The following is a 57,671-nucleotide window of genomic DNA, read 5'->3' as shown; positions in this document are numbered from 1 at the left end:
CGATGCCGTCTCCGCGCTTGAGCGGAGCCTCGATGCGGCAGACGACGCCGTCGCGCAGCACGCGCTCCACGCGACCGAGGTAGACGCCGCGGCTTTTGGGGAAGGAGCCGTCGACGAGCTTCTTGTTGTTGGTGCCGTCCAGAAAGCCGTGCGTGAAGCCGCGCGAGAAGCTCTGCTCCAGCTCGCGGATCTCCTCCCGCGTCGGGCCGCTGCGGTCGCCGTCGAAGTAGGCGTCGATCGCCTTGCGGTACTTGGAGACGACGTTGGCGACGTACTCCGGCGTCTTCAGGCGGCCTTCGATCTTGAAGGAGGTGACGCCCGCCTCGATCAGCTCCGGCACGAGGTCGATGGCCGCCAGGTCCTTGGGCGAGAGCAGATAGGCGATGTCGCCCATCGGCTTCTGCTCGCCGTCGACCATCAGGTCGTACGGCAGGCGGCAGGCCTGCGCGCACTCGCCGCGGTTGGCGGAGCGCCCGCCCCACATTTCCGAGGTGAGGCACTGGCCGGAGTAGCTGACGCACAGCGCGCCATGCACGAACACCTCCATCGGCAGCTTGGCCTGCTCGCCGATCTTGCGGATCTGCTTAAGGTTGTTCTCCCGACCGAGCACGACGCGCTCGAGGTCGAACGGCTTGGTGAACTCGACCGCCTCGGGCGAGGTGATCGTCATCTGCGTGGAGCCGTGGATCGGAAAGTCGGGCGAGATCTCGCGGATCAGCTTCACGAGGCCGAGATCCTGCACGATGACCGCGTCCACGCCCGCGTCGATGCAGGCGTCGATGAGCGCCTTGGCGTCCCGCAGCTCGTCCTCGAATACGAGGATGTTGAACGTCAGGAAGCCCTTGACGCCGTAGCGGTGCAGGAAGCCCATGATTTCCGGCAGCTCGTCCATGCGGAAGTTGTTGGCGCGCGCCCGCGCATTGAATTTCTCGACGCCGAAAAAGATCGCGTCCGCGCCGTTGGCGACGGCGGCCCGCATGCAGTCCCAATCGCCTGCCGGGGCGAGCAGCTCGATGTCTTGCCGTTGCACGCTCCGGAGGGCTGCTGCGGACGGCTCCGCTTGTGCTTGTATCGGTAAGGTCATGCCTATAATAAGCCTCCATATCTCGTACTTGCTTCTACTATAATAGCGCCTTGGTTCCAGCATGGCCGCCGGAAGCGGCCCGCATACTGCTAGTGTAGCAGAGTGGCCGCCGGTTGACCAAGCCTTCGCGGGGATTCGACCGCTGGCAACTTCAGGCCGGCCGCGGCGCTTCCCAACTGCCATACAAGTATGGTAGGATGAAGGCGAGATTGACCGCAGTTCGTACCGAATATAAGGAGGTGAGGTCCCATGTCCGGAGCGACGCCATCTGCCAGCCCCGCTTCCGCCCGAGAGGCGGCGTACCGCCGGCTGCGCGCGGAGATCCTGTCGCTGGAGCTGCCGCCGGGAACGGCCATCAGCGAAAAGGACGTCTCGCTGCGCTTCGGCGTCAGCCGCACGCCGGTGCGCGAATGCTTCGTCCGGCTCGCGCAGGAGGGGCTGCTGGACATCTATCCGCAGCGCGGCACGTACGTCAGCCGCATCGACGCCCATCTCGTCGAGGAAGCGCGCTTCCTGCGCGAGCAGCTGGAGGCGGCGGTCGTGCGGCTCGCGGCGGCGGACGGCCTCGATCCGGTCAGCCTGGCCGAGCTCGAGGCCAACCTGCTGCTGCAGCAGAGCTGCCTCGACGACGGGCAGGACGGCAGCCGCATGTTCCGGCTCGACGAGGAGTTCCATGCCCGGCTGTTCGCCGCCTGCGGCAAAAGCCATACCTGGTCCGTCATCGGCTCGGCCGGCGTGCATCTGAACCGCAGCCGCCGGCTGCGGCTGGCGGCCGACCCGGACTGGCGGCATCTGCTGGAGCAGCATCGCGCGATCCTGCAGGCGATCCGCGAGCGCGCGCCGGAACGCGCGGAGCGCGTCATGCGCGAGCATCTGCAGCTCGTGCGGCTCGACCGGGCGCGGCTCGCGGAGCTTTACCCGGACTATTTCCGGATGTAGCCAGCCGCGGCGGCCGGTCCGGAACGCCGGGCCGCTTCGCTTGACGCTTGGCGCTAGACGCTTGGCCGCAACAAGCAACCGGCAGGAGCCGATCCTGCCGACTTTCAGGGGAGAGGGGCGACGATAGCGGTGAAAATGGTATTCCGCTGGTTCGGAGCAGGCAACGATACGGTGTCGCTGGAGCAGATCCGGCAAATTCCCGGCGTCGAAGGCATCGTCTGGGCGCTGCACGACGTGCCGGCCGGAGAAGAGTGGCCGATGGAGAAGATTCTGGAGGTGAAGCGCGCCGCAGATGCGGCCGGGCTGCATATCAAGGTGGTCGAAAGCGTCAACATCCACGAGGACATCAAGCTCGGCCTGCCGTCGCGCGACCGCTGGATCGCGAACTACAAGCGCACGATCGAAAAGCTCGCGCAGGTCGGCGTCGAGGTCATCTGCTACAACTACATGCCGGTGTTCGACTGGCTGCGCACCGACCTCGGCCGGCTTATGGACGACGGCTCGACGGCGCTGTTCTACGAGGCCGCGCGCGTGCGCGACATCGACCCCGCCGAGCTCGTGCGCGAGATCGAGTCCGACTCGACGCTGACGATGCCCGGCTGGGAGCCGGAGCGATTGAAAGCGTTATCCTCGCTATTCGAAGCGTACCGAGGCGTGACGGAGGACGATCTGTTCGAGCATGCGAAATATTTCCTGGACGAGATCATCCCGGTCGCGGAGCAGCACGGCATCCGCATGGCGATCCACCCGGACGATCCGCCGTGGCCGATCTTCGGCCTGCCGCGCATCATTACGTCGCAGGATAATCTGCGCCGCTTCCTGGCGCTGCACGACAGCCCGGCGAACGGCGTGACGCTGTGCAGCGGCTCGCTCGGCGCGAATCCGGCGAACGACATCCCGGCGATGGTGCGCGAGTTCGCGGACCGCATCCCGTTCTGCCATATCCGCAACGTGCGGGTGTACGACAACGGCGACTTCATCGAGACGTCGCATCGGACGCAGGACGGCACGGTCGACATCGCCGGCATCGTGCAGGCGTATCATGACGTCGGCTTCACGGGCTACGCCCGTCCGGACCACGGGCGCCATCTGTGGGCGGAGCAGGTCCGTCCGGGCTACGGGCTGTACGACCGCGCGATGGGCATCATGTACCTGTGGGGGCTGTGGGACGCGCTGGAGCGCCAGCGGGGCCCGCTCGCCCGCGGCTTGGCCGGAGCGGCGGGCCATGCCGAGCCGCCGCTGCGCCGCGAGCGTCCGGCCGCTGTCGCCGCGAGCGAGGCGGCGGCCGCCGGCGAGGCAGCCCCGGCCGGCCGAGAGGAGGCGCGCCCATGAGCGCAGGCAACCGCGAGCAGCTGCTGCGGCCGTCCCTGAGCGGCAAGGTCGCCGTCGTCACCGGCGGCTCCGGCGTGCTCTGCCGGGCGATGGCGCTGGAGCTCGGCCGCCAGGGCACGGCGGTCGCCGTGCTCGGGCGCACGCTGGAGCGCTGCGAGGACGTCGCCCGTGAGATCCGCGAGGCCGGCGGCCGCGCGGTCGCCGTCCGCTGCGACGTCACCGACCGCGCCAGCGTCGAGGCGGCGGCCGAGCAGGTCGAGCGCGAGCTCGGCCGGCCCGACATCCTCGTCAACGGCGCCGGCGGCAACCATCCGAGCGCGATTACCGGCGCGGAGACGTTCCAGCCCGGCGATCTGGAGCGGGACGGCTTCCAGAGCTTCTTTTCGCTGGATCCTGCGGGATTCCGCCATGTGCTCGACCTCAACTTCATGGGCTCGCTGCTGCCGACGCAGATATTCGCCCGCGGCATGCTGGAGAGAGGCGGCAGCATCCTCAACATCAGCTCCATGAGCGCCCCCTCCCCGATGACCAAGGTTCCTGCGTACAGCGCGGCCAAGGCGGCCATCGAGAACTTCACGAAGTGGCTGGCCGTGCATTTCGCCGAGACCGGCATCCGCGTCAACGCGATCGCGCCGGGCTTTTTCGAGACGGCGCAAAATGCCCGGCTGCTGCGCGCCGAGGACGGATCGCTCACCGAGCGGTCCCTCAAGATCATCTCGCATACGCCGATGCGCCGCTTCGGCAAGCCGGACGATCTGCTCGGGACGCTGCTCTGGCTGCTCGACGACGACGCCGCGGCGTTCGTCACCGGCATTACCGTGCCGGTGGACGGCGGCTTCTCCGCCTACTCCGGGGTGTAGCGCGCCATCGCCAAGAAGCCCGTTTCGGCATCGGCCGAAACGGGCTTTTTTGTCGCGACGCCTTTAGGCGCGGCAGGGAATGCGGATGTGGAGGCTCCATCCGCTAGCTCCGGGCTGGAGCCTCCAGCTTGGCGCGGCCGCCCAAATAAGGGCGCAGCGCCGCCGGGATGGCGATCGAGCCGTCCTCCTGCTGATGGTTCTCCAGCAGCGGGACGAGAATGCGGGGCGACGCGACCGCGGTGTTGTTGAGCGTGTAGGCATGCTTCAGGCTGCCGTCCGCCTCGCGGTAGCGGATGCCGGCGCGACGCGCTTGGTAGTCGAGCAGCAGCGACGACGAATGGGTCTCGCCGTAGGCTTTGCGCCCAGGCATCCACGTCTCGAGGTCGTATTGCTTGTACGTCTTGGCCGACATGTCTCCGGCGCAGACGGCCATGACGCGATGCGGCAGCTCCAGCGCCTCGAGCAGCGAGGCGGCGTGTCCGGTTATTTCCTGCAGCAGCGCCTCCGCTTCGCCGAGATCCGCCCGGCAAAGCACGACCTGCTCGACCTTGGCGAACTGATGGACGCGGTACAGCCCGCGCGTATCGCGTCCGGCCGAGCCGGCCTCGCTGCGGAAGCAGGCCGAGGCGGCGGCGAGCCGGATCGGCCGGTCCAGCTCCAGCACTTCCCCGGCGTAATAAGCGACGAGCGGCACCTCCGCCGTGCCGGCCAGCCTCAAGTCCTCCCCGGCGAGCGCATACACCTGATCCTCGCCGGCCGGGAAAAAGCCCGTCTGCTCGAACGCGCCGCCGCGCAGCATGACCGGCACCTCCAGCAGCTCGAAGCCGGCCGCGAGCAGCCGGTCGACGGCCAGCTGCTGCACCGCCCGATGCAGCAGGGCTCCCATGCCCGTCAAGTAGTAGCTTCTCGAGCCGGCCGTCTTCGCCCCGCGGGCAAAATCGGCCAGCCCGTGCCGCTCGGCCAGCTCGACGTGGTCCAGCGGCTCGAAGCCGAATTCCGGCGGAGCGCCCCGGCGCGCCAGCTCGATATTTTCCGCCTCCGAGGCGCCATGCGGCGTGTCGGGCGAGACGAGGTTCGGCGTCTCGAGCAGCAGCTTCCTCAGCGCCGCCTCCGCTGCGGCCAGCCGCGGCTCCAGCGCGGCCAGCTCCGCTCCTTCCCGGCGCCCCGCCTCCTGCAGCGCCGCCGCCTCCTCTTTCCGGCCCTCCCGCATGCAGCGGGCCACGCCTTCCGACCGCATGTTCCGGGCGCGCCTGCGCTCCTCGACGTCGGCGACGAGCGCCCGCCGCCGCCGATCGGCGTCCAGCAGCTCCTCGACTTGGAACGCCATGCCTTTGCGGCGCGCCGCCTCGCGAACTTCCTCTTCATGCTCCCTGATCCAGGCCAGATCCAGCATCGTCCTTCGCTTCCTTTCCGCTTGCCGTAGTGGATGAAAACACAAAAAGCGCCCTGTCCGCTTGGGACGAGGAGCGCTTTACGACTCGCGGTGCCACCCAATTTGACGGAATGCGGCGCATTCCATCCCCTTTGGTTCCGCGGTAACGGGCGGTGCCGGCAAGCTTAGGAAAGCGGCCGCTTTCTTGACGAGTGCGCCTCCGGGTTGGATTCCCTTCATCGGCATGATGGCGAATGGAGTTTGAACCACTATAGCACAGGACGATACGGCCATCAACCCGATTCGCCCAGGCATGCTTCGCTTTACATTTTCACCGCGTTAAATCTATCCAGCTGCAATATTTTCGTAAGTTGCGTTTAATTTCAGCGATTGTCATTCAGAAATCATCGAATGCACCTTTGATCCATGTCGATCCAGAAATAGTAAAAGGCATTCTTTGTAAATTAATTCTAACCTTTTTGATAGTCAGCCCTTCCATCCCTTGTTATACTGGAGGCATTCTTGGCGCGGCTTCGGCCGGCCTATCTTTCATCGGAAGCGCAGGTGCCTGACGTACATGTTGGATCATGTTCTTTATCTTCTATTCGGCTTCATGGATGTATTCGCCCTTCTGGTTGTTGCGGCCGCTCTCTTCCGCATTCCTGTCCTCAAGGCGGGTCCGACCCTCGTCCTTGTTGCCGTGCTTGCTTCGCTGCTCTCCTACCTGAATCGGATGGTCATGAACTGGTCCGTCTTCGATTTGCTGGCGCAGACCGCTCTCTCCGCGCTTTTTTTTGTTCTTGTCTTAAAATTCAGACTATTTTGGTCGATGATCATCGTATCTTCCGGCCTCATGGTCTTCCTGCCGCTGCAGTTCACCATCTATGTCCTGCTCACCCGATTCGATTTCTTGCCTGATGCCATCGCCAGCCATAATACGGGATTCGTCTTCGCCCTGCAGCTTCTTACGGATGCTTCCTGCCTGCTGATCGCCTGCGCTCTCCGTCTGGGCAAGCGAGGCTATCGATTCATGCCGCAGGCTCCGCATGACTTCCAGGAGAGGATCCTTTATTTCTCTCCCCGCTACGAAAAGCTGACTCTCGCGCTCGCCGCCAACCTGATCAACATCATGTTCACGCTTTATTTGACCTTGAACGGATGGATCTATTTTTCCTATGCCATTTCGCTGATCGTCCTGTTCACGATGCTGATCCTGTTCGACCAGACGGACAAAAAGAGATGAGCAAGGGGTGAGGCCATGCTGGAGAAATGGTCAATCGCGTTCGCCGACCGATTGATCCGGCACTCTCCGGAAAGCAAGATGCGCGCCGAAGTGCTCGCCTATGCGCTTGGCGTATACTTGAACCTAGCGGCAACGGTCCTCCTGGCGCTGGCGTTCGGCCTCTTGACCGGGGAGCTGGCCCAGACGCTGACGGCCATGCTTCTGTTCAATCTGACGCGTCTGTTTACCGGAGGCTTCCATTTCAAGTCGCTCGGGGCTTGCGCCCTCGCCTCGGCCGCCCTTTACGCCGCCATCCCTTGGTTCGAGCTGGCCGCGCCGACGGCTTCTGCGCTTACGGTTTGGGCGCTCGCGATCTTCCTCCTCCTTGCTCCGGCATCCGCCCCCGAGACGACGCGCTTGCCCCGCCGCCTTCGCCCATGGCTCAAAGCCGTTGCCGTCCTGCTCGCAGCTGCGAATCTTGCGCTCTCCTCCGAGCTTTTCGCCCTTGTCCTCGCCGCCCAGGCCCTGACCTTGCTCCCCGTTCGGAAAGGAGGTGAGGACCGATGAAGAAGCGGACCGCGGCCGCCTGGATGATCGCTTTTCTAAGCACGAGCGCAATGATTTTTTCGATCATGGAGAAACTCAATGTAGGCGCCCGGCCCCTGCCGCCGGAGCTGAGAAAATAGCCTTGCCTTCAGGCCTCGCTTCGAGCGAGGCCGTTTTTCTTTTCATGGCCACTCCCGCCCGTCCTCCCAAGCGAGATAAAAACGTTCGAACCGCCATGCCTCCGGCGCTTCCGACAGATCGCCGAAGTAGGCCGAGATCGTGTCCCGCTGCGAGCGATGCGCCGCCAACGCGGCCGCCTTGGCCGGCCAGAAGGCCTTCGTATCGAGCGCCAGCGCTTCCTTGCGGCCCTCCTGCGCCAGCGTCTCGGAGCCGATATAGACGAGCCGGTCCAGTCCCGGCACGCGCCGCTCCCGGACGAGCCGCGTCCCGATCCGCGAGATCGCCCGATGATCCGGATGGCCGTTGCCGCCATCCGGCGGAAAGGTGACGAGCGTCGACGGCCGCCGGACCGCCAGCCACTGCGCCGCCCGCTCGACCGCTTCCCGCTCGTCCGCTTCGGCCAGCCTGCCGTCCGGATAGCCCAGATGTCCGACCTCGCGGATGCCGAGGATGGCCGCCGCATCCGCGAGCTCCTGCTCCCGAATCTCGCCGAGCCTCCGGCCGAGAGCCGCGGCCAGCTCGCTCCCCCTTTTGCCGGCATCGCCCCGAGTCGCCGTCAGCAGGACGGCCGGCTCTCCCCGCTCGGCCAGCCGGCGGCACAGCGCCGCCGCCAGGAACGCCTCGTCATCCGGATGCGCCAGCAGCAGCGCGACCGGCGTTTTCATTCCGTCCATCTCCAATCCCTCCGCTTTCTTTGTCCACTTTTTATGCGATTTTGCCGCAACCCGCTTCTGCGGATGAATGCAGCGCCGCGGGCATGATATAATGAACTCGTTTGAAACGATAGCGCTACCATCACCCGATCGGGAGGTTTTCCACTTATGAAGCTTGGCGTATTTTCGGTTCTGTTCGCTCAGAAATCGTTCGAGGAATCGCTCGACTACATCGCAGCCAAAGGGCTGGACGCATTGGAAATCGGCACCGGCAACTATCCCGGCAGTCCGCATCTGGATCTGGACGAGCTGCTCGCCGACGACGGCAAGCGCCGCGCCTTCAAGCAGGCGGTCGAATCGCGCGGTCTCATCATCTCCGCGCTGAGCTGCCACGGCAACCCGCTGCACCCGCAAAAAGCCATTTCGACGGAGCATGACACGATCATCCGCAAGACGATCGAGCTGGCGAACCGGCTCGAAGTGCCGGTCGTCAATACGTTCTCCGGCCTGCCCGGCGACCATGAGGACGCGAAGTATCCGAACTGGCCGGTCGCGCCTTGGCCGAACGACTTCCAGGATGTGCTCAAGTGGCAGTGGGAGCAGAAGGTCATTCCGTACTGGAGCGAGATCAACGGCATCTCCGAAGCGGCCGGCGTCAAGATCGGCCTCGAGCTGCACGGCGGCTTCTCCGTCCACACGCCGGCGACGATGCTTCGCCTGCGCGAAGCGACGGGCAAGGCGATCGGCGCCAACCTCGATCCGAGCCATATGTGGTGGCAAGGCATCGATCCGGTCCAGGCCATCCATATTCTTGGCCGCGAAGGCGCGATCCATCACTTCCACGCCAAGGACACGACGATCGACCCGATCAACGTCAACAAGCACGGCGTGACGGACATGCAGTCCTACACGCAGATGCTCGACCGCGCCTGGCAGTTCCGCTCCGTCGGCTTCGGCCACGACCTCAAGGTATGGGCGGACATCATCAGCGCGCTGCGTCTGGTCGGCTACGACTATGTCGTCAGCATCGAGCATGAGGACGGCCTGATGAGCGTCGAGGAAGGCTTCAGCAAAGCGGTCGCCAACCTGCAGCAAGTGCTCATCCGCGAGCCGCTCGGCGAGATGTGGTGGGTGTAAGGCCCAAGATGAAAAAAGCTTCCCCGGCTCCTGCGAGCGCGGGGAAGCTTTTTTTTGCGGAGTCGAGCTCGCGTCCGGACAGGACGCCCTGCCGCAGGAGCCGTTATGTACGGCTGTGGAGCCTAGATGCCCATCCAGATCTTGACCATGAAGAAGTCGACGATGAGGAATACGAGCAGGCAAGCGGCCGTCCAGCCGATGGCGAAGATGTTCTTCTTCTTCTGCGCGACGAGACGCACCAGGCCGAGGGCGATGAGGATGGTGAAGATGACCATGAAGATGTCGAAGGTGTTGAACGTGCTGCTTGTTGCTTCTAGCTCTTCTGCTGCAAGGAACATGGGGTGCTAACCTCCCGGATTAAAGTGCTGGTTGAGACCGCTTCCGACCGGACGCGGCGCGAGCCTTCCGAGGCTTGGCGATCCCTCCTCGAAGGGGGGCCCCCTCTATGGCTACATATAAGACTATGGTATCTTTTAGGCGGACAGGATGCAAGATGTTTTCGCTCTGTAACCGCTTTGCCACAATTTTGTCACCATATAGGTTGCGACAGAGTCGATGTTCCTATTCCTGGCGTTTATAAAAAAAGCCGATCGCCTGCATCAGCAATCGTTATAGCAGGCATCGCGCGCGTTGTTCCCATTTCTACGCCGGTATGGTACGATCGGATTAGCATAATCACACCTTTTTTATCGGAATTGATGCAGGCACCACTAGACCGGGAGGTTCAAGATCATGGCTTACGAAACGCCCTGGATGAGCGATCCGTCCAAGCTGAATAAAATGGAGCTGTGGAAGATCGAGAAGGACGGCCTCGACGTCATCCGCACGATCATAGAGAAGTATGCGCTGGAAGGGTACGACTCCATTCCCGAGGACGATATGAACCGCTTCAAATGGGCCGGCGTCTACGAGCAGAAGCCGCGCGACGGCTACTTCATGATGCGCATCCGCATCAACTCCGGCGTGCTGACGTCGACGCAGGCGCGCGCGCTCGCCTCGATCGGCCGCGACTACGGCCGCGGGCTGATCGACGTGACGACGCGCCAGGCGATCCAGTACCACTGGCTGCGCATCGAGCACATGCCGGACATCTTCAAGCGTCTCGAGGAGGTCGGCCTGTACAGCTACGAGTCCTGCGGCGACTGCCCGCGCACGATCGTCGGCAACCCGCTGCAGGGCATCGACAAGGACGAGCTGATGGATACGACGGCGCTCGTGGAGGAAGTGAACGATTTCTTCCTCATGAACCGCGACTTTTCCAACCTGCCCCGCAAATACAAGATGTCCATCTCTGCCAACATCTACAACAACGCGCACGCGGAGATCAACGACCTGGCCTTCACCCCGGCGGTCAAGGAAATCGACGGCGAGGAAGTCATCGGCTTCCACGCCTGGGTCGGCGGCGGTCTGAGCGCCAAGCCCTACTTGGCCAAGGAGCTCGACATCTTCGTCCGTCCGGAGGAAGCGCTCAAGGTCGCCGTCGGCGTCACGACGCTGTTCCGCGACCATGGCTACCGCGAGAAGCGCCATCACGCGCGCCTCAAGTTCCTCGTGGCGGACTGGGGACCGGAGAAGTTCCAGGAAGAGCTGCTCAAGCTGATCGGCGACATGCCGTCCAAGGGCATCAGCAAGACGGTCGGCTGGCAGGCCGCTTACTTCGACGGCGTGCACAAGCAGAAGGACGGCCGCAACTACATCGGCCTCAACGTGCCGGTCGGCCGCACGAACTCGGATGAGCTGGAGCAGCTGTGCGACATCGCCGAGCAATACGGCGAGGGCAAGATCCGCACGACGATGTCCCAGAACATCATCATCACGGGCGTCAAGGACGAGGATCTGGAAGCCGCGCTGGCCGCTCCGGTGTTCCAGCGGCTGACGCCGGATCCGAAGCCGTTCATGAGCCGTACGGTCAGCTGCACCGGCAACGAGTTCTGCAACCTCGCCATCGTCGAGACCAAGGAGCGCGCCCGCCGCGTCGCCGAGTACCTGGACGAGAACGTGCAGCTCGACGAGAAGATCCGCATCCACTTCATCGGCTGCCCGAACGGCTGCGGCCAGAAGCATATCGCGGACATCGGCCTGCAAGGCTCGCTTGTCAAGACGCCGGAAGGCATGGTCGACGCGTTCGACATCGCCGTCGGCGGCATCCTCGGCCCGGGCGCCGTGCTGAACAAGCCGCTCAAGGGCCGCGTCAAGGGCGACGACGTGCCGGCCGTGCTTGCGGAGCTGATCGAGTTCTACAAGCAAGGCCGCGAAAGCGGCGAGACGTTCCATGCCTACGTCCTGCGCGTCGGCGTGCCGGCGTTCCAGGAGAAGCTGACCGAGCTGCTGGCGGCGAAGGCGGCCGGCTGAACGAATTCGTGTTGGAAATTGAGCTCGGCCCTTTCGAGGGCCGGGCTTTTTTGTCGTGGCAGGGTTGCTGCACGGCGTTGGGCTGTGTGGCGGAGTGCTGCATGGCGGACTGCTGCGTGCGGATTGCTGCGTGGCGGTTGCCGAAGACGATCAGTTTCAGGGGGGCACGTCCGCGAAAGCCGCTCCGAGGATGGAGACTCCTTCCGATTCCGCTGAAGCCCAGATTCCTCTGATCTCCCTTCCCGAAACGGAAGGAATCTGGCCTTCAAGGGAACCGCTGCCGCTTCTCCAGGAGCCCTCCATCCCCTCCGCTCCCCGCCTCTCTCCGCTAGCCAATCGGTTTTCGGACATTCCAGAGCATCCTGAGCCAGATGGCGTTGCAGTTGGTCAAAAGCTAACGACGCGTCAGACGCTTACAAGGCCATTTGGGCTCTATCCGCCCAGCTAACGATTTTTCAGATTGTTAGCCGCAGAAATCGACCCGTTTTCGGAGATATTCCGCCCCATTCTGCCGGCTAAGCGTCTGATTCGTCGTTAGCTTCCAGAAAGACAGGATATTGAGTTTCTAAGCCCACCAGCCGTCGTTAGAGCTTTGAATCTAAAATTGCCCGCTCAATCTGCAAAAGTCGGCGTGGAACAGCCGGCGTCGCCAGCGACCCGCAGGCGCCAGCTCGCTGCTCGCCAAAATGAAAAGCCTGCGCATCCATCCACAGGATGCGCAGGCTTTTAAAGCTGAGGCAGACCCAAATGCTCAGAGCTCCGGGCTGAGCGGAACCGCTGCTTGACAGCCGCAGCCGCCGGGGCCTTGGGCTGGCCGGGAGCCGGCAGCCCGCGCGCGGCACCCTGGAAGCCAGGCTCAGCCTGACGCCTCCCGCCCCCGGGGCTTTGGCTGTCCGGAAGCCGGCAGCTCGCGCGCCGCCGGGACTGGGGCTGTCCGGAAGCCGGCAGCTCGCGCCGCGCCCTGGAAGCCAGGCTCAGGCTGACGCCTCCCGGCCGCCGGGACTGGGCCGGCCGGCGTCAGGCGCCGCCGGAGCCCTTGGGCTTGCGGCCGCGCTTCTTGGGCGCGGCGGCGTCCGCGGCGTAGGCGGCGCTGCTCTCCGCCGCCAAGGAAGCTCCGCCAGGCGCGGAAGCGTCGCCGGCGGGCTTGCGCGGACGGCCGCGCTTGGCGCCGGCAGCCGCAGAGGCTGCGGCCGGCGCCGCCTCCGCCGCCGGCTCGGCCGCTGCGCCGACCTCGGCCGCGGCTTGGAGCGCCTCCGCGCGGGCGCGCGCTTCCTGCGTGCGGGCGCGGTCGCGCTCGAGCACCGGCCCGAGGTATTTGCCCGTGTACGAGCCCTCGACCTGCACGAGCTGCTCCGGCGTGCCGGTGCCGACGATCATGCCGCCGCCGCTGCCGCCCTCGGGACCGAGGTCGATCAGGTAGTCGGCCGTCTTGATGACGTCGAGGCTATGCTCGATGACGAGCACGGACTCGCCGGAGTCGACGAGCCGGTGCAGGACGAGCAGCAGCCGGTCGACGTCGTCCATATGCAGGCCGGTCGTCGGCTCGTCGAGGATGTAGAACGTGCGGCCGGTGCTGCGGCGGTACAGCTCGGAAGCCAGCTTGACGCGCTGCGCCTCGCCGCCGGACAGCGTCGTCGCCGGCTGGCCCATGTTCATGTAGCCGAGGCCGACGTCGAGCAGCGTCTGCAGCTTGCGGTGGATCTTCGGCAGGTTGCGGAAGAAGTCGGTCGCATCCTCGATCGTCATGTCGAGCACGTCCGAGATGCTCTTGCCCTTGTACTTGACCTCCAGCGTCTCGCGGTTGTACCGCTTGCCCTTGCAGATCTCGCACGGGACGTAGACGTCCGGCAGGAAGTGCATCTCGATCTTGATGATGCCGTCCCCGCGGCAGGCCTCGCAGCGGCCGCCCTTGATGTTGAAGCTGAAGCGGCCCTTCTTGTAGCCGCGCACCTTGGCCTCGGTGGTCGAGGCGAACACGTCGCGGATGTCGTCGAACACGCCGGTGTACGTCGCCGGGTTGGAGCGCGGCGTGCGGCCGATCGGCGACTGGTCGATGTCGATGACCTTGTCCACCTGCTCGAGGCCGCGGATCTCCTTGTGCTCGCCGGGACGAACCTTGGCCCGGTTGAGGTCGCGGGCCAGCGTCTTGTACAGGATCTCGTTGACGAGCGTCGACTTGCCGGAGCCCGAGACGCCGGTGACGGCGGTGAACACGCCGATCGGAATCTTGACGTTGACGCCCCTCAGGTTGTTCTCGCGCGCGCCGCGGATTTCCAGCCACTTGTCCCCGACCGGACGGCGCTGCTCCGGCACGGCGATGAACTTGCGCCCGCTCAGGTACTGGCCGGTGAGCGAGTTCTCGTCGGCCATGACCTCCTGCGGCGTCCCCTGCGCGATGATGTGTCCGCCGTGGATGCCGGCGCCCGGCCCGATGTCGATGATGTAGTCGGCGGCGAGCATCGTATCCTCGTCATGCTCGACGACGATGAGCGTGTTGCCGAGGTTGCGCATATGCTCCAGCGTGCCGATCAGCCGGTCGTTGTCGCGCTGGTGCAGGCCGATGCTCGGCTCGTCCAGGATGTAGAGGACGCCCATCAGGCTGGAGCCGATCTGCGTGGCGAGCCGGATGCGCTGCGCCTCTCCGCCGGACAGCGTGCCGGCCGCGCGGGCCATCGTCAGGTAGTTCAAGCCGACGTTGACGAGGAAGCCGAGCCGGCTGTTGATCTCCTTGAGGATCAGGTTGGAGATCATGCGGTCCTTCTCGCTCAGGTCGAGTCCCTCGAAAAAGTCCTTGGCATCGCCGATCGACAGCGAGGTCGCGTAGGCGATGTTCCGGCCGCCGACGGTGACGGCGAGGCTTTCCTTCTTGAGGCGATGGCCTTTGCAGGTGCCGCAAGGCTTGGCGCTCATGTACTCCTCGATGTACTCCCGCATCGAGTCGGACGCCGTATCGCGGTAGCGGCGGGCGAGGTTGTTGACGACGCCCTCGAACGGCACGTACGCCTCCTTGCGGAAGCCGAAGTCGTTCTCGTACTGGAAGCGGACCTTCTCCCCGCCGGTGCCGTACAGCAGCTTTTTCATCTGCTCGTCCGTCAGCTCGCGGACGGGAACGTCCAGCGGGATGCCGTAGTGCTTGCAGACGGACGCCATGAACTGAGGGTAGTAGTTGGACGTGCTGCCCGCCCACGCCTCGAAGGCGCCGCCGGCGATCGTCTTGGAGCTGTCGTGGATGAGCAGGTCCGGGTCGACGATCATTTTGGCGCCGAGCCCGTCGCAGTCGGGGCAGGCGCCGAACGGGCTGTTGAACGAGAACATGCGCGGCGACAGCTCGTCGATGCTGAAGCCGCATACCGGGCAGGCCAGATTGGAGCTGAACAGCAGCTCCTCCTGGTCGATGACGTCGACGATGACCTGTCCCTCGGACAGCTTGAGCGCCGTCTCGAGCGAGTCGGCCAGCCGGACGCGCACGTCGTCCTTGACGACGATCCGGTCGACGACGACCTCGATGCTGTGCTTCTTGTTCTTCTCGAGCTCGATGCTCTCGCTCAGTTCGCGCAGCTCGCCGTCCACGCGCACGCGCACGAAGCCCTGCTTCTGGATGTCCTGCAGCAGCTTGCTGTGCTCGCCCTTGCGTCCGCTGACGATCGGCGCGAGGATCTGCAGCCGCGTCCGCTCCGGATACTCCAGGATGCGGTCGACCATCTGCTCGACGGTCTGCGACGTGATCTCGATGCCGTGCTCCGGGCAGTGCGGCTTGCCGATGCGGGCGAACAGCAGGCGCAGATAGTCGTAGATCTCCGTCACCGTGCCGACGGTCGAGCGCGGGTTGCGGCTCGTCGTCTTCTGGTCGATGGAGATGGCGGGACTCAGCCCCTCGATGGAGTCGACGTCGGGCTTCTCCATCTGGCCGAGGAATTGTCGGGCATAGGCCGACAGCGACTCGACGTAGCGGCGCTGGCCTTCGGCGTAGATCGTGTCGAAGGCGAGCGACGACTTGCCGGAGCCGCTCAGGCCGGTCAGCACGACGAACTTGTCGCGCGGGATGGTGACGTCGATGTTTTTCAGGTTGTGGGCTCGGGCGCCCTTGATCTCGATCCGATCGCTTGCCACAGTGGGGTTCCTCCCTATCGAAAATGGAAGGCCCGGAACGCCCGGGCCTTACCTGTATCTATGCCGGGCCAAAACGCCTGCTCCGAATGTCGGGCGGGCCGCCTCAGCCTTCCTCCGCCCGCAGCTCGAGCAGCGCGTCGCGCAGCTCCGCCGCCCGCTCGAACTGCAGGCTCTTGGCCGCTTCCTTCATCTCCGCCTCCAGGCGGTTGATGACTTGCTGGCGCTCCTTCTTGGTCAGCTTGCCGCCGGAGATGCCGTCGAGCACGCCTGACTTGGACTCCGCCGACTTGGTCGCCTCGATCACCTCATGGATCCGCTTGCGGATCGTCTGCGGCGTGATGCCGTGCTTCTCGTTGTACGCCTCCTGGATGGCGCGGCGGCGCTGCGTCTCGGAAATCGCCCGCTCCATGGAGTCGGTGATCTTGTCGCCGTACATGATGACCCGCCCCTCGGAGTTGCGCGCCGCGCGGCCGATCGTCTGGATGAGCGAGCGCTCCGAGCGCAGGAAGCCTTCCTTGTCGGCGTCGAGGATCGCGACGAGCGACACCTCGGGCAGGTCGAGCCCTTCGCGCAGCAGGTTGATGCCGACGAGCACATGGAACGTGCCGACGCGCAGGTCGCGCAGGATCGCCATCCGCTCCAGCGTCTTGATGTCGGAGTGCAGGTAGCGCACCTTGATGCCGACTTCCTTGAAATAGTCGGTCAGGTCCTCGGACATCTTCTTGGTCAGGGTCGTGACGAGCACGCGCTCGTCCTTGGCGATGCGGTCGCGGATCTCGCCGAGCAGGTCGTCGATCTGGCCCTTGGTCGGGCGCACCTCGATGATCGGATCGAGCAGGCCGGTCGGTCGGATGATCTGCTGCACCGGCTCATGCGGCGACGTCTCCAGCTCGTACGGCCCCGGCGTCGCCGAGACGTAGATCGTCTGCTTGTCCTTGGCCTCGAACTCCTCGAACTTGAGCGGCCGGTTGTCCATCGCCGACGGCAGCCGGAAGCCGTGCTCCACGAGCACCTCCTTGCGCGCGCGGTCGCCGTTGTACATGGCGCGCACCTGCGGCAGCGTCACATGGGACTCGTCGATGACGATCAGCATGTCGTCGGGGAAATAGTCCATGAGCGTATACGGCGTGGCGCCGCGCTCGCGGAACGTGAGCGGCCCGGAGTAGTTCTCGATGCCGGAGCAGAAGCCCATCTCCTGCATCATCTCGATGTCGTAGCGCGTCCGCTGCTCCAGCCGCTGCGCCTCCAGCAGCTTGCCGTTCTCCCGCAGCTCGGCGAGCCGCTCCTCCAGCTCCCGCTCGATGTTGACGAGCGCGATCTTCATCTTGTCCTCGTGGGTGACGAAGTGGGACGCCGGGAAGATCGCGACATGGTCGCGCTCGCCGACGATCTCGCCGGTCAGCACGTCGATCTCCGTGATGCGCTCGATCTCGTCGCCGAACAGCTCGACGCGGATCGCCCGCTCGTTGTTCGCCACGGGAAAGATCTCGACGATGTCGCCGCGCACGCGGAACGTGCCGCGCACGAAGTTGATGTCGTTGCGCTGGTACTGGATGTCGACGAGCTTGTGCAGGATCTCGTCGCGGCCCTTCTCCATGCCCTTGCGCAGCGACAGCACGAGGCTGCCGTACTCCGACGGCGAGCCGAGGCCGTAGATGCACGACACGCTGGCGACGATGATGACGTCGCGGCGCTCGAACAGCGAGCTGGTCGCGGAGTGGCGCAGCTTGTCGATCTCGTCGTTGATGCTGGAATCCTTCTCGATGTAGGTGTCGGTCGACGGGAGGTAGGCTTCGGGCTGGTAGTAGTCGTAGTAGCTGACGAAGTAGGAGACGGCGTTGTCGGGGAAGAACTCCTGGAACTCGCTGCACAGCTGCGCCGCGAGCGTCTTGTTGTGGGCGATGACGAGCGTCGGCCGGTTCAGCTGCGCGATCGTGTTGGCGATCGTGTAGGTTTTGCCCGTGCCGGTCGCTCCGAGCAGGATCTGATGCTTGCGTCCCTCGCGGACGCCCTCGACGAGCCGGCTGATCGCGCCCGGCTGGTCGCCCTGCGGCGTGTAGTCGGACTTCAGCTGGAAAAGCTTGGGCTGCTGAGCCTTCTCGGCCATAGGCATGGCTCACCTCTTCCTCGATGAATGACGCGGAAGTCCTGGTCCCAAAGTCCCGGTTCCGCGAATGAAATCTATTATTATATGAGTAAATCCCTATTTATCTGTATGCCCAAAACGGCCGATAAATAAGAGGAATCGTCTCGAATCCGCAGGCGGGACCTCGATAAGAATGTCTGTTCCCGTCCCTCATTATACCGGGTAGAAAACCCGCTTGCAATAAGGCGAGACAGCTTTGCCAACAACTGGCGCCCGGCAGCTCTCCTGCACACGGGAGAGCGCATCCTTTTTTATACGACAATAGCGGGAGCGTGAACCATCGCATGGACTTGACGACTGTCATCGGCATCATCGCCGGCATCGCGGCCCTGCTCGGAGGGTATCTGTGGGAAGGAGGAGAAGCCCACGGCCTCGTGGAGAAGACGGCGATCCTGATCGTCTTCGGCGGCACGTTCGCGGCCGTCGCCGTCAGCTTTCCCGCCGCCCGGCTGCGCACGATTCCGGCGGCGCTGCGGCTCGCGTTCCGCAAGGACCGCAACACCGACCGGGAAATCATCGAGCGCCTCGTCGAAATGGCGACGATCGCGCGCCGCGGCGGCGTGCTGGCGCTGGAGACGCATGCCGGCAAGGAGGACGAGCGCTTCCTGCGCGACGGCGTGCTCATGGTCGTGGACGGCACCGATCCCGACCTGACGCGCGAGATTCTCGAGCTCGAGATCGCGGCGCAGGAGCGGAGCCACGAGCAGCAGGCCAAAATCTTCGAGAGCGCCGGCGGCTACGCGCCGACGATGGGCATCATCGGCACCGTCATGGGGCTGATCAACGTGCTCGGCGACCTGCATGATCCCGGCTCGCTCGGCTCCTCGATCGCGGTCGCCTTCTCGGCCACGCTGTACGGCGTCGCCTCGGCGAACGTGCTCTATCTGCCCCTCGCCTCCAAGATCAAGACGCGCAGCCAGGAGCGGATCCTGCGCATGGAGATGATGATGGAGGGCATTCTCGGCCTGCAGGCCGGCGACAACCCGCAGCTCATCCGCAAGAAGCTGCAGTCGTTCGTCGTCGTCGACGAGCCGCTGCGGCGGGCGGCGCGGCCGGCGCAGGGCAAGGCGGACGGAAAGGCGGAAGAAAATGCGGCGCAGGCGTAGCCGCAGGGGCGGCCAGGGCGCGGAGCCCGAAAACCACGAGCGCTGGCTCATCACCTATTCCGACCTGATCACGCTGCTGCTCATCTTTTTCGTCGTGCTGTACGCGATGAGCCAGCTGGACGTAAAGAAGTACGAGGTGCTGGCGCAGTCGCTGCAGCTCCAATTCGCCAAGTCCGACTCCGTCATTGAAGGCGGCAAGGGGCTGACGGGCGAGCTGCTGGCGAGCGGGGCGACTCCCGTGCCGTCCCATAGCGCCAAGCCGCGCGCCTCGGAGTCGCCCCAGCAGCAGCTGAAGCGGCTGCAGGAGGAAGAGCTGCAGAACCTGCTCAAGCTCATCCAGACGTACATCCGGGAGCATAAGCTGCAGGACAAGGTGACGGTCGCCGACACGCCCAAGGGCATCGCCATCCGGCTCAACGACCTGTTCCTGTTCGATCTCGGCAAGGCGAAGCTGAAGCCGGAGGCGACGCCGGTGCTGGACCGCCTGTCGACGCTGTTCCGCTCGCTCGGCAACACGGTCAGCGTCGAGGGCCACACGGACAACCTGCCGATCGCCGCCGGCGGGCAGTACGGCGACAACTGGGAGCTGTCGGCCGCCCGCTCGCTGTCGGTGCTGCACTATTTCATCGGGACGAGCAAGCTCGCCCCGGACAAGTTCGAGATCGCCGGCTACGCGGACACGCGGCCGGTCACCTCCAACGCCACCGAGGCGGGACGGTCCAAAAACCGCCGCGTCGAGATCACCGTGCTGCGCGCGAGCGCGGACGCGGGCGGCAGCTGAGTCCCTTTTCATCCAAACAAGCCCCGAGGGAGCGATCCGATCGCTCCCTCGGGGCTTGTTTTTTGTTCCGGCAGTCGGCGGATGGGGCGGATCGCGCTCAGGCGTCGCCGAAGCGCTCGATCGTGGAGACCGCCGCGAACGCGCTCAGCAGGCCGAGCAGGCACAGCGCGGCTGTCGTCAGGACGGGATCGAGCGAGAGGCCGAGGAGCGGGGAAAGATTTTGGAACTGCGCCAGGAAGATGGCGATCAGCACGGCGGGAATCGTCGCCCTTTTCCAGACGCCGAACACGAACAGCGGGATGTGGCTGATGACGGCGATCGCGGCGGAATGAAGGACAGCCTTCGCCACATAGCCGGCCACGGCGCCCGCCGTGAGCTTCCCTCCGATGAAGCCGAAGCTTTCGTTGAGCAGGAGCGTCGAGACGCCGACCAGCACGAACGACAGCAGCGTCCCGGCGAAGACGAGCAGCGAGATGAGCAGCGCCTTGGCCAGGAACAGCCGGCGGCGGGGGATCGGATAGCCGTAGGACAGCGAGATCGTCCGGTTGCGGAACTCGTCGATGACGACCTGGTTGATGAGCGACGCTCCGAACAGCACGTACGAAAGATGCATCGAGACGATCAGCCCCGTGATCGCGGCGTAGTCCTGGCCGAAGTCGGCGCTGACCGAACGGGCGAACAGCATCGGCAGGAACAGCATCACCGCCACATAGACGGCGTACTCGCCGACGATGTTCAGCCGCTTCAGCTTCCTCCATTCGAGCTTCATCAAGTTAGCCAATGCGATCGCCCCCCGTGATCTGGTGATAGAAATAATCCTCCAGCGTGCCGACATGCTTCTGGATGCCCTCGATCTCGACGTCATGCAGCACGAGCATCCGCGAGATCTCGCTCTGGGAGCGGCTCAGGTCGTAGACGCGCAGCCTGCCTCCGCCCAGCAGCTTCAGGCTCGCGATGCCGAGCTCATGCTCCAGCAGATAGGCGGCCCGCTCGGCCTGCGGAGTCGCGATCTCGATATAATCGGTGCGCTGCTTGGCGATGTCCTCGAGGCTCATCTCCGTCGTCAGCCGTCCCTCCGAGACGACGCCGATCCGGTCCGCGACCTGCTCGATCTCGCTCAGGATGTGGCTGGACACGAGGAAGGTGATGCCGTACTCCTGGTTGAGCATCCGTACCAGATCGCGCATGTCCTTGATGCCGACCGGGTCCAGGCCGTTCGTCGGCTCGTCGAGGATGATCAGCTCCGGCTTCGTTATGACCGCGCGGGCGATGCCGAGGCGCTGCTTCATGCCGAGCGAGAACTCCTTCACCGGCCTCGCTCCGGCGTCCTTCAGCCGCACGAGCTCCAGCGCCTGCGCGATCGCCTGCTCGTCGTAGAAGCCGAGATATTCGGCATGCAGCCGCAGGTTGTCGATCGCACCCATATGTTCGAAGAAGACCGGATACTCGATGATGCTGCCGACGCGGCTCAGCGCCGACTTGGAGCTTGCCGTCAGCCGCTGGCCGAACAGCGAGATCTCGCCCGCGGTCGGCGCGACATGCCCCGCCAGCATCTTCATGATCGTGGTCTTGCCGGCGCCGTTCTGCCCGAGCAGGCCGTACACCTCGCCTTGGCGGATGCGCAGCTCCACGTCCGCGACCAGCTTTCTTCCCTTGACCGTCCGGCTCAAGCCCGTCGTATGGACGATGTCCTTCATCTTGCCCCGCCTCCTCGTCTGCTTCCTAGCTTCTGATCTCATCTTAGTCAGGAGAGATGTCTTATTCCTGTCTGGATCCTGACAAGTTTCTTACGTTTGCGGATCAGAAGCTCAGCTTCGGAAACGAGACGACGAACGAGGTCCGCTCATAGGGCACGCTGCGCAGCGAGATCGAGCCGCCCATCGCCTCGGCCAGCCGCTTGGTGATGCTGAGCCCGAGCCCGCTCCCCTGAAAGCGCGGATTGCGGGAGTCGTCGAGCGTGTACAGCCGCTCGAACACTCGGTCGTGGTGGACTTCGGCGATGCCCCGCCCGCGGTCCCACACCTCGATCTCCACCGTTTCGCCGCGGTCGCGGAGCGTCAGGCCGAGCGCCTTTCCCTCGCCGCCGTAGCGGATCGCGTTGGAGATGAGGTTGCGGAGGATGCGCCCCAGCGCCTCCTCGTTGCCGAGCATATGGAGAGGCTCGTCCGGAATGTCGAGCTCCACCTCGAACCCGCCGGACTCGAGCAGCTCGTAGAACTCCAGCACGTTCCGCCGGCAGAGCTCGTTCAGCGCCAGCTTGGTCTTGGGCATCGCATAATCGTCCGAGTCCATCTTGGCGAGGTCGAAAAAGCGGTTCATCAGGTCGATCAGGGACAGCACCTTCGCCTGCAGCGCCTCCACCGTCCGCTCCCGCTCGGCGGCGTCCAGCTCCTCCCCGCGCCGCAGCTTCTCCGTGTAGCCGAGCAGCACCGCCAGCGGCGTCTTCAGGTCATGCGACATGTTGGAGATCATCCTGCGGGAGCTTTCCTTGGAACGGGAAAACTCCGCCGCCGTCCGCTGACCGCGGTCCAGCAGGCGGTTGAGCTGCAGCAGCAGCCGGCGCAGCTCGGCGCGCTCGGTCCGCAGCAGCACCTTTTCGGCGCTGCCGCTCCGCAGGATCTTCTCCAGCCTGCGGCCGATCTCGTCCGCATCGCGGCGTTCCCGTCGGCGCGCGGCGTACAGATAGGCGCAGGCTGCGGCCAAGGCCGCGCAAGCGAAGGCGAGCGCGACCGCCGCCGTCATGGCCGCTCTCCCAGCTTGTAGCCGATGCCCCAGACCGTGCGGATGAAGACGGGGCTGGAAGGATCCTCTTCGATCTTCTCGCGGAGGCGCCGGACATGCACGTTGATGACGTTCTCGTTGCCGTAGTAGTCCTCTTCCCAGATGGACTGGTAGATCTGCTCCTTGGTGAACACGCGGCTCGGGTACGTCAGGAACAGCTTGAGCAGCTGGAACTCCTTGGCCGTCAGCTGCGCCGACCGCTCCCCGATCCGGACCGAGTAGGTGTCCAGATCGAGCTCCAGCTCCCCGTGCCGAAGCGCCTTCGGCGCGGAGACGGGAGCGGCGGCCGGCGCGCCCGCGTAGCGGGTCGCCCGGCGGATGGCGGCCTGCACCCTCGCGGTCAGCTCGATCATGGAGAACGGCTTGCTCAAGTAATCGTCGGCGCCGAGGCCGAGGCCGAGCGCTTTGTCGAGATCGCTGTCCTTGGCGGAGAGGATGAGCACCGGCACGAGGCTCGTCTCCCGCAGCGCTCGCAGCACCTCCATGCCGCTCCGCTTCGGCAGCATCAGATCGAGCAGCACGAGGTCGAACTCGCGGCTCGCCAGCTGGGCGAGCGCCTCCTCCCCGTCCAGCGCGGCCTGCACCTCGCAGCCTTCCCGCTCCAGATGCTCCGCTACCAGCCCGCTGATCTCCTCATCGTCCTCGACGAGCAGAATGCGCGTCGTCATGGCTTCCTCTCCTTTCATTCGCGCTTGGCGTTGACGGTCCCATCCGGCCAGGGCGGATTTCACCCCTGCCTTCCGCGCGTGGTATACTCCTTAACAAGTGAAAGATTCGGCAAGCGAAAGGATGATACACCGAATGGACTCCCTGCACATCCGCTCCCGCAGCGGCACGCTTCAAGGCATCCGCGCGAACGGGACGCGCGCGTGGAAAGGCATCCCGTTCGCGCAGCCGCCCGTCGGCGATCGGCGCTTCCGCCGGCCGCTCCCGCCCCAGCCTTGGGCAGGCGTGCGCGACGCCTCGCAGCCGGGGCCGCTCGCCCCGCAGCCGATCGACCCGACCGGCGGCTCGTTCGGCATCCCGCGCACCGGCATTCCGCAGTCGGAGGACTGCCTCTATCTGAACGTCTGGGCGCCGGAGGAGCCGTCCGCGGAGCCGCTGCCTGTCATGGTGTGGATTCATGGCGGCTCGTTCGTCACCGGCGGCGGCGGGCTGCCGGTCTACGACGGCGCGAGCCTCGCCCGCCGCGGCGGACTGATCGTCGTCAGCATCAGCTACCGGCTCGGCGCGCTCGGCTTTCTCCACCTGGGGCCGCATGCGGACGAGTCCGATCCCGACGGCTACGTCAGCAACGCCGGCCTGCTCGACCAGATCGCCGCGCTGCAATGGGTGCAGGCCGACATCGGCGCCTTCGGCGGCGATCCGTCCCGCGTCACCGTGTTCGGCGAGTCCGCCGGCGCGATGAGCATCGCCGCGCTGCTGGCGATGCCTGCCGCCAAAGGGCTGTTCGCCCGAGCCATCCTGCAAAGCGGCGCTTCCCAGGCGCTGCCCGACAAGCAGGGCCGCGTGCTGGCCCAGGCCTACTTGGACATGCTCGGCGCGCAATCGCCGGAGCAGCTCGCCGGCCTGACGGCGGAAGAGCTGCAGCAGGCGGCCGACCGGCTCAAGCGCGCGGCGGGCGAGAGCGCGATCATGCTGTTCCAGCCGGTCGTCGACGGCCGGACGCTGCCGGCTCCGCCGGTGGAGGCGGTCGCGGCCGGCTCGGCGGCCGGCGTCGACCTGATCGTCGGCATCAACCGGCATGAAGGCGCGCTGTTCGTGCGGCCGGGCATGAAGCTGCTCTCGGACGAGCAGAACGCTCGCGCCTACGTCGCCGTCACCGGCGCGCCGGAGGCGGCCGGCTGGGTGCTCGACTATCCGCGCACGACCGAAGGCCAGCAGCAGGCGATGACCGACCTGTTCTTCCTCCGCTCGGCGCTGCAGCTGGCGGAGGCTCAGCTACGCTACGGACGCGTCTGGTTTTACCGCTACGACTTCGTCTCGCCCGGCCATCCCGTGCTGCAGACGGCGTTCCATGCGGCGGAGGTCCCGTTCGTGCTCGGCAACCTGGAGCTGCTGCGCGAGCATGGCTGGACGATCGACGAGCGCATGGAGCGCGTGTCGGCGACCGCCATGGACGCCTGGCTCGCATTCGCCCGCAGCGGCAGCCCCGCGACGGCGGAGCTGGACTGGCCGGCGTACGAGGCGGAGCGCCGCGCGGTCATGCTGCTCGACGCCGACAGCCGCGTCGAGCTCGATCCGGAGCCGGACAAGCGGGCGCGGCTGACGGGACGGAGCTAGGCAGAGCCCGATCCATAACATTCCGAAGGGACGCGAAAGCGTCCTTTTTCAATTTCTAGCGATCCGCACCAGCTTTCCATTCTCCAGGCGGAACACGCCGTCTCCCTCCGTCCGCTCCAGCCGCCCCCCGCGGAAATAAAGCCCGCACTCCTCGTCGACGCCGTAATGCTCGACGCCATCCGGATACCGGGCCGCGACGGCGCGCAGATGCTCCTCCTCCCGCCACTGCGAGAAATGGACGGCGATCGTCATGCCGCGAATCAGGCCGAGCCCGGCCCGGTCCTGCAGGACGGCCGCCTCGTTGTCCTTGGGCGAGATCAGGCAGCGCTCGGGGCTGATGAGCGCCCCCGCGGAAAAGCCCGCCACCGGCACGCCGCTCTCCGCCCGCTCCCGTACGGCCTGCGCGATCGCCGTATCGACGATGCAATCGGCATAACGGCTCGTATCTCCCCCGCCGATGACGATGCCTGTGCTTGAGCGCACCGATTCGACCGCCACTGCGACGGACACGGTCGGCAGCGGCACATAACGGAACCTCTTCAAGCCCTTGGCCTCCAGCTCTCCGATATATCGGGGCATGTAATCGAGCCAGCCCGGCCGATCCAGGCAAAGGAGGCTGATTTTAGCCTCCGCGCCCCCCGCAAGCTCCGCGAACAGGCCGGCCAGGCCCGGCGTGAACGGAGGCCCGCCTCCGAATAAAAACAAATGCTTGTCCATGCCTGCTCCCCCTCCAAATCGTGATGGAAAACTCGCCCGCACCGTCAGTACACGTACCGCTCCAGCAGATCATTGCGGAACTTGCGCTCCGGGTCCTGCCGCAGCAGCAGCCGCTGGAAATCGGGCAGCCGCTCGTACTGCTCCCGCACCTCCGCGGGCGGCATCGCGAACAGCTTGGCCCAGTGCGGCCGCGCGCCGAACGGGCGCAGCGCCGACTCGAGCTCGGGCAGCAGCCGGGCGACCGCTTCGCCGAGCGGCTTCCAGGTGAAGTGGATGCCGACGGAATCGCGGCCGTGGCAAGGGCTCATCCACAGGCGGTCCGCCGCGATCGTGCGCACCTCCGAGATGAACAGCAGCGGCGCGATCCGCTCGCGCAGGCGGCCAAGCGCCTGCAGCGCCTCCAGCGCCCGCTCCCGGGGCACGAAATACTCCGTCTGCAGCTCCTCGCCCGCGCTCGGGGTGAAGTCCATGCGAAAATGCGGCAGCCGCTCATGCCAAGGACCGACGGCGCCGAGCTGGCCGCTGCACACCTCGCCCGAGTGGCCCGGCACCGGATGGCGCGGCCCGCCCGCCGGCGCCGCGCCGTGGAAAGGCTCGGCCGGATCGAGCGTCTCGGAATCGCCGACGCGGTGCTTGATCCACACCTGGTTGATCGCGGAGGAGGTCCAGTCGGTGAACAGGCTGACGCTGTACGCCGCGGAGAGGATCTCGTCGAACGCCGCCTCCAGCCGCTCGGCCGGCAGGTCCTCGTACACGCGCTGGCTCATCTCGAACGCGGGCACGACGTCGAGCGTCAGGCGGGCGACGACGCCAAGTCCGCCGAGGCCGACGACCGCGCCCTCGAATTCGGCGTCCTCCCGCGTCAGCCGCTGCAGCGCGCCGTCGGCCGCGATCAGCTCCAGCCCGCGCACCGCCGTCGCCAGATTGCCGTGCCGCACTCCCGAGCCATGCGTCGCCGTGGCGACCGCGCCGGCCACCGAGATATGCGGCAGCGAGGCCAGATTATGCAGCGCGAAGCCGGCGGCATCGAGCTGGCGCGCCAGATCGCCGTAGCGGATGCCGCCCTCGACCGTCACCGTCCGGCGCTCGGCGTCAAGCGACACGAGCCGGTTCAGCTTTTCCGTGGAGATCAGGCTGCCGGCCGTATCGGCGATGCCGTTGAACGAATGCCGGGAGCCGAGCGCCTTCACCCTCGGACTGCGGGCGACGATGTCCCGCGCCTCCTCAACGCTCTCCGGCACGAGCAGCTCCGCTGCTCCGTACGTATAGTTCCCTGCCCAGTTGCGCTCTTTCGCCATCTTCCATCCACGTCCTCTCGGTTGAGTCCTGCTGATCGGTACTACTTCGGCTCTCTTCGACGGAATCCCTACTGGACCCCGAAAAGAGCGCCGCGCCTGCGGGCTCTGCCGGAGCCGTTTTCGCAGATTTGTATAGAAAACCCTCGTTTGTACACGAATGAAATGTCGCGATCGTGCACAGATCAACGATCCGATCACTGTTGAAGTCATATCGCACAAGCTATAATGAAGGTCATTCCGGCATCGAGTCGCGGGAAACAGCAAGGGGGGTCCGCTATGCGATTGAATCGAATCCGACGGAGCGATCAGCTCTACGTCAAGCTGCTGATCGGCATCACGCTGTGCATCGTGTTCGCGATCTTCGTCAGCTCTTCCATTTATTATTTCACGTTTGCCCGTATTCTGCAGAACGACGCGTTCGAGTCCAACCTCGCGAACTTGCGCGATACGAGCAGGACCGTCGCCAAAACGACGGACAACGCGCAGACGCTCGCCTTTCAAATCTATCGCAACAGCGCCATCTCCAAGCTGCTCTACTACAGCAATCCCAATCCTTTCGACACGCAAGCGGCGATGATCGATCTGAGCAACTATTTGACGACCATGCCGTTCATCCATTCGATCTACGTCTACAATCCGGCCTCCGGCCTCTACTACATCACGAGCCAGAACGGACAGAAAGGAATCGTGCCGGAGCATCTGCTCAAGGACAAGAGCATCGCTCCGATCCTGAAAAACTACGAGGACTACCAGCCGTTCGCCCCGGTGCCGCGGATCATCGCGACCAGCGACCGCAGCGAGGAGGAGACCAGCGTCTACTCCTATCTGTGCTATGACGCGATCGGAACGAGCCAGACGATCAACTCGGCCGTCATCGTCAACATATCCGCCTCCTGGATCAATCAGGAGCTCGGCCAGCATCTGTCCGGCAACGACCAGACGCTCTATATCGACGATCACGGCAAGGTGCTGTCGGCCCGCGACCTGAGGCCGGTCCCGCTCGGCGACTCGGATCGGACCTTGATCGGTCAGCTGGTGGAAAAGGAGGAGCTCGGCTACCGCGTCGCCCGCTTCGGAGGCGAAAAATCGCTCGTCACCTATACCGCGCCGGATGCGTTCAATTGGCAATATGTCCGCGTCACGCCTTACAGCGAAATTACGAAGAAGCTGAGCGGCATCCGCTGGAAGACGCTGCTCATCGCCTGCATCGTGCTTGCCGTCGGCATCTGCCTCGCCTGGCTCGTCTCCAAGTTCCTCTACGTCCCGATCGACAAGATCAGGAACCAGATGAAGGATCTGGAGTCGGAGAAGCGCAACAGCAGCTATACGCTCCGGCAAAATACGATGCGCAAGCTCATCCAGATCCAGGAGTTCAACGCCGACCTGCAGGCGGAGAAGCTGAAGAAAATGGGCATCTCCTTCGATTTCACCAAGCCTTACCGTCTCGCCTATTTGCGGATCGACCGGTTCGAGCAGCTGAAGGAGATGAATCCGAACGATCTGCTGACGTACAAGTTCGCCATCATGAATATCGCCACCGAAATCTGCTCCAGGCAATATATCGTGGACTCCATCGACTTGGACGAGGACAGCATGCTGATGCTGATCAATACGTTCGAGGACCAGCCCTTCGACTGGAGCGAGCATGAGCTCATGCTCAAGGACATCCAGAACGCCTGCATGGAGTATATCCGGATCGGGCTTACGATCGCCTTGACGCCGGTATCCAGCAACCCGCATGAGCTCCACGATCGGTTCAAGCTGGCCAAGGAGGCATCCAACCAGCGCTTCTTCCTCGGAAGGGGCGCGATCATCGAGGCCGAGCCGCTTCAAGCGGAGGCGAAATACTACTTCCCGATCGGCAAAGAGAAGCGGATGATCGAAGCGCTGGCGGGAGGCAAGACCGAGGAAGCGAAAGCGCTGTTCGACGCCATCATGCAGGAGACGGTGCCCTGCTCGTTCCCGGTCGCGCACGCCGCGGCGACGCATCTGTCCGTCACGCTCGACAACATGCTCATGGAGATCGAGCGGAACGGCTCGCTGCCGCTCGGTCTCGGAGAGCTCGTCATTCCGCGCATCGAGCGCTACGAGACGCTGGAGGAGATGACGGAGGCGTTCCATCGGTTTTTCGACCAGCTGAAGACGAAGCTCGTGGAGAAGCGCAGCAGCAAGCAGGACGACCTCATCCGCAAAATCAACGACATCATCCAGAGCCGGTTCCATGAGCCGAACCTGAGCCTCAATTATGTGGCCGAGGAGCTGAAGATGTCGACCTATCATGTCAGCCGCGTCTATCGCCAGCAGACGATGTCCACCATCGTCGACACGATCAATGCGGTCCGCATCGAAAAGGCGAAGGAGCTGCTGCTGACGACGGAGCTGTCGATCGCCGACATCTCGGAAAGGACGGGTTATACGAACAGCTCGTACTTCCACCGCATCTTCAAGAAAGGAATCGGCGTCACTCCGACGGAATTCCGGAAATCGGGCCGCAGATCGGCCGAGTAACGACAAAGCGTCGGCAACGGATGGCAGAACCATCCGTTGCCGACGCTCTTTTTTTGATCAGGCTGGGGGAGCCGGGCGCTGCGCTTTTACTGAATGCCCTTCTCCGTCAGGTAAGCCAGCCATTGCTTCTTGTAGGAATCCTGGATCTTTTGCAATCCGGCCTGATTCGCCTTGCTCATGAACGTTTTGAGGCCCTCTTCCACGTTCGCGACCTGGCCTGCGAGCAGCGGCAGCAGATACTGCTTCGTGACCTGCTCCAGCGCCGCACGCTCCGACTGGTACTCCGTGTAATCTTCGGCGAATCCGGTAAAGATGTCCGGCTTCTGGATTTTGTCCAGCTCGTCGAAAATCTTCTGCACGCCGTCGTAGCTCGGCTCGAACAGCATGTAGTCCGGATTGCGCCAAGCCCAGCCGTTCATGCCCTCGCGCGGGAAGCCGTTCGTGTTGGCGTCGCCGAGCATTTTGTAGTAGCCGTCCTGGACCGTATAGTTCACGCCTTCGACGCCGTATTGAGTCAGCAGGTTGTAGCGCTTGTCGGTGACCATCTTCTCGTAGAACGCCAGCGCGCGCTCCGGATTTTTGCTGCTCTCCGGAATGGCGAAGCCGTTGTGGATCGGATGGACCGGAGTCGCGTAGCCGTTCGTCACGCCGTATGGCGTATAGCCGAGCTCCCAGTCCGGATGAAGCGATTTCATCTTTTCCATCGTCGCATTGTAGCGGGTCGGGTTGTCGCCCAAGATGGCGGCTGTCGATCCGTTGGAGATCTTGTCTTGGATCGTCTCGGTCTCGTTCAGCTCGTTTTTGGAGAAGTAGCCTTTGTCGGCCCAGCTCTTGAACCGCTTCAGATCCTCGAGATGCTCCGCCGAGCCCCAGTACGGCATGATATCAGCCGGCTTGTCGTATGCAGCGAACAGGCCGTACGGCAGCGCTCCGACATTTTTCCTCTCGATGTCCAGATACATGAGAGCGAGGCTGTTCATGATGTCCGGGCCGAACGAGACCGGCTGGAGCTTCGGCTCGTTTTGCCTGATTCCGTCGAGATAAGCCTCGAACGTATCGATGTCGACCGGCGTCGGCAGATTGTATTTCTTGCGCAGGTCCTCGCGCCAGACGAAGCCGTTCGTGACGTACTCCCTGTACGTCGCCGGCACCGTGTAGATGCTGCCGTCGATCTTGACCGCATCCCACATGTCCTGCGGGACGAACTTCTGCAAGGCCGGCGCGGCGACAGGCAGCAGCTCATCCAGCGGCTTGAACGCTTTTTTCTTGGCGTATTGCTGATACTGCGTCCAGTCCGCCGTGAAGATCAGGTCGACGTTCTGTCCGGTCGAGAGCAGCAGCTTGTATTTCTGATCCCAGTCGGTCCAGGTCGTATAGTTGAACTTGACGGTAGCGTTCAGGTCTTCCAGCGCCATCTTGTTGATCTGCTCCTCGATTTTCGGGAGATCCTTCGGAGCGTTGCCAAGCATGTAGAACTGCAGCTGGACCTTCTTGGACGTATCGATGCCGGCGGGCTCGGCTCCTGCATTCGAAGCCCCTCCATTCGCGGCGCTGCCGCTGTTCGCCGCATTGGCGGCGCCGTTGTCCGCTGCATTGCTGCCGCCGTTGTTGTTGCCGCATGCCGTGAAGATCGACATCGACATGACGGTCGTGAGCAGAAGGCCGACCGCTTTTTTTCTTTTGCTTCCCATTTGAATCCTCCCTTTTCGTCTCACTCTTTTATGTCAGCTGGATCGCTCCAGGTCTAACCTTTGACGGCTCCGATCGTCAGCCCTTTGACGAAATAGCGCTGGATGAACGGATAGAGCAGCAGGATCGGACCGGTGACGATGATCGCCATCGCCATCTTCATCGATTCGGACGGCACGCCCTCGGACAGCGTCACGCCGGCCCCCGCTCCGATGCTGTTCAGGAAGTTGGAGGTGTTGATGATGTTGTACAGGTAGAACTGCAGCTGATATTTGGCGGCGTCCGAGATGAAGAGCGCCGAGGAGAACCAATCGTTCCAGTATTGCAGCGCGAGGAAAAGTCCGATCGTCGCCAGGCCCGGAACCGACAGCGGAAGCACGATCCGGTAGTAGATGACAAAATCGTTGGCGCCGTCGATCTTCGAGGACTCGATCACCTCGTCCGGCACCGCGGAGGTGATGAAGCTTCTCATGAGGATGATGAGGAACGGCGTCATCAGGCCGGGCCAGATCAAGGCGTACAGCGAGTTCGTGAACTGCAGGTAGTTCGTGATCAGCATGTAGTAAGGAACGAGCCCGCCGCCGAACAGCGTGGTGAAGTAGATGAAAAACGCGAACACGTTCCGGTACTTGAAATCCTTCCGCTGCAGGACGTAGCCCGCCATCGTCATGAGCAGCAGGCCGATCAGCGTGCCGACTGCGGTGACGAGCGTCGTGACGCCGTAAGCCCGCAGCACGTCGTCCGGAACCTCGAAGATGATTCGGTAGCCCTCCAGCGAGAATTCCTTCGGAATGAGGCTGTACCCTTCGTTCAAAATGGACGCGTTGCTCGACAACGAGGCGGACAAGATGAGCAGGAAGGGCAGCAGGCACAAGACGCATCCTGCAAGGACGACGACATATGCGATCAGCCGAAACCATCGGGTCGAGCTGTCTTCTTTGATTTTCAAGCGGATCCCCTCCTTCTAGAACAGCGCGTAGTCTTTGTTGACTTTCCGAATGATCGCGTTGACGATCATGATGAGCGTGAAGCCGAACAGCGATTGGTAGACGCCGGCCGCGGTCGCCATGCCCATGTCGAACGTCACGCGCAGCGAGCGGTAGACGTACGTGTCGATGATGTCCGTCGTGCTGAACAGCAGGCCGTTGTTGCCGATCATTTGGTAGAAGAGGTCGAACTGGCCCTTCATGATGCTGCCGAGGGCGAACAGCAGCAGGATGACGAACGTGTTTTTCAGCATCGGCACCGTAATATGCCAGGCGCGCTGGAAGGCGTTGGCGCCGTCGATCTTGGCCGCCTCGTAGTAGTCCTCGCTGATGCCCGTGATCGACGCGAGGTAGATGACCATGCTGTAGCCGAAGTTTTTCCACAGGTAGAACAGGATGATGAAGAAGATCCATAGCTTCGGCTTGCTGTACACGTCGACCGGGTCGCTGCCGAGCTGCTGCAGCACCGTGTTCAGCACGCCTTGCTCATAGTTGAACAGATTGAAGACGATGACGCTCAGGATGACGAAGGAGACGAAGTAAGGCAGGAACAGGATCGACTGCGAGATCTTCTTGAACCACTTTCCCCTGATGTCGTTCAGCAAGATCGCGACGAAGATCGAGAGCACGTTCCCGAGAAAGATGAAGACGATATTGTAGCCGATCGTGTTGAAGGTCAGCTCGACCAGCTTGCCTGATTTCCATAGGAACTCGAAGTTTTTGAGTCCGACGAAATCCATCTTGAACAGGCTCGTATTGAAATCGAACTGCACGAAGGCGTAGTAGATGCCGATCATCGGCAAGTAGTTGTTGATCAAGAAGTAAATTAGCGTCGGCAGCAGCATGAGGAACAAAATTTTGTTCGTGTAGAGCTCATGCAGGATTCCTCTTTTCTTGAGCATGGTTTTGGACTCCCTCCTCGTTTATTTTTTATTTGGCTGGCAGGTCTCTCTCCTGGTCCCACTATAGGAGAAGGCAGGGTGAACGAGTAGTGAAAAGATCGTGCAATTCTGGAAAAACGAGCGGTTTGGAACGTGAACGATAGCGGCATTTATGAAGAATGGCCGCATTTGCCCTCCCGTCCGGCCGGCGCTCCCGGCCAAACGACAGAAAAAAGCCTGCGATTCGCTCGAATCGCAGGCTTTGGGGATCGACGATCAGGCTTACTGCGGCTTCGCGCCTCGATCGGAGACGATGCCGTTCGCAAGATAATCCTTCCATTGCTTCACATAGGATTGCTGGATTTTGGGGAGCCCGGCTTCGTTCGCGTTTGCCATGAAGATCGCCAGCCCCTCCTGGACATCCTCGATCTGGCCCGCCAGCAGCGGGTACAGGTATTGCTTCACGACCTGCTCCAGCGCCGCGCGCTCGGCCTGATAGCCGGTGTAGTCCTCCACGAACCTCGTATAGAGGTCCGGCTTCTGGATCCCGTCCAGCTCGTTGAAGATCCGCTGCACGCGTTCATAGCTGGGCTCGAACAGCATGTAGTCCGGGTTCCGCCAAGCCCAGCCGATCATGCCCTCGCGTTCGAATCCGCTCTTGTCCAGCGCGTGGTAGAAGCCGTCCTTCACCTCATAATGGACGCCTTCGATTCCGTATTGCGTCAGCCGGTTGTACCGCTCGTCCGTCACGAGCTTCTCATAAAAGGCGAGCGCCTCTTCCGGATGCTCGCTGCCCGCCGCGATAGCGAATCCGTTGTGCATCGGATGGACGGGCGTCGCGTACCCGGTCGACCGGCCGAACGGCGTGTAGCCGAGATCCCAGTCCGGATGCTGCGCCTGCATCTGGCTCAGCATCGCGTTGTAGCGCGTCGGATTGTCGCTGAGCAGCGCCGCCGCCGCCCCGCTTGCGATCTGATCCTGCATGGGGACCGGGTCGTTCAGCACGTTTTTGGAGAGATAGCCTTTATCGGCCCAGCTCTTGTATTTTTTCAAGTCTTGCAGATGGCTGGGCGTTCCCCAGTACGCCCCGATTTCATCCGGCTTGTCATACGGGGCGTACAAGCCGTACGGCATCGGCCCGACCGCCTTCCGCTCGACCTCCAGGTAGGCATGCTGGATGGAGGCATCGACGAGCGAGCCGAACGCGGCCGGCTGAATGCCGGGCTCATGCTGCCTGATCCCCTCGAGATAGGCCTCGAAGCTCGGCACGTCGACCGGCGTCGGCAGCCCGTGCTTGCGCCGCAGATCCTCGCGCCAGATGAAGCCGCCCGTGACGTACTCCTTGTAGGTCGACGGCACCGTATAGATGCGGCCGTCGATCCGCACCGCGTCCCACATCTCTTTCGGCACGAAAGCCTGCAGCTTCGGAGCGGCCAGCGGCAGCAGCTCGTCGAGCGCCATGAAGGCTCCTTGATGAGCGTACTGCTGATAGAAGGCCCAGTCCGAGGTGAAGATCAGATCGACCGCCCTGCCGGTCGAGAGCAGCAGCTTGTACTTCTGGTCCCATTCGGTCCAGGTCGTATAATGGAATTTGACCGCGACGTTCAAGTCCTCCAGCGCCATCTCGTTGATTCGTTCCTCGATTATCGGCAGGTCCTTGGGAGCGTTGCCGAGCATATAGAACTGAAGCACGACCGGGCCGGACCGGCCTTCCGTGCGGCTGGTCAAGATCGAGCTGCTTTTGCCGTCGGCATCGCCGGGGCGGGCGGAATTATTGTTGCTGCAAGCGGCGACAAGGAAGACGGCCATCGCGACCGCGACCGCGGCCGCGCTCATTCGACTGCGCCTCATCGGAATTCCCTCCTCTGCGGGTTCGGCTCGGTTCCCTGAGCCTGGAACCCCCCTTCATTTTAGTCCTTCCTGGCGCTCCCGTCATCCGGCAGCCAAGCCAGGGTTCGTTGTCATTGTAGGTTCAGGAGCGGCGGCAGGCCAGTGAACGATTGCGGGATTCATGAACAAAAGAGGGATGTTTCCTTTCGGACCTCTTGTCTTGCCGATGTTCATCCGCTATACTTGGGAAAATTCACATCACGCATGCGATGAACGGGCAAGTACCCGGCCGCAGCCGCGAGCAGAGAGCCGGGAGGGTGGGAACCGGCAGCGGCAGGCCGGCGGAAACGGACCCGCGAGCTGGCGCCCGAAGTCCGCTCCGCGCGGATGCGTAGGCGCGCCCGGACTGGCCGATACCCTGACGAGCAGCCGCGCGCTGCAGCCGGCTTCCTTCCGCCCCGATGCGGATGCGGCCGCTGCGCGCCCGGCGACAAGAGTGGCACCGCGGACCGAGCCTCCGTCTCTTTTTGAGACGGGGGCTTTTTGCCGTTTCCGCCCCCGCTCGCCCGTTCCATCGCCAAAGGAGGAACCCTGCTATGACCATGCCAGCTGCAACCCTGCTCAAGCAAGCGGCGGCCGCCCTGCTCGCTCCGCTGACCGGGGTCGGCGAAGCCGAGCTCGCCGCCCGCCTGGAATGCCCGCCGGACGAGACGCTCGGCGACCTGTCTCTCCCCTGCTTCGCCTTGGCCAAGACGCTCCGCCGCGCGCCTGCGGCGATCGCCTCCGAGCTGGCCGCCCAGGTGAACGGCCAGGAGGAAGCGCCCGCAGCGGAGGCTGCCGGCGGCGAGGCCGATCCGGCTCCTCCGATCCGCTGGCGTGCCGAAGCGGCCGGAGGCTTCCTCAACCTGCGCGCCGCTGGCCGCGGCTGGATCGAGGCGCTGCTGCGCCAGGCCGAGTCGCCGGCGCTCGGCCGGCTGGAGGACGGCGCGGGCAAGCGCGTCGTCATCGACTATTCGTCGCCCAACATCGCCAAGCCGATGAGCGTCGGCCATCTGCGCTCGACCGTCATCGGCCGCGCGCTGGCCAACCTGCACCGCACGGCCGGCTGGGACGTGCAGACGGTCAACCATCTCGGCGACTGGGGCACGCAGTTCGGCAAGCTGATCGCCGCGACGAAGCGCTGGGGCTCGCGCGAGGCGATCGAGGCCGATCCGATCGGCGAGAGCCTGCGCCTGTATGTCCGCTTCCATGAGGAGGCCGAGCGCGATCCCGCGCTCGTGGACGAAGGCCGCGCCTGGTTCCTGCGGCTCGAGCAGGGCGACGCCGAGGCGCGGGAGCTGTGGGCGTTTTTCATCCGCGAGAGCCTCAAGGAATTCCAGCGCATCTACGGCCGCCTCGGCGTCGAGTTCGACCATCTGCTCGGAGAGAGCTTCTACAACGACAAGATGGAGGCGGCGGCGCAGCGGCTGCGGGAGGCCGGGCTGCTGGAGGAAAGCGACGGCGCGCTCGTCGTGCGCCTCGACGAGCAGGGGATGCCGCCCTGCCTCGTGTTCAAGTCGGACGGCTCGACGATCTACGGCACGCGCGATCTGGCGACGGCGCTGTACCGCCGCGAGGCGATGGGCGGCGACAAGCTGCTCTATGTCGTCGGCGCCGAGCAGACGCTGCATTTCCGCCAGGTGTTCGCCGTGCTGGAGAAGCTCGATCCGACCTGGGAGCAGGTGGAGAAGGTCCATGTGCCGTTCGGCCTGATGCGCATGGAAGGCCGCAAGATGTCCACTCGCCGCGGCAAGGTCGTCTTCCTGGACGAGGTGCTGGACGAGGCCGTCCGCCGGGCGCTCGCCGTCATCGAGGCCAAGACGCCGGACCTGCCGGACAAGGAGGCGGTCGCCGAGGCGGTCGGCATCGGCGCGATCGTGTTCGGGGATCTGCGCAGCCGCCGCATGCTGGAGATCGACTTCAGCCTCGAGGAGATGGTGAGCCTCGACGGCGAGACCGGCCCTTATGTGCAATACACCTACGCCCGCGCCTGCAGCCTGCTGCGCCGCGCGGCGGAGGCCGGCGCGGGCGCAGTTCCGGCTGGCGCGGACGGAGTTCCGGCTGGCGCGGACGGAGTTCCGGCTGGCGCGGACGGAGTTCCGGCTGGCGCGGACGCAGCTGCGGCCGGCTCCGGCGCAGGGACGGCGGCGCCGGGCGCGGAGGCTGGCGCGGGCACGGGCAGCGGCGCCGAGCCCGGGGATGCTTCCGGGCTGGAGGCTCTCGGCTCGCCCGCCGCGCGCGCCTGCCTGCTCAAGCTCGACGCTTACGGCGAGGCGATCCGCGGCGCGCTGCGCGAGCATGAGCCGTCCGTCCTCGCCCGCTACCTGCTGGAGCTCGCCAAGGCGTTCAACCGCTTCTACAACAGCGGCCGCATCCTCGGCGCGGACGGCGGCGGGGAGACGGCCGCCAAGCTGCGGCTGACGGCCGCCTGCGCCGCCGTGCTGAGCCACGGACTCGGACTGCTCGGCTTATCGGCCCCGTCACGAATTTAACAAATAAGTCCAATTTAACCCTTGCTTCATCTGGATAGGGATGGTAAACTTGGATTCACGAACAAGTGTACCTATCTTCCGAAGAAAGGCTGATTCCGATGAGCGAGCCCAAGCATCCTCCGATCGCGAGCGTCACCCCTACCCCCGAGCACAAGGAGGATCCCGTCCTGCTGCTGGCCCGCCAGCTGCTGCTGCTGCACCGGCGCGCCTTCCGCCGCATCTCGGAGCGGTCATGACGGAGCAGCTCACCGTCCCGCAGCTGCTGGCGATCCACATGATGCACCAGGACCGCTTCGACGTCAGCCCGGGCTTCCGCAATCCGGGCTTCCTGCTCCAGCTCGTCGACCGTCCCCTGCTGGAAGGCTTCTCCGGAGGAGGCGACCGCTCCTCGCTCATCCGCCAGGCCGCGCTTTACTGGCATGGGCTGGCGCGCGCGAGGGCGTTCCGCGACGGCAACGCCGCGCTCGCCATCCATACGATGATGACGTTCCTGCTGCTCAACGGCCAGGAGCTGCGCCTTGACGAGGATGAGCTCGTCGAGGCGGCGCTGCTGTGCAGCGAGTGGCAGATGGAGCTCGAGGACTGCGAGGCGTGGATTTCCAGCCGACTGGTCCGCCCAGCCCTCGGGGAGCCCGAGGCCCCGATTCCTTCTATGGACAAAGTATTCCCTCCGTCTTATGATAGATAGGATTCGATTTTGACTACGGTTGTACGGGTGCCTCGGTCGGCCTTCATCCGGCCAGGCTTAATAGGGAAGTCCGGTTCCAATCCGGCGCGGTCCCGCCACTGTACGAGCGCCGCAGCCCCGCATGACGCCACTGTCCGTTCGGACGGGAAGGCGCGGGGACGCGATGGCGCTCCAGCCAGGAGACCTGCCCGTACGACCTCGCAGAAGTCCTTTCGGGGGGTGGAGGACTTCTGCAGCGCTCCTTCTCGGGCGCCGCTTTTGGCTTCGCCTGCGTTCCGGCTGGGGTCCGACTCGATCGGCCTAGAGGCGTCTGGACCGCATGGCTTTGGCCGCTGGCGGTCTTTCCGTCCGCGAGAGCGTTGGGATTTCGTCTTTTCGCCGCCCTTTTGAGGCGGCTTTTTTGTTTTCCGGGTCCGCTGTCGCTGCGCAGCCTCCCCGCCCCTGCCCTGCAGCCGATTTGATTTTAATAGGTAGAAAGAAGGTGTTGCTGGTGAAAGCCCTGTTCAACCGCGCCGTACTGGCCGCTCTGCTGGCCGTCGCCCTGATCGTGCCGGCCGTACCGGCCGGTACCGCCTCGGCGGCTGCGGACACGTCCGCCGTCCTCCGCCAAGCCGGAGACGCGCTGCTCTCGAGCGGCATCCGCTCCGACTGGGACGCCATCGCCGCCTCCCAGGCCGGCTACGAGCTGCCGGCGTCGTATCTGTCCAAGCTGTCCGACGCCGTGCGCAAGGACGCGCCTGCGTTCCGCAACGTCACCGACTTCGAGCGCACCGCGCTCGCCGTCACCGTCGCCGGCCAGGACGCGACCGCTTATGGCGGCATCGACCTGATCGAGCGCATCACAAGCAGCGACCGCATGCTCAGCCAAGGCATCAACGGCCCGATCTACGCGCTGCTCGCGCTCGATTACGGCGAGTACGAAGTGCCGGCAGGCGCCAAGTGGTCCCGCGACAAGCTCGTCGCCGAGCTGCTCAAGGCCCAAGCCGCCGACGGCAGCTACGCCTTCGCAGGCGAGAAGGCCGGCAGCCCCGACCTGACCGGCGCCGCGCTGACCGCGCTCGCTCCGTACGTCGGCCAGCCGGAGGTCAAGCAGGCCGGCGAGCGCGCCGTCGCCTGGATCAAGTCCCAGCAGGACAAGGACGGCGGCTTCACGAGCTACGGCGAGTCGAGCAGCGAGAGCGTCGCGCAGATCGTCATCGGCCTCGCCTCCATCGGCTACGATCCGGCCGGAGCCGACTTCACCCGCGACGGCGCGAGCCTGATCGACAAGCTGCTCACGTTCCGGGGCGCCGACGGCAGCTTCTCGCATGCGCTGCCGCTCGCTCCCAACGCCTACGGCGCCTACCAGTCCGTGCAGGCGCTCGTCGCCTATGAGAAGTTCAAGGCCGGCACCGGCCGCCTGTACAGCAAGCCGGCCGCTTCCGTCTCGGTCCGCGTGGAAGGCCCGAGCTCGACGATCGGCTCCGGCGTGACGCGCGCCGTCTACGCGCTCGACGCGCTGACTCAGGTCGGCGCGGCCAAGAAGCTGGACGTCGTCGTCAAGGAGATGTCGTTCGGTAAATACGTCGACGCCATCGGCGGCATCGCCGGCGGCACGTTCGGCGGCTACGACGGCTGGATGTACGCCGTCGAGCGCCGCGGCGCCTGGATCAATCCTTCCGTCGGCATGGGCGACTTCAAGCTCAGCGCCGGCGACCGCCTCGTCGTGTTCTATGGCGACGGCACCAAGCTGATCTCCCGCATCGCGGCCGAGCCGCGCCAGCCGCGCGACGACGAGCCGTTCGCCGTTCAGGTGAGCCAGCAGGAGTGGGACTACACGGCAAATGCGTTCACCGTCACTCCGGCGGTCGGCGTCGCCGTCTCGGCCGGCTCCGTCACCGTTACGACGGACGCTTACGGCAACGCCTCGTTCCCGGCGCTGCCGGCGGGCAGCTACGAGCTGACGGTCACCGGCTACAGCCCGTCCAAGGCGCCGAGCGTGCTCAAGCATGCCGTCCCGCTGACGGTCGGCTCCACCAAGATCAAGTTCGCCGACGAGAAGAAAATCGCCCCTTGGGCGCTGAAGTCGGTCAAAAACGGCTACGCCTCCGGCCTGCTCAGCGGCACCGGCACGGGCGAGGCTCCGACGTTCTCGCCGAAGGACAGACTCACCCGCGCCCAGTTCGCGGCGCTGGCCGTACGTCTGCTCGGCCTCGATGCCGGCATGGACGCCGCAGCTCCTTCCTTCTCCGACGTGAAGGCCGGCAGCTGGTACGAAGGCGCCGTCCGCGCCGCCGCCGCGCAAGGCATCGTCTCCGGCACGGGCGACGGCAAATTCCAGCCGGACGCGCCGGTGACCCGCCAAGACATGGCGGTCATCCTCGCCCGCGTCCTCAAGCTGGACGCGACCGCAGCCGGCGACGGCTCGATCCGCGACCTCGCTGCGGCATCCGCCTACGCGAGAGGCTCCATCGCCGCCGTCCACGCCAGCGGGCTGATGGTCGGCGATTCCGCCGGCAACTTCCAGCCCAAGGCGCAGGTCAGCCGCGAGATGGCCGCCGTCGCGATCGTCAACGCGTACGAGTCGCTGAAATAAACGCAAGGCCGGAGCGCGAGCCGAGCTGGACGCTACGGCTTGCGTCCGGGCCGTTGCCGCCTCGGCTCGCGTCCGGCCGCGGCTCGCTTCGACCGCGGCCTGCGCTCTGTCGGCTTGCGTCCGGACCGTTGCCGCCTCGGCTTGCGCTCCATCGGCCGCGACGCTGCTCCGCAGCTCCCTTCGTTTGTAAATGCCCTTGGCGGGCTTTACAATGAAGGGAGCTTTTTTTATTGATCGGCCCTGCAATCCGCTGTGCCCCGGCCGTTCCGGAAGGAGAGTACCCGTACCCGTGTTCGAAGAGCAACCGAGCCGCGCCAAGCGCTTCTGGCTCAGTCCGTTCGTGCTGTTCACCGTCGCCCTCGTCTTCAAAATGTACCTTGCCGCCTACGTCATCTACGGCCTCGAGCATCCGTGGCTGACGCTGATGACGGGGCTTCCGACCGTCTGGGCCGCCTTTTTCCTGATCGAGCTGCTCGCCCGCAGGCGCAAGCTCATGGCTTATCTGATCGTGAACCTGCTGTTCACCGCGATTTATTTCGCCGTCATCATGTACTACAAGTACTTTGGCATCATCGTCACCTACCATGCGCTCAGCCAGGCCGGACAGGTGACGGAGGTGAAAGGAAGCGTCTTCCAGCTGCTGCATCCGTACTTCATGCTCATCTTCGTCGACATCGTGCTCGCATGGCTGCTGCTCGGCTTCAGCAAGCGGCTGCGCCGCGGCTGGCAGCGGGCGGCGAACCGCCGCTTCATCGGCTGGCGGCTCGCGCTGCCCGGCTTCGTGCTGGCGGCCGCGGCCTGCCTCGCGCTCATCTGGCCGCATCGCGGCATCGCCAACGAGCTCGTGCAGACCGAGCGCATGGGCATCGTCAACTATGAGCTGTTCCTGATCGCGACCGGCGGCAACGAGAGCTTCGTGCCCGTCTCGTCGGTGACGCAGGCGGAGATCGACCGGCTCAAGGGACTGCCGCAGCCGGCGGCGAAGCCGGCCTCGTTCGGAGCGGCCAAAGGCCGCAACATCATCGTCGTGCAGCTCGAGGCGCTTCAGAACTTCCTGATCGGCAAAAGCGTCGACGGCAAGGAGATCACGCCGAACCTGAACGCCCTCATCCGCGAGAGCGTCTACTTCCCGCGCTTTTATCAGCAGGCGGGCTCCGGCAATACGTCCGACGCCGAGTTTCTGACGAATACGTCGCTGTACGTGCCGCTGCGCGTGCCGGCGACGCAAGCGTACTCCGGCCGCTCGCTGCCCTCGCTGCCCAAGCTGCTGGAGCGCGAAGGGTACGAGACGATGACATTCCATACGAACGACGTCTCGTTCTGGAACCGCAGCGAGCTGTACCGGGCGCTCGGCTTCGACCGGTATTACGATACGGAGTTTTTCGGCGACGAGGACGTCGTCGCGTTCGGCGCCTCGGACGAGGTGCTTTACCGCAAGAGCGTGCAGGAGCTGGCCAAAGTGCGCGAGGAGACGGGCAAGCCGTTCTATTCGATGCTCATCTCGATGTCGTCGCATCATCCGTACAACATCCCGGAGCGCAAGGTGAAGATCAACCTGCCGGAGCGGTACGACGACAGCTTCGTCGGCGACTACCTGCGGGCGCAGAACTACACCGACTACGCGCTCGGGCAGCTGATCCAGGAGCTGAAGGACGAAGGGCTGTGGGAAAACAGCCTGCTCGTCCTCTACGGCGACCATATGGGCCTGCCCATCTACTCGCTGACGGAAGAGGATCTGCGGCTGCTCGAGGAGCTTGACGGCCGGAAGTACGACTCGTCGCAGATGCTGAACATCCCGCTCATCGTCACCGCGCCGGGCGCGCTCGCGCCAGCGGTCGAGACGGGCATCGGCGGGCAGAGCGACATCATGCCGACGATCGCCAATCTGGCGGGGCTGTCGCTGGACGGCCAGCTGCATTTCGGGCAGGATCTGCTGAACGAGCGGGCCAACCTGCTGCCGGAGCGGTACTACCTGCCGTCGGGCTCGTTCATCAATGACCGGGAGATCTTCATCCCGGGCACCGGCTTTGGCGACGGCAGCCGCATCGAGCTGCCGTCGGCGGAGGCGGCTGCCGGTTGGCTGGCCGCTGGCGCGGATGGCGGCGCTGGAGCGGCGGCAAGCGGGGCCGAGGGCGGAGATGCGGCAGGCGCTGCCGGGGCCGGCGACGCAGCAACGGCGGTGAATGCCGGCTCCGGCGAGCCGGGCGCCGGCACGGGCGTTGCCGCAGGCAGCGGGCAGGCCGGGCCTGGCGCGAGCGCGGCGCCGGGATCGGCGGCAGCGCCGGCGGGCGGCTCCGGCGCGGGGCAAAAGGCAGCGGCCGAAGCGCCTTCGCCTGCTGCGAGCGCAGCGCCGGGCGGCCCCGGCGAGCCTTCCGGCGCGGCCGGAGGCGAAGGCAGCCTCGGCGGCAGCGCCGACGACCGCAGCGACGGCGGACCGGCGACCGCCACGCAGGAGCAGTTCGACCGCGCGCTCAAGCTGCTCCGCATGTCGGACAGCTACGTGCGCTCGCTGCCGACGACGGAGGGCGATCCCGCTCCCGTCAACGGAGCGGCGACGGATTCTTCCGCGAATGCGGACTGACCGATCCAACCTCGAATCATGCAGCCTGCTTTCCAATAGGAGAGCAGGCTTCTTTGCGTGCCCCGGCTCGGCTGCGCCATGAGCTCAACCCGATTTTTTCGGTTTGCAGCTCGTTGTCCGCCTCCCACAGCGCCTGCAACCCGATTTTTTCGGCTTACAGCTCGTTCCCGGCCTCGCGCAGCACCTGCACCCCGATTTTTTCGGCTTACAGCTCGTCCTCGGCCTCCCGCATCGCCTGCAACCCGACTTTTTCGGCTTGCAGATCTTTCTCGGCCTCTCGCAGCACCTGCAACCCGATTTTTTCGGCTTGCAGCTCGCTCTCGGCCTCCCACAGCGCCTGCAACCCGACTTTTTCGGCTTGCAGCTCTTTCTCGGCCTCTCGCAGAGCCTGCAACCCGATTTTTTCGGCTTACAGTTCGTTCCCAGCCTCTCGCAGCACCTGCAACCCGATTTTTTCGGCTTGCAGCTCGTTCTCGGCCTCCCGCCTCGCCAAGCAGAGTTACTCGGGTTTTCCGCGCAACTCCGGCGTTAGGGCACTGGCTCGAGCAGAGTTACTCGGATTTTCCGCGCAACTCCGGCATTGGGGCATCGGTTCGAGTCGAGTTACTCGGATTTTCCGCGCAACTCCGGCGTTGGGGCATTGGTTCGAGCGGAGATGCTCGGTTTTTCCGCGTAACTCCGGCGTTGGGTTATCGGTTAGAGCAGAGTTACTCGATTTTTCCGCGCAACTCCGGCGTTGGGGCATCGGTTCGAGCGGAGATGCTCGGGTTTTCCGCGCAACTCCGGCGTTAGGGCACTGGCTCGAGCAGAGTTACTCGATTTTTCCGCGTAACTCCGGCGTTGGGGCACCGGCTTGAGCAGAGTTACTCGGGTTCTCCGCGCAACTCCGGCGTTGGGGCATCGGTTCGAGTCGAGTTACTCGGGTTCTCCGCGCAACTCCGGCGTTGGGGCACCGGCTTGAGCAGAGCTGCTCGGTTTTTCCGCGTAACTTCAACTCCATCGGACCATCCTCCGCCGACTCCCCCGCTAGCCATCCCGCCGCAACACAAAAGGGCTGTGCGCTCGCGCCGATCCATCGGCGAGAGCGCACAGCCCTTTGTTCATCTGTAGCTATAGCTAAGCAGCGGCACGCCGGTAAAGGCGTCGACGACGACGTTGGCCTCGCTCAGCGAGCCGCCTCCGCCCGTGCCGCCGGGAGGGCCCTGGATGCCGCTCGGCGCCCGCACGCCGCGGAACGTCACGATGTAGACGGGCGTGCGGCTGAGCTGTCCCGCCTCGCGCAGATGCGGGTTGGCGGCCAGCGCCTCCGGAGAGAAGCTGCGGAAGTCGCGGCTCGTCATGAGCCGCAGCGCGCAGCCGACGGAGTCGGCGCTGTCGGCGAGCCATGGATACGACCGCTCGGCATTCCGCCTCGCGGCGGCCTCGCCGACCTGGCTCAAGCCCCGGGGCCCGGGCGGCAGCGCATCGCTGTCCGGACGCTCCAGCCGGATGCCGAGCCGCTGCAGCAGCTCCTCGTCGCCGCTCGCGACGACAGGCAGCGCATTCGGCTGGCCGGCGGCCGCATCGGCCACGTTGCCGGGCTCGCTCTCATTGAAATACCAGCCCGCCGCGCCAAGCAGCAGCCCCGCCGCCATGACGCACAAGCCGATCCATCTCGCCGCTCCCGTCCGCATGCGCCGCCGCCTCCTTTCTCCGCGTCATCTGGATGCCGTCTACGAATCGCCTGCCCATGTTCCTTTCCCTCTTAAACGAAGCCCGGTCCAGGAGGGTTGCAGGCCCTTCGTTGGAATCGACTGGGAACAAGGAATCATTTCGGTCCGGACAAGCTCCTTTCCCCTCTAGTAACCTACAGATCCTTGCGCTGAAACCGAAGGATGCCGATCGCGAACGCGACGGCCGCATAGACGGCCGCATAGCCGAGGAAAGCCGGCGTCGGCGCCGAGCCGACGCCCAGCATGAGGAACAGGTCGTCGACCCTCAGGCCGATCAGCTCCTGGACGCCGGACAGGTTGAACAGCCGGTCCAGCATCATCCGCTGCAGGCCGTCGGCCGGCATCGCCAGCGACAGCAGGCCGGAGATCGTGCTCAGCGAGTCGCCGATGCCGTCCCCCGCCCGCCCCGGCTGGAGGGACGCGAACTGCGAGGCGACCTTTTCGATCATGCCGCCCAGCCAGCCGCCGCCGTACAGCATCGTCATGAGCACGCCGTTGCCGATGCCGGACAGGAACGTCGAGCCGAGCATCGAGACCGTCACGAGCAGCGGCACGACGGAGGCGAACAGCAGGTAGGCGAAAAACAGCGAGCCGACGTCCCGAGGCACCCCTGCATGAATGGCCGCGATGCCGAGGATCGCCGCGAACAGCGCGAGCGCGTACAGCATGCCGAAGCTGACATAGCCGAGCCAGCGGCCGGCATACCATTTCCAGCGCGGCAGCGGCCGCGGCATGAGCGCCTGCAGCACGCCGAGCTCGGCCTCGCCCGAGATGACGGACGAGCTGCTGAAGATCGCCAGGAACGCGACGACGAACGTGCCGAAGAAAAAGCCGAGGCTGAGGATCATCATGCCGCGGGTGAACCGCTCGATGACGTACATCGGGTCGTTCTCGCTCAGGCCGAACTGGCCGATCTCGCCGCCGATCGTCGACGCGATGAACCAGTAGGCGATCAGGAAGACCGCCGTCATTATGCCGGTCAGCAGGACGACGCGCTTGCGGATGAGCTCCTTCCAGGTCATGCTCCAGATGATGCTCATGCCTTCTCCCCCCTATGGCTCTTGCCGGACAGCTCGGTGACGAACCACTCCTCCAGCTTGGTGCGCACCCGCGCGCTCTCGTACAGCGTCGCGCCTTGGCCGATCAGCAGGCTGTGCAGCCAGCCCGCCTGCTCCTCGTCCGCCAGCTCCGCCTCCAGCACGGCCGAGCCGTCCGCGGCCGCCTCGGACTCGCGCACCGCGATCCCCGTCTCCGCGCGCAGCCAGTCGAGCAGCGGCGGCGCGTAGCCGCCGATCCGCAGCCGCCACAGCGGCCGCTGCAGCAGCACGTCCTCGACGCGTCCCTGCTGCAGGATGCGGCCGTTGTTCAGCAGCGCGACCCGATCGCACAGCGCCTCGACGTCCTCCATCAGATGCGAGTTGAGGAAAATCGTCTTGCCCTGGCCCTTGAGCTCATGCAGCAGCTGCCGCACCTCGCTGCGCCCGATCGGGTCCATCGCCGAGGACGGCTCGTCCAGGAACAGGATGCGCGGATCGGCGACAAGCGCGCAGGCGAGGCCGAGCCGCTGCTGCATGCCTTTGGAGTAGCCTTTGACCCGGTCGCGCGAGCGCAGGCCGATGCCGACCCGCTCCAGCAGCTCCGGCACGCGCCGATTCGCCTCCTCGCGGCCGAGTCCGGCCAGCTTGGCGTGCAGCCGCACGACCTCGTCTCCGGTGAGCCACTCCTGGTAGCGGTACAGCTCCGGCAAGTAGCCGATGAGCCGCCTCGCCTCGACCGTGCCCGCCTCCTGTCCAAACAGCGAAGCCCGACCTTCCGTAGGGAAGATCAGGCCGACGAGCATCTTGACGCAGGTGCTCTTGCCCGCGCCGTTCGGGCCGAGGAAGCCGAAGGCTTCCCCTTCCCGCACCGTAATCGTGACGTCGCTGCAGCCGCGCCCGTTCGGGTACCGCTTGGTCAGCGACTCGGTCTGGATCGCGAAGGCATTCACGCTCCGACCAGCTCCTCAAGCTGCTTGGCGAACCAGGCTTGCGCTTGCTCGCGCGTCATCGGTCCTTCCTCGACGTTCTGATACATCGAGGCGACCGTCATGACGCCGTTCTTGACGAAGGTCGCTTCCTTATTCAAGTTGTTGTCGCCGTAATTGCGCTCCGTAACGAGCACCGGCACGCCGCCGATCTGCAGCCGCTCCGCCTTGCTGTTCCCGTCGGTGAACACCGGCAGCGGAAGCTCGCCGTTCGTAAGCAGCCTCGAGCTGGACAGGCTCTGCTTGAGCTGCTCCGGCATGAGCGGGAATTGCAGCACCGCTTCGACCGCATCCTCGAGGTCTACCCCCGCCTCGACGTCGACGACCGGCGCCTTCATCTGCTGTACGTTCAGGTTCATGCCGTCCGCTTCGAACGAGTAGTTGACCGATGGTCCGATCGCGAGCGTCAGCTTCTTGCCGTCCACGCTGGCCGGGAACAGCTTCGTCGCGCCGAGCTGCTTCATGGTCGCGTTGATCTCCTCCACGTCCAGCTTGATGCTCAGGTTCTGGCTGGCGCTCAAATAAATCTTGTCCTGCTTGCCGGCCAGCGACTCCGGCAGCAGCGCGAAGCCCGCCGCCTGCTCCGCCTCCGCGCGGCTCATCTCGCCTCTGCTGCTTCCCGTCTCGACCTTGAACTCGCCGTAGCGATTGACCGCTTCTTCCGACACGCCTTCGCTGAAGACGCTGTTGAACAGCTGCTGCAGATCCGCCTCGTTCACCTCGGTCACCTGCTCCATGCGGAACTGTCCGAGCAGCGCGGCCAGCGCCTTGTTGCCCATCGGCGTCGCCACCGCGGTCACGACGACGGCCGCCGCCGCCGCTCCGGCCATCCAGCGGCGCGCGCGGCCGCTCATGCGGCGCGCTCGCGGCGCCGTTTTTTCCGTTCCTGCGTCCATTCTCGTTTCCTCCATCCGTTCGTTCATCTTTCGTTCCTCCTCGAGTCGAGCCAGGCTTGCCGCCTGCTCCTTCTGCTCGGCGCGCAGCGCCTCTTCCCGCGCTTCCGCCTGCCGCTCCAGCTCCGTCCAGGCCGGCGATATCGGCTCCTGCTCCATCGCCTGCATGAGCCGTTCCCAGGCCCGGTCCGTGCGGGCGGACGCTTCCGGCCGGTCCGCTTCGCCGCGGATGCTTTCAGCCCCGGCTGGATTCGGCCGGAACGTCCGGCGATCCTGCTCCTTCATGCGCTCGTCCTCCCTTGTCGTCTGTGTGGTTAGTGAAGCTCCAGCCGGCTTCGATAGCCGGCTTCCGGCGAAGCCTCCAGCCGCCTGCCGTCTGTCTCCGCCTGCTCCGCGCAGCGCCGCAGCTTGTCGGTCGCCCTCGCCAGCATCGTGCCGACAAGCGGCGGGCGCAAGCTCAGCTCGGCGGCGATCTCCGCGTAGCTGTACCCCGAGTAGCGGAGCAGCAGCGCCTTGCGGTCGCGCTCCGGCAGGCCGTCCAGCCACTGCCGGACCTCCTCCTGATCGAGCCGGCGCATCAGCTCGGCCTCTCCCGAGGGCGAGGCGCCGACGCTCGCGGCCAGCTCCCGCTCCTGCTTTTCCGTGAGCCGGCGGTCGCGCGCCGCTTTGTCCATATGGCCATAGGCGAGTCGGGTGGCGACCCGATGCAGCCAGGCGCCAGGGGCGTCCAGGTTGTCGGGCGGCTGACGGTACAGCTTCAGGAACGTCTCCTGAGCCAGGTCCTCCGCCAGCGCCTCGTCGCGCAGCAGCGCGGCCAGCTTGCGAAGCACGCCCGGGTAATAGTCGTAGAAAATCTGCTTGTATCGCTTGGATTCCGGAATCCCCATCTCGATTGTCCGCTCCTCCCTTCCTTGCTGCAGCTATGAGTAAGACGGACGAAAACCGCTCCTTGTATCCGCCTGGCGCAAAAAAAGCCCGAATCCGTGGAATTTCCTGATATTACCTGACCGTCACGGCCTCTGGCATGCTTTCCTGCTTTTTGACAAGGCGTCGGAGCCGCCTCATAATGTACACTAGCCTGTAGAGCTTTCGCCCGGATCAGCCCGATCCGCCGGCGCCAACGCCATTTCACGTCGTTCAGTCCTACCCGAAAGGAAGTTGTCCTCGTGCGGCAAAATGTAGCGACCCGGCTGCTGACAAGCCGGCCTTTTCTGTTTTTCTCCGTCATCCTGCTGCTGAAGAGCATGCTGACGTGGTTCGTCATCTTCGACGACGGCCCGTCCTGGGCGATCCTCATCACCGAGCTGCCGTTCGCCTGGCTCATCTTCGGCCTGATCGAGATGCTCGCGAGCAAGCGCAAGCTGCTCTACTACGTCATCGCGGACGCCGCGCTGACCGGCATTCTGTTCTCCGTCTTCATGTACCATAAATACTACGGCGTCATCGCCACCTGGCACGCGCTGCAGCAGGTCAACCAGGTGACCGCCGTCAGCAACAGCGTGTTCTCGCTCATGGATCCGTACTACACGCTGATCTTCCTCGACATCGTCGTCCTCGCCTGGATGCTGATCCGCGGCCGCAAGGAGCTGTTCCAGCCGGAACGCGCGCCCGGCGCCGCGCGCAGCCGCCGACGGATGGCGTTCGGCGCCGTCGTCGTCGCCTCCGTCGGGCTTTGCCTGTTCAATATTCTGCCCAATCGGGCAAGCATGAACGAGCATACGAAGGCCGAGGACATGGGCATCCTCAATTACGAGGCGTACGCCCTGCTCGACACCGGCAGCGAGGAAGAGCTGCTGGAGCCCGAGGAAGTGACGCAAGCCCGCATCGACGAGCTCAAGGGCTTGCAGCCCTCGTCTTCTCCGGCCTACTTCGGCGCCGCCAAGGGCAAAAACGTCGTCGTCGTGCAGCTGGAGTCGTTCCAGAACTTCCTGATCGGCCTGAAGCTCGACGGCCAGGAGGCGACGCCGAACCTGAACCGGCTGGCGCAGGAGAGCTTCTACTTCGACCGCTTCTATCAGATGGTCGGCCAAGGCAACACCTCCGACGCCGAGTTCGTCGTCAACACCTCGTTCTATATTCCGGAGAGCGGCGCCGCGACGATGGACTACGCCTACAAGGACGTGCCGAGCCTGCCCAAGCTGCTCAAGGCGCAGGGCTACGACAGCGCGACGTTCCATACGAACGTCGTCGACTTCTGGAACCGCCGCGAGCTGTACAAGGCGGTCGGCTTCGACCAGTTCTACGACAAGCCGTTTTTCGGCGAGCAAGACTCGGTCTACTTCGGCGCGGACGACGAGGTGCTGTACGCCAAGACGCTCGACAAGCTGAAGGAGATGGACGCCAGCGGCAAGCCGTTCTACGCCCAGCTCATCTCCATGACGGCCCATCATCCGTTCACGCTGACGCCGGAAATGCCGGCCGGCCAGGAGCTCGTCCTGCCGGAGCGCTACGAGGATACGCTCGTCGGCGACTACATCCGCTCGCAGCATTATGCCGACTACGCCTTCGGCCGGTTCATCGAGGGCCTCAAGCAGTCGGGGCTGTGGGAGGACACGCTGCTGGTCGTCTACGGCGACCACCAGGGCCTGCCGATCTTCTCGCTTGACCGCAAGGACAAGGAGCTGATGGCGGAAATCTTCGGGCATGAGTACGGCTACCCGGACATGATCAACATCCCGCTGATGATCGCCTCCCCGGGCGTGACCGAGCCGCGCCGCATCGAGACGCTGGGCGGGCAGATCGACCTGCTGCCGACGATCGCGAATCTGGCCGGCGCTTCTCTGGACGGCCAGATCCACTTCGGGCAGGATCTGCTGAACGCGACCGCCAACCTGATCCCGCAGCGGTACTACCTGCCGTCAGGCTCCTTCCTCGGCTCCGGCTCGCTGTACATCCCCGGCGTCGGCTACGAGGATGGCACGCGCTACGCGCTCAAGGACGGCCAGCCCGCCGACGGCGCCAGCGAGGACGACTACGGCCGCGCGCTCGAGCTGCTGCGGCTGTCCGACAGCTACATGACCGCGCTGCCCGAGCATGGCGGAGCGGAATATCCCTCCGACTCCGACTCTGGAGGCGAATGAGAAAAAGGAACAGGCCCCGCGCGATCAAGCGCCGGGCTCGTTCCTCTTTTGCGTGCCAAGATGGGAAGATTTCCTCCATCCTCTGGTGGAAAACCGCCTCGCCCGGGTAATAGCGGGTACAAGACCGACTAAATGGAGGGAGAGAGGCGGCGAATGATGAACCGGTTGAAGGAATGGCTCGGCGGCGCGGGAGGCGCGCCGGACGAGGCGGATCAGCGGTATCGCCCGCTCGCGGCGTCCGGACTGGAGCTGCGGGAAGGGCTGCCGGCCTACATGGCCGAGCTGGAGGCGAGGCTCGACGAGGCGATGCCCGAGGAATGGCTGAAGCAGGTGCGCGAGCGCATCCGCAGCAGCGATCCCGAGCTGAGCGAGATCAAGCATACGTGGATGGAGCGGGAGCTGAAACGGCATTTTTTCCTCCTCGCGCTGCTTCGGAAGCCTCCGCTGTACAGCGCTGACCTCGAACGAATGTGGAGGGAAATGGAGGCGTTCTCCCGCGACTACGAGCAGTTCTGCGAACGCTATGCCGGGTACTACATCCAGCCGCAGCAAGCGGCTCCGCCGTCGCCTCCCGGAGCGGCCGCCCGCCAGGCGCGCGGCGCGTACGAGCTGCTGTACGGCTGTCTGTTCCAGGTGCAGCCGGAATCCCAGCTGCTGATCGGGCCGTTCCATCGCCTCAAGCTGGACGCCGAGTCGTTGGAGGAGCTGCAGGCTTCCGCGTCGCCCTGCGCGGCGCTCGGACTGCTGGAAACCTCGCAGGACGAAAAAAAGGCCGCCATCGAGGCGCTGCGGCAGCGCCTGCGGGAGCGCTGCGCGCTCGCAAGGCGGTATCACGAGGCGGAGTCCGCCGAGGACCGCGACCGCTGCCGCGACGAAAGCGACCCTTCCTGGGTGCTGCTGGCGTACAGCCTCGAGACGGAGCAGTCGGTCATGTCATGCGGTCCGGGCGTCAGCCCGAGCACAGGAATTCGAGCGCCGACACCGGTCCGTAGCGCATCAGCCGGCTGAAGGCTTGCGGGCAAAAGTCCCGCTTCGCCGCCAAGCCTGGCCCGCGGCGAAGGCGTAGGCGAAGCGCTAGCCTCCGAAGTCGCCTCCGAGCAGGCGCAGCAGCTGCGCAGGCCCGTCCGTCTGCTTCTGCCGCGGCTCCTCGAGCAGCGCGGGCAGGAAGTCCTCGGCCTCTTCCTCTTCCGCCTGCAGCGATTCCACCTCGCGGTGGAGGCGCTCCATCTTGAGGTCGAGCGCGGCGGCCGAGTCGGCCGCTTCCTTCAGCTCGCGCAGCAGATGGTCCGGGACGGCCTTGTTGTACTTGTAGTACAGCTTGTGCTCCAGGCTCGCCCAGAAGTCCATCGCGATCGTGCGGATCTGCACCTCGACGAGCACCTTCTCCTGGCGGTCCGACATGTACACCGGCACCTCGACGAGCACATGCAGGCTCTGGTAGCCGTTCGGCTTGGGCTCGGCGATATAGTCCTTGACCTGCACGATCTTGAGGTCCTGCTGCATGCGGAGCATGTCGCGGATGCGGTAGATGTCGGAAACGAACGAGCAGGTGATGCGCAGGCCGGCGATGTCCTGGATCGACTGCTTGATGGAGGACAGCGACAGCTCGCTGCCCTTGCGGTGCACCTTGTTGATGATGCTCTCGGGCGATTTCACGCGCGACTTCGTATGCTCGATCGGGTTATAGTCGTGGAGAAGCTGGAATTCCTCCTTGAGGATCTCGATCCTCGTCTCCATCTCGTCCAGGGCGAATTTATACATCATCATGAAGCGGGTGATCTCGTTCTTGAGCTTCTTGAGCTGCGCAAGCTGCGGAGAATTCATCGCATGGCTCCTTGTCCGGCCCGTCAGGCCGCTGTAATCTATACCTATCATCTCACAACCGACGGCTCGATTTCAAAAAACGGGCATTCTACACCATGACGAGGCCAGCCATCATCCCATCCCGGCTATCGAAGGAGGACCATTCGCGATGAACCTGAACCGCTACCGCATCGGCGCGGACGCCAAGCTGAAGCTGAAGGCGTTCGATCCCGCAGACACGAACGGCATCGAGGACAAGAAGCAGATCGAGGACGAGCAGCGCGAGCTGCTCGGACGGCTCGAGGAGCAGCAGGAGCGGCTTTTCGCCTCCCGCACCCACGGCGTGCTCATCGTTTTTCAGGGCATGGACTGCAGCGGCAAGGACGGCGTCATCAAAAAAGTATTCCGCGGCATCGACCCGGGAGGCTTCCGCGCCTACAGCTTCAAAAAGCCGACCGACGAGGAGGCGCAGCACGACTTCCTCTGGCGGACCCACCGCAGCGTGCCGGCGCGCGGCTGCATGACGGCCTTCAACCGCTCCTATTACGAGGAGGCGCTCATCACGCGCGTGCACGGCTCGATCGACGACAAGGAAGCCCGCCGCCGCCTGAAGGCGATCCGCCACTTCGAGGAGATGCTGGAGTCGCAGCAGATCCGCGTCCTCAAGTTCTTCCTCCACATCTCGCCCGAATTCCAGCTCGAAAAGATCCGCGACCGCATGGAGAATCCGGAGAAATGGTGGAAGTTCGATCCGAACGACCTCGAGGAGCGCAAGCATTGGAAAGAGTATCAAAGCGCCTACGAAGACGCGATCCGCCGCACCGCGACGGACGCCTCTCCCTGGCATGTCGTGCCGTCCGACAACCGCTGGTTCCGCAACTACGTCGTCCTCCGCACGCTCGTGGAGGAGCTGGAAAAGCTCGAGCTGTCCTACCCGCAGCCGCACGAGGAGGTCGCGAGCCGCATGGACGAGCTGAGAGACGGAATCGATCCCGGGCCGGCATGAGCGCCCGGCCGATCCGCCCCGCTGCCGATTTTTGATCCAGCCGCCCTCCGGCGGCGTTATCCAGATTAGATAGAGCCTGTCCGCCTGTCCAGGAGGCCCGCTCTTCCCCTATCCTCATCCTCATGTTCAAGGGAGAATCCGACATCCATGCTATCGTACCGCAACCGCTTCATGCTCCGTTCCGCCGCCGTAATGGCCTTGCTCGGCGCCGCCATCCACTTCGCGCACCGCTCGCTCGGCTGGTTCCCGTCCGGCATGGGCCACGCCATGCCCGGCCACGCCGCCGAGGGAGATCCGTTCTCGCTCAACGTCCTGCTCGTCCTTCCGTTCCTGCTGCTGCTCGCCGCCTTCTGGCTCGGACGCGAGCGGGGCGGCGCCCTCGAGCGGCTCGTTCCGCTGCTCGCGACGCTTTCGCTCACCTTTTCCAGCATCTCCATCATCGCCGGGTCGGGCGGCAGCGTCGAGTTCCACTTCTCGATCTTCATGGTGCTCGCCCTTGCCGCCTATTACGAAAGCATCCGCCTGATCGCCGTCATGACCGGCTTGTTCGCCGTCCAGCATCTGGGGGGCTATCTGCTTGCGCCGGAGCTCGTGTTCGGCATGAGCCGCTATCCGTTCTCGATGGTGCTCATCCATGCGCTGTTCCTGCTGCTGACGGCGTTGTTCACCTGCCTGCAGATCCGCAGCAAGGCCCGCGAGGTCGCCCGGCTGGAGACGGAGCGGCAGCAGAAGCAGGAGCAGCTCGAAGGGCTGCTGGGCCGCGTCCGCGCGCTGAGCGCGGATCTGGACGCCGCAGCCGGCTCCGTCGCCGAGCTGTCGCGCGAGAGCGCGGCCCAGAGCGCCGAGGTCGGCAGCGGGCTCGCGGAAGCCGTCCGCCTGCAGCAGCTGCAGCAGAGCGCTGTCGCGCAGGCGCAGTCCAGCTTGAACGACATCGCCGCCAAGGCTCGGCAGGCGGCCGAGGTTACCGGCGGCACGCAGGACAAGGCGCTTGCCGCCGATGCCGGCCTGGAGGAGCATCGCCTCGGCATGGAAAGCTTGCTGCGGCAGGTCGCCTCCGCAAGCGCGATCCTGCGCGAGACGGCCGCCTCCGCCTCCGCCATGGTGACCGCGTCCGAGACGGCCGAAGAAATGGTCGATGCGGTTCGCGAAATGGCCGAGCAGACGAGCCTGCTCGCGCTCAACGCCTCCATCGAGGCGGCACGCGCCGGAGATTCCGGGCGCGGCTTCGCCGTCGTCGCCGGCGAGGTGCGCAAGCTCGCCGCCCGCAGCAGCCGCACCGCAGAGCAGATGCGCGAGATCGTCAGCTCCATGCGGCAGGAGAACGAGCGCACCGCCGCTCGCGTCGAGGAAGGGCTGCACGCCTCCGAGGCCGCGTCCGGCCGGGCGGAGCAGTCGCTCGGACAGTTCCGCTCCTTGCAGCAGGAGCTGCTCGTCATGTCGGAGGGCATCCATGGACTGACCGCGACGATCCGCGAGATGGATGCCGGCTGCGAGGCCGCTTCCCGGCGCATGGCGGACATCGCCGCCGGAGCGGATCAGACCAGCCAGTCCGCGCAGCGGCTCTCGCAGCTGTCGGAGGCGCAGCGGACGGTCTCCGAGCAGACGGACGGCGAGGCCAGGCGCATCGCCGGCCTCGCCTCCGATCTGCTGGCCGGCTTCCAGGGCGGCGACGCGGCGGCCATCGCGGCGGAGGCCCGCCTGGCCCGCCCGGGCAGAGACGACGCCCCCGGCTCGGAGCTGCCTCGACCGGCCTGATCGGCGGATCGAGCCGGCGCCCTTCGTTCCTGGCGGTTCGATCGCTCTACTCCCTGTGATGAAAGGAGCGGCTCCTCTATGGCGACCTCTCTCCCCATGCCCACTCCCGACTACAGCCTGACTCCGGACCAGCTCGCCGAGCTGTCCGACCGCAGCCTGCTCATCCGCTTCCTCGAGCCGGTGCTCGCCCCTCTGCGCGGCGCGTCCGATATTCGCAAGAAAGAAGCGTTCGATGCGCTGCCGCAGAAGCTTCGACCGCTGTTCCTGCTGCGCGTGCTCGACGGGCACGCTGCCGGATCCGCCTGGGAATACTATGTCTGGACAGGCATGCTGCTCCAAACGCCTGATACATGGGCGGGGCTGCTTGCAGCTTTTCGGGAGCTCGGCTCGCTGGAGCTGCTCGAGACGCTCGCCGATACGGCCGCCGTCCATCGCAAGCGGCTTGAAGGTAAATCGCCGGCTCCGCCTCCGGCCGCATCCGATTTCGAGCGCGAGCCGGGGCTTCGCGCGGAGATGGAGGCGCTCCATGCGGCTTACGAGCCGGCAGTGGCCGAGGCTTACCGCGCCGCCGCCGAGCGGGTGCGGTCCGCTCTTCGTCAAGCAGCCTATCCTCCGGGTGCCGGGACAGGCTCCGAATAGGATCGGGCCCGCATGGGCGGATCAAGCCTCTGGAAGAGTACGCGGACGAGATCGGAGCCTTGCCGGCATCCGATGCCGTACGCCCATCTGTACGAATTCCTGCTCTGACCTGCCACACGAACCAAGAGGTGATCGCATGTCACGACCGACCTTTCTGCTCGCCCCCGATTCGTTCAAAGAAAGCATGACGGCCAAGGAAGCCTGCATCGCGATGGAGGCCGGCCTGCGCAAGGCGTTCCCCGACGCCCGCTTCATCCACGTCCCGATGGCCGACGGCGGAGAAGGCACCGTCCAGTCGCTCGTCGACGCGAGCGGCGGCAAGCTCGTCGCCGAGGAAGTGGCCGGCCCGCTCGGCGAGCGCGTCCTTGCCCGCTACGGCATCCTCGGAGACAGCGCCACCGCCGTCATCGAGACGGCGTCCGCCAGCGGCATCCAGCTCGTGCCCAAGGAGCAGCGCAACCCGCTCCTCGCCACCACCTACGGAACCGGCGAGCTCATCCGCGCCTGCCTGGACCGGGGCATTCGCAAAATCATCGTCGGCATCGGCGGCAGCGCGACGAACGACGGCGGGGCCGGCATGGCGGAGGCGCTCGGAGCCCGGTTCCTCGATGCGGACGGCGCCGAGCTGCCCCGAGGCGGCGGCAGCCTCGGGCGGCTGGCCCGGGTCGACGTGTCCGGGTTGGATCCGAGGCTGGCCGAGGCCGAGATGATCGTCGCCTGCGACGTCACGAATCCGCTTTGCGGCCCGACCGGAGCGTCGCATGTGTTCGGTCCGCAAAAAGGCGCGACGCCGGAAATGGCGCTGGCGCTGGACGCCGCCCTGTCCCGCTACGCGTCCGTCCTCGCGGAGCAGCTCGGCAAGCCGGTCCGCGATCTCCCCGGAGCCGGAGCGGCCGGCGGACTCGGAGCGGGATTGCTCGCGTTCACGCCGGCGACCTTGCAGCGGGGAATCGACATCGTCATCGACTGCGCCGGGCTGCGCGAGAAGCTGGCGGAGGCGGACTATTGCTTCACGGGCGAGGGCGGCATGGACTTCCAGACCCGGTTCGGCAAGACGCCGTTCGGCGTCGCGAAGGCGGCCAAGGAGGCGGGCAAGCCCGTCATCGCGCTGGCCGGATATGTCGGCGACGGCGCGGAGACGCTGTACGAAGAGGGCATCGACGCGATCTTCGGCATCGTGCCGGGAGCGTCCGAGCTGGAGCGGCTGCTCGCGGACGGGCCGAAAAACGTGGAGCGGACCTGCGAGAGCATCGGCAGGCTGCTCAAGCTCCAGCAGCCGCCGCGAGAAGCGCTGTAAGCCCGCCCTGCGCTCCCGGTAGCCGCCCTCCCGCCGGCCATGCTACGATAGGGAGAACACGACCATCCCGCCGAGAGGAAGCTGACCCCGTGAATGAACCCCTGCTGACCTACACCCTCGCCGATGCGCGTCCGGAGGACCTGCCGGCGATCGTGGACATCTACAATACGACGATCGCGGGCCGCATGGTGACCGCCGATCTGGAGCCGGTGACGCCCGCCCAGCGGCAAGCCTGGTACGACGAGCACTCGCCGGAATTTCGCCCGCTCTGGGTGCTGAAGGACGGCCAGGGCGC

The 57,671-nt window shown here is 64.9% G+C and carries 46 protein-coding genes, 1 pseudogene and 1 riboswitch (2 of these 48 only partly in view); of the genes and pseudogenes, 25 read left to right on the top strand and 22 right to left on the bottom strand.

Annotation, left to right across the window (positions count from 1 at the left end; translation table 11 throughout):
- On the bottom strand, nt 1-1,084 hold the 5' end (the start) of the coding sequence (locus B8V81_RS12360) for a U32 family peptidase (protein ID WP_052333033.1). Its footprint begins 1,484 nt before the window's first position; the window shows 1,084 of its 2,568 coding nt (coding positions 1-1,084); it begins with the start codon at nt 1,082-1,084; its stop codon lies beyond the left edge, outside the window.
- 249 nt (nt 1,085-1,333) lie between these two features.
- Between B8V81_RS12360 and B8V81_RS12355 the strand changes: the two genes are divergently transcribed.
- The 3 genes from B8V81_RS12355 (at nt 1,334) to B8V81_RS12345 (ending at nt 4,215) form a co-directional block, all read left to right on the top strand.
- Nucleotides 1,334-2,023 (top strand): GntR family transcriptional regulator, encoded by a 690-nt coding sequence (locus B8V81_RS12355; RefSeq protein WP_028597936.1) that lies wholly within the window; start codon nt 1,334-1,336, stop codon nt 2,021-2,023.
- Nucleotides 2,024-2,152: 129 nt separating this feature from the next.
- Nucleotides 2,153-3,355 (top strand): mannonate dehydratase, encoded by a 1,203-nt coding sequence (gene uxuA / locus B8V81_RS12350; protein WP_101808483.1) that lies wholly within the window; start codon nt 2,153-2,155, stop codon nt 3,353-3,355.
- The gene (locus B8V81_RS12345) at nt 3,352-4,215 is read left to right on the top strand and encodes an SDR family oxidoreductase (protein WP_043111030.1); all 864 of its coding nucleotides are present in this window, start codon (nt 3,352-3,354) and stop codon (nt 4,213-4,215) included. Before uxuA ends, B8V81_RS12345 begins: the two co-directional genes overlap by 4 nt.
- Before the next feature lie 103 nt (nt 4,216-4,318).
- On the opposite strand, the gene serS is transcribed toward B8V81_RS12345, so the two are convergent.
- On the bottom strand, nt 4,319-5,608 hold the full coding sequence (serS, locus tag B8V81_RS12340) for a serine--tRNA ligase (RefSeq protein WP_101808482.1): 1,290 nt from the start codon (nt 5,606-5,608) through the stop codon (nt 4,319-4,321).
- A 556-nt stretch (nt 5,609-6,164) separates the two neighbouring features.
- Between serS and B8V81_RS12335 the strand changes: the two genes are divergently transcribed.
- Genes B8V81_RS12335 through B8V81_RS26030 form a run of 3 tightly spaced genes read left to right on the top strand, consistent with a single transcriptional unit; the run spans nt 6,165 to nt 7,495 of the window.
- Nucleotides 6,165-6,830, top strand: coding sequence for a hypothetical protein (locus B8V81_RS12335; protein WP_101808481.1), 666 nt, complete (start codon nt 6,165-6,167; stop codon nt 6,828-6,830).
- 15 nt (nt 6,831-6,845) lie between these two features.
- Nucleotides 6,846-7,376, top strand: coding sequence for an accessory gene regulator B family protein (locus B8V81_RS12330; protein WP_101808480.1), 531 nt, complete (start codon nt 6,846-6,848; stop codon nt 7,374-7,376).
- Nucleotides 7,373-7,495, top strand: a complete 123-nt coding sequence (locus B8V81_RS26030; RefSeq protein WP_255309788.1) for a hypothetical protein — start codon at nt 7,373-7,375, stop codon at nt 7,493-7,495. The genes B8V81_RS12330 and B8V81_RS26030 overlap by 4 nt, the downstream gene beginning before the upstream one ends.
- A gap of 42 nt (nt 7,496-7,537) precedes the next feature.
- Here B8V81_RS26030 and B8V81_RS12325 read toward each other — a convergent pair whose 3' ends face one another.
- Nucleotides 7,538-8,209: a PIG-L family deacetylase gene (locus tag B8V81_RS12325; RefSeq protein WP_146000492.1), complete on the bottom strand. Its 672-nt coding sequence runs from the start codon at nt 8,207-8,209 to the stop codon at nt 7,538-7,540.
- A 147-nt stretch (nt 8,210-8,356) separates the two neighbouring features.
- Here B8V81_RS12325 and B8V81_RS12320 point away from each other — a divergent pair, with 147 nt between their 5' ends.
- Nucleotides 8,357-9,325, top strand: coding sequence for a sugar phosphate isomerase/epimerase family protein (locus B8V81_RS12320; protein WP_028597941.1), 969 nt, complete (start codon nt 8,357-8,359; stop codon nt 9,323-9,325).
- Nucleotides 9,326-9,447: 122 nt separating this feature from the next.
- Here the strand turns inward: B8V81_RS12320 and B8V81_RS12315 are convergent, their stop codons facing one another.
- A complete protein-coding gene (locus B8V81_RS12315; protein WP_028597942.1) occupies nt 9,448-9,663 on the bottom strand; it encodes a hypothetical protein in 216 nt (71 codons plus the stop codon).
- Nucleotides 9,664-10,057: 394 nt separating this feature from the next.
- On the opposite strand from B8V81_RS12315, the gene B8V81_RS12310 reads away from it, so the two are divergent.
- Nucleotides 10,058-11,677 carry a nitrite/sulfite reductase gene (locus B8V81_RS12310; protein WP_028597943.1) on the top strand — a complete coding sequence of 540 codons (1,620 nt, stop codon included), beginning with the start codon at nt 10,058-10,060 and terminating at the stop codon, nt 11,675-11,677.
- A 1,272-nt stretch (nt 11,678-12,949) separates the two neighbouring features.
- Here B8V81_RS12310 and uvrA read toward each other — a convergent pair.
- Together uvrA and uvrB are read right to left on the bottom strand one after the other, a co-directional pair.
- Nucleotides 12,950-15,787: pseudogene (gene uvrA, locus B8V81_RS12305) on the bottom strand (excinuclease ABC subunit UvrA); the annotation flags it as partial.
- Between the two features lie 103 nt (nt 15,788-15,890).
- Complete coding sequence (uvrB, locus tag B8V81_RS12300) at nt 15,891-17,894, bottom strand: excinuclease ABC subunit UvrB (protein ID WP_101808478.1); 2,004 nt, start codon at nt 17,892-17,894, stop codon at nt 15,891-15,893.
- A 323-nt stretch (nt 17,895-18,217) separates the two neighbouring features.
- Between uvrB and B8V81_RS12295 the strand changes: the two genes are divergently transcribed.
- Nucleotides 18,218-19,039 carry a flagellar motor protein gene (locus tag B8V81_RS12295; RefSeq protein ID WP_052333034.1) on the top strand — a complete coding sequence of 274 codons (822 nt, stop codon included), beginning with the start codon at nt 18,218-18,220 and terminating at the stop codon, nt 19,037-19,039.
- Entirely contained in the window at nt 19,023-19,820 is a 798-nt protein-coding gene (locus B8V81_RS12290) for a flagellar motor protein MotB (protein WP_101808477.1), read from the top strand. The genes B8V81_RS12295 and B8V81_RS12290 overlap by 17 nt, the downstream gene beginning before the upstream one ends.
- 97 nt (nt 19,821-19,917) lie before the next feature.
- On the opposite strand, the gene B8V81_RS12285 is transcribed toward B8V81_RS12290, so the two are convergent.
- The 4 genes from B8V81_RS12285 to B8V81_RS12270 all read right to left on the bottom strand — a co-directional run bounded on the left by B8V81_RS12285 (nt 19,918) and on the right by B8V81_RS12270 (nt 23,269).
- Nucleotides 19,918-20,601, bottom strand: coding sequence for an ABC transporter permease (locus B8V81_RS12285; RefSeq protein ID WP_101808476.1), 684 nt, complete (start codon nt 20,599-20,601; stop codon nt 19,918-19,920).
- Entirely contained in the window at nt 20,594-21,517 is a 924-nt protein-coding gene (locus B8V81_RS12280) for an ATP-binding cassette domain-containing protein (protein ID WP_101808475.1), read from the bottom strand. The genes B8V81_RS12285 and B8V81_RS12280 overlap by 8 nt, the downstream gene beginning before the upstream one ends.
- Before the next feature lie 103 nt (nt 21,518-21,620).
- Nucleotides 21,621-22,562, bottom strand: a complete 942-nt coding sequence (locus B8V81_RS12275; RefSeq protein ID WP_101808474.1) for a sensor histidine kinase — start codon at nt 22,560-22,562, stop codon at nt 21,621-21,623.
- Nucleotides 22,559-23,269 (bottom strand): response regulator transcription factor, encoded by a 711-nt coding sequence (locus B8V81_RS12270; RefSeq protein WP_101808473.1) that lies wholly within the window; start codon nt 23,267-23,269, stop codon nt 22,559-22,561. Before B8V81_RS12270 ends, B8V81_RS12275 begins: the two co-directional genes overlap by 4 nt.
- 133 nt (nt 23,270-23,402) lie before the next feature.
- On the opposite strand from B8V81_RS12270, the gene B8V81_RS12265 reads away from it, so the two are divergent.
- Complete coding sequence (locus tag B8V81_RS12265) at nt 23,403-24,884, top strand: carboxylesterase/lipase family protein (RefSeq protein ID WP_101808472.1); 1,482 nt, start codon at nt 23,403-23,405, stop codon at nt 24,882-24,884.
- A 48-nt stretch (nt 24,885-24,932) separates the two neighbouring features.
- Here B8V81_RS12265 and B8V81_RS12260 read toward each other — a convergent pair whose 3' ends face one another.
- Both B8V81_RS12260 and B8V81_RS12255 read right to left on the bottom strand, forming a co-directional pair.
- Entirely contained in the window at nt 24,933-25,601 is a 669-nt protein-coding gene (locus B8V81_RS12260; RefSeq protein ID WP_101808471.1) for a Type 1 glutamine amidotransferase-like domain-containing protein, read from the bottom strand.
- A gap of 44 nt (nt 25,602-25,645) precedes the next feature.
- Entirely contained in the window at nt 25,646-26,899 is a 1,254-nt protein-coding gene (locus tag B8V81_RS12255) for an FAD-binding protein (RefSeq protein WP_101808470.1), read from the bottom strand.
- A 276-nt stretch (nt 26,900-27,175) separates the two neighbouring features.
- Here B8V81_RS12255 and B8V81_RS12250 point away from each other — a divergent pair, with 276 nt between their 5' ends.
- Nucleotides 27,176-29,407 carry an AraC family transcriptional regulator gene (locus tag B8V81_RS12250; protein WP_180968440.1) on the top strand — a complete coding sequence of 744 codons (2,232 nt, stop codon included), beginning with the start codon at nt 27,176-27,178 and terminating at the stop codon, nt 29,405-29,407.
- 86 nt (nt 29,408-29,493) lie between these two features.
- Here B8V81_RS12250 and B8V81_RS12245 read toward each other — a convergent pair whose 3' ends face one another.
- From B8V81_RS12245 to B8V81_RS12230, 4 genes are all read right to left on the bottom strand, one after another.
- Complete coding sequence (locus tag B8V81_RS12245) at nt 29,494-31,104, bottom strand: extracellular solute-binding protein (protein WP_425320495.1); 1,611 nt, start codon at nt 31,102-31,104, stop codon at nt 29,494-29,496.
- Nucleotides 31,105-31,151: 47 nt separating this feature from the next.
- Nucleotides 31,152-32,045 carry a carbohydrate ABC transporter permease gene (locus tag B8V81_RS12240; RefSeq protein ID WP_101808467.1) on the bottom strand — a complete coding sequence of 298 codons (894 nt, stop codon included), beginning with the start codon at nt 32,043-32,045 and terminating at the stop codon, nt 31,152-31,154.
- A gap of 15 nt (nt 32,046-32,060) precedes the next feature.
- Nucleotides 32,061-32,984: an ABC transporter permease gene (locus tag B8V81_RS12235; RefSeq protein WP_101808466.1), complete on the bottom strand. Its 924-nt coding sequence runs from the start codon at nt 32,982-32,984 to the stop codon at nt 32,061-32,063.
- Nucleotides 32,985-33,245: 261 nt separating this feature from the next.
- Entirely contained in the window at nt 33,246-34,814 is a 1,569-nt protein-coding gene (locus B8V81_RS12230) for an extracellular solute-binding protein (protein ID WP_244912756.1), read from the bottom strand.
- Between the two features lie 581 nt (nt 34,815-35,395).
- Between B8V81_RS12230 and argS the strand changes: the two genes are divergently transcribed.
- The 6 genes from argS (at nt 35,396) to B8V81_RS12205 (ending at nt 43,700) form a co-directional block, all read left to right on the top strand.
- On the top strand, nt 35,396-37,324 hold the full coding sequence (gene argS, locus B8V81_RS12225) for an arginine--tRNA ligase (protein ID WP_101809398.1): 1,929 nt from the start codon (nt 35,396-35,398) through the stop codon (nt 37,322-37,324).
- Between the two features lie 98 nt (nt 37,325-37,422).
- Nucleotides 37,423-37,560, top strand: coding sequence for a hypothetical protein (locus tag B8V81_RS25265; RefSeq protein ID WP_153782726.1), 138 nt, complete (start codon nt 37,423-37,425; stop codon nt 37,558-37,560).
- Complete coding sequence (locus B8V81_RS12220) at nt 37,557-38,012, top strand: type II toxin-antitoxin system death-on-curing family toxin (protein WP_101808464.1); 456 nt, start codon at nt 37,557-37,559, stop codon at nt 38,010-38,012. The genes B8V81_RS25265 and B8V81_RS12220 overlap by 4 nt, the downstream gene beginning before the upstream one ends.
- Before the next feature lie 8 nt (nt 38,013-38,020).
- Nucleotides 38,021-38,218, top strand: a riboswitch (cobalamin riboswitch).
- A 275-nt stretch (nt 38,219-38,493) separates the two neighbouring features.
- Complete coding sequence (locus B8V81_RS12215) at nt 38,494-40,587, top strand: S-layer homology domain-containing protein (RefSeq protein WP_146000491.1); 2,094 nt, start codon at nt 38,494-38,496, stop codon at nt 40,585-40,587.
- A 289-nt stretch (nt 40,588-40,876) separates the two neighbouring features.
- Nucleotides 40,877-43,168, top strand: a complete 2,292-nt coding sequence (locus B8V81_RS26025) for an LTA synthase family protein (protein ID WP_180968438.1) — start codon at nt 40,877-40,879, stop codon at nt 43,166-43,168.
- A gap of 103 nt (nt 43,169-43,271) precedes the next feature.
- Nucleotides 43,272-43,700 (top strand): hypothetical protein, encoded by a 429-nt coding sequence (locus B8V81_RS12205; protein WP_101808461.1) that lies wholly within the window; start codon nt 43,272-43,274, stop codon nt 43,698-43,700.
- A gap of 568 nt (nt 43,701-44,268) precedes the next feature.
- Here the strand turns inward: B8V81_RS12205 and B8V81_RS12200 are convergent.
- The 5 genes from B8V81_RS12200 to B8V81_RS12180 form a co-directional block, all read right to left on the bottom strand.
- A complete protein-coding gene (locus tag B8V81_RS12200; protein WP_101808460.1) occupies nt 44,269-44,841 on the bottom strand; it encodes a hypothetical protein in 573 nt (190 codons plus the stop codon).
- A gap of 173 nt (nt 44,842-45,014) precedes the next feature.
- Nucleotides 45,015-45,920, bottom strand: coding sequence for an ABC transporter permease (locus tag B8V81_RS12195; protein WP_028597959.1), 906 nt, complete (start codon nt 45,918-45,920; stop codon nt 45,015-45,017).
- Nucleotides 45,917-46,867: an ABC transporter ATP-binding protein gene (locus tag B8V81_RS12190; RefSeq protein WP_028597960.1), complete on the bottom strand. Its 951-nt coding sequence runs from the start codon at nt 46,865-46,867 to the stop codon at nt 45,917-45,919. Before B8V81_RS12190 ends, B8V81_RS12195 begins: the two co-directional genes overlap by 4 nt.
- The gene (locus B8V81_RS12185; protein WP_028597961.1) at nt 46,864-48,081 is read right to left on the bottom strand and encodes a hypothetical protein; all 1,218 of its coding nucleotides are present in this window, start codon (nt 48,079-48,081) and stop codon (nt 46,864-46,866) included. Before B8V81_RS12185 ends, B8V81_RS12190 begins: the two co-directional genes overlap by 4 nt.
- 29 nt (nt 48,082-48,110) lie before the next feature.
- A complete protein-coding gene (locus tag B8V81_RS12180; protein WP_052333038.1) occupies nt 48,111-48,683 on the bottom strand; it encodes a sigma-70 family RNA polymerase sigma factor in 573 nt (190 codons plus the stop codon).
- A 279-nt stretch (nt 48,684-48,962) separates the two neighbouring features.
- Here B8V81_RS12180 and B8V81_RS12175 point away from each other — a divergent pair, with 279 nt between their 5' ends.
- Both B8V81_RS12175 and B8V81_RS12170 read left to right on the top strand, forming a co-directional pair.
- A complete protein-coding gene (locus B8V81_RS12175; RefSeq protein WP_244912755.1) occupies nt 48,963-50,876 on the top strand; it encodes an LTA synthase family protein in 1,914 nt (637 codons plus the stop codon).
- Nucleotides 50,877-51,029: 153 nt separating this feature from the next.
- Nucleotides 51,030-51,884: a glycine-rich domain-containing protein gene (locus tag B8V81_RS12170; protein ID WP_101808459.1), complete on the top strand. Its 855-nt coding sequence runs from the start codon at nt 51,030-51,032 to the stop codon at nt 51,882-51,884.
- Between the two features lie 66 nt (nt 51,885-51,950).
- On the opposite strand, the gene B8V81_RS12165 is transcribed toward B8V81_RS12170, so the two are convergent.
- Nucleotides 51,951-52,700 carry a GTP pyrophosphokinase gene (locus B8V81_RS12165; RefSeq protein ID WP_028597963.1) on the bottom strand — a complete coding sequence of 250 codons (750 nt, stop codon included), beginning with the start codon at nt 52,698-52,700 and terminating at the stop codon, nt 51,951-51,953.
- Between the two features lie 148 nt (nt 52,701-52,848).
- Here B8V81_RS12165 and B8V81_RS12160 point away from each other — a divergent pair, with 148 nt between their 5' ends.
- The 5 genes from B8V81_RS12160 to B8V81_RS12140 all read left to right on the top strand — a co-directional run.
- On the top strand, nt 52,849-53,685 hold the full coding sequence (locus B8V81_RS12160; RefSeq protein ID WP_028597964.1) for a PPK2 family polyphosphate kinase: 837 nt from the start codon (nt 52,849-52,851) through the stop codon (nt 53,683-53,685).
- Between the two features lie 147 nt (nt 53,686-53,832).
- Nucleotides 53,833-55,440 (top strand): methyl-accepting chemotaxis protein, encoded by a 1,608-nt coding sequence (locus B8V81_RS12155; protein WP_028597965.1) that lies wholly within the window; start codon nt 53,833-53,835, stop codon nt 55,438-55,440.
- Between the two features lie 78 nt (nt 55,441-55,518).
- Nucleotides 55,519-56,079: a hypothetical protein gene (locus B8V81_RS12150; RefSeq protein WP_127464512.1), complete on the top strand. Its 561-nt coding sequence runs from the start codon at nt 55,519-55,521 to the stop codon at nt 56,077-56,079.
- Between the two features lie 136 nt (nt 56,080-56,215).
- Nucleotides 56,216-57,376 (top strand): glycerate kinase family protein, encoded by a 1,161-nt coding sequence (locus B8V81_RS12145; RefSeq protein ID WP_101808458.1) that lies wholly within the window; start codon nt 56,216-56,218, stop codon nt 57,374-57,376.
- 89 nt (nt 57,377-57,465) lie between these two features.
- Nucleotides 57,466-57,671, top strand: partial view of a GNAT family N-acetyltransferase gene (locus B8V81_RS12140; protein WP_228551240.1) — the start only. It continues 316 nt past the right edge of the window; the window shows 206 of its 522 coding nt (coding positions 1-206); it begins with the start codon at nt 57,466-57,468; its stop codon lies beyond the right edge, outside the window.

It is taken from the genome of Paenibacillus pasadenensis, from assembly GCF_002864175.1.
GTDB lineage: Bacteria > Bacillota > Bacilli > Paenibacillales > Paenibacillaceae > Paenibacillus_O > Paenibacillus_O pasadenensis.
The sequence above is the reverse complement of the archived record's forward strand: the minus strand, read 5'-3'. Positions and strand labels throughout refer to the sequence as shown.

Excerpts from the sequence above, each read along its gene's own strand:
- B8V81_RS12355 (WP_028597936.1), top strand. The coding sequence starts at position 1,334 with ATGTCCGGAGCGACGCCATCTGCCAGCCCCGCTTCCGCCCGAGAGGCG.
- B8V81_RS12345 (WP_043111030.1), top strand. The coding sequence starts at position 3,352 with ATGAGCGCAGGCAACCGCGAGCAGCTGCTGCGGCCGTCCCTGAGCGGC.
- serS (WP_101808482.1), bottom strand. The coding sequence starts at position 5,608 with ATGCTGGATCTGGCCTGGATCAGGGAGCATGAAGAGGAAGTTCGCGAG.
- B8V81_RS12335 (WP_101808481.1), top strand. The coding sequence starts at position 6,165 with ATGTTGGATCATGTTCTTTATCTTCTATTCGGCTTCATGGATGTATTC.
- B8V81_RS12330 (WP_101808480.1), top strand. The coding sequence starts at position 6,846 with ATGCTGGAGAAATGGTCAATCGCGTTCGCCGACCGATTGATCCGGCAC.
- B8V81_RS26030 (WP_255309788.1), top strand. The coding sequence starts at position 7,373 with ATGAAGAAGCGGACCGCGGCCGCCTGGATGATCGCTTTTCTAAGCACG.
- B8V81_RS12325 (WP_146000492.1), bottom strand. The coding sequence starts at position 8,209 with ATGGACGGAATGAAAACGCCGGTCGCGCTGCTGCTGGCGCATCCGGAT.
- B8V81_RS12320 (WP_028597941.1), top strand. The coding sequence starts at position 8,357 with ATGAAGCTTGGCGTATTTTCGGTTCTGTTCGCTCAGAAATCGTTCGAG.
- B8V81_RS12315 (WP_028597942.1), bottom strand. The coding sequence starts at position 9,663 with ATGTTCCTTGCAGCAGAAGAGCTAGAAGCAACAAGCAGCACGTTCAAC.
- B8V81_RS12310 (WP_028597943.1), top strand. The coding sequence starts at position 10,058 with ATGGCTTACGAAACGCCCTGGATGAGCGATCCGTCCAAGCTGAATAAA.
- uvrB (WP_101808478.1), bottom strand. The coding sequence starts at position 17,894 with ATGGCCGAGAAGGCTCAGCAGCCCAAGCTTTTCCAGCTGAAGTCCGAC.
- B8V81_RS12295 (WP_052333034.1), top strand. The coding sequence starts at position 18,218 with ATGGACTTGACGACTGTCATCGGCATCATCGCCGGCATCGCGGCCCTG.
- B8V81_RS12290 (WP_101808477.1), top strand. The coding sequence starts at position 19,023 with ATGCGGCGCAGGCGTAGCCGCAGGGGCGGCCAGGGCGCGGAGCCCGAA.
- B8V81_RS12280 (WP_101808475.1), bottom strand. The coding sequence starts at position 21,517 with ATGAAGGACATCGTCCATACGACGGGCTTGAGCCGGACGGTCAAGGGA.
- B8V81_RS12275 (WP_101808474.1), bottom strand. The coding sequence starts at position 22,562 with ATGACGGCGGCGGTCGCGCTCGCCTTCGCTTGCGCGGCCTTGGCCGCA.
- B8V81_RS12270 (WP_101808473.1), bottom strand. The coding sequence starts at position 23,269 with ATGACGACGCGCATTCTGCTCGTCGAGGACGATGAGGAGATCAGCGGG.
- B8V81_RS12265 (WP_101808472.1), top strand. The coding sequence starts at position 23,403 with ATGGACTCCCTGCACATCCGCTCCCGCAGCGGCACGCTTCAAGGCATC.
- B8V81_RS12260 (WP_101808471.1), bottom strand. The coding sequence starts at position 25,601 with ATGGACAAGCATTTGTTTTTATTCGGAGGCGGGCCTCCGTTCACGCCG.
- B8V81_RS12255 (WP_101808470.1), bottom strand. The coding sequence starts at position 26,899 with ATGGCGAAAGAGCGCAACTGGGCAGGGAACTATACGTACGGAGCAGCG.
- B8V81_RS12250 (WP_180968440.1), top strand. The coding sequence starts at position 27,176 with ATGCGATTGAATCGAATCCGACGGAGCGATCAGCTCTACGTCAAGCTG.
- B8V81_RS12235 (WP_101808466.1), bottom strand. The coding sequence starts at position 32,984 with ATGCTCAAGAAAAGAGGAATCCTGCATGAGCTCTACACGAACAAAATT.
- B8V81_RS12230 (WP_244912756.1), bottom strand. The coding sequence starts at position 34,814 with ATGAGGCGCAGTCGAATGAGCGCGGCCGCGGTCGCGGTCGCGATGGCC.
- argS (WP_101809398.1), top strand. The coding sequence starts at position 35,396 with ATGCCAGCTGCAACCCTGCTCAAGCAAGCGGCGGCCGCCCTGCTCGCT.
- B8V81_RS25265 (WP_153782726.1), top strand. The coding sequence starts at position 37,423 with ATGAGCGAGCCCAAGCATCCTCCGATCGCGAGCGTCACCCCTACCCCC.
- B8V81_RS12220 (WP_101808464.1), top strand. The coding sequence starts at position 37,557 with ATGACGGAGCAGCTCACCGTCCCGCAGCTGCTGGCGATCCACATGATG.
- B8V81_RS12200 (WP_101808460.1), bottom strand. The coding sequence starts at position 44,841 with ATGCGGACGGGAGCGGCGAGATGGATCGGCTTGTGCGTCATGGCGGCG.
- B8V81_RS12195 (WP_028597959.1), bottom strand. The coding sequence starts at position 45,920 with ATGAGCATCATCTGGAGCATGACCTGGAAGGAGCTCATCCGCAAGCGC.
- B8V81_RS12185 (WP_028597961.1), bottom strand. The coding sequence starts at position 48,081 with ATGAAGGAGCAGGATCGCCGGACGTTCCGGCCGAATCCAGCCGGGGCT.
- B8V81_RS12180 (WP_052333038.1), bottom strand. The coding sequence starts at position 48,683 with ATGGGGATTCCGGAATCCAAGCGATACAAGCAGATTTTCTACGACTAT.
- B8V81_RS12170 (WP_101808459.1), top strand. The coding sequence starts at position 51,030 with ATGATGAACCGGTTGAAGGAATGGCTCGGCGGCGCGGGAGGCGCGCCG.
- B8V81_RS12165 (WP_028597963.1), bottom strand. The coding sequence starts at position 52,700 with ATGAATTCTCCGCAGCTTGCGCAGCTCAAGAAGCTCAAGAACGAGATC.
- B8V81_RS12160 (WP_028597964.1), top strand. The coding sequence starts at position 52,849 with ATGAACCTGAACCGCTACCGCATCGGCGCGGACGCCAAGCTGAAGCTG.
- B8V81_RS12155 (WP_028597965.1), top strand. The coding sequence starts at position 53,833 with ATGCTATCGTACCGCAACCGCTTCATGCTCCGTTCCGCCGCCGTAATG.
- B8V81_RS12150 (WP_127464512.1), top strand. The coding sequence starts at position 55,519 with ATGGCGACCTCTCTCCCCATGCCCACTCCCGACTACAGCCTGACTCCG.
- B8V81_RS12145 (WP_101808458.1), top strand. The coding sequence starts at position 56,216 with ATGTCACGACCGACCTTTCTGCTCGCCCCCGATTCGTTCAAAGAAAGC.